Here is a 57,671-nt window from a genome sequence, read left to right as displayed (position 1 = left end):
CGCATCTTCAAGACCCGCCAAGAGCGGCGTCAACTATTTTCTCCAAGGCTTTAGCCTGATCAAGCAACCGGGCTTGCGCAGCTTTGTGTTTATTCCGCTGATGATCAACCTGCTGTTGTTTGCCGGCGTCATCTATTTTGCCATAGGCCAACTAGGAAATGTGTTTGCCTGGCTCGAAGGCCAACTGCCGGACTACCTCAGCTGGCTTAATGTGATCCTCTGGCCACTGGCGATTATCACCCTGCTGGTGCTGCTATCGTTTATCTTCAGCTCCGTGATGAACTGGCTGGCAGCGCCATTTAACGGTCTGTTGGCCGAAAAGGTAGAGCAACTGCTCACCGGCAAGCCGCTCAATACCGGCGGCACCTTGGATTTAATCAAGGATCTGCCGCGGATCCTCGGTCGTGAATGGCAAAAGCTGGCATATTACCTGCCACGAGCCATACTGATCTTACTGCTGTTTTTTATCCCTGTGATTGGCCAAACCGTTTTCCCTGTGGTCTGGTTTATCTTCAGTGCCTGGATGATGAGCATCCAATACTGTGACTATCCTTTCGATAACCACAAGGTGGCATTCAAAGAGATGAAGTTTGCCCTGAAAAATACCAAGGGTAGCAGTATGAGCTTCGGCGCCGCCGTCACTCTGTTTTCCATGATCCCTATAGTCAACTTTATCGTGATGCCGGTTGCCATTTGCGGTGCCACTTCCATGTGGGTCGACAAGTATCGCGAGGCCTATCGCAATCCGGCCATAGCGCCCGATTAAACGTCGTATCCATGAAGATTAAGGCTGCAACAATAACCTAGCTGACGTTGCATACCGCCACCAATGGTTTGGCGGCGGTATGCATATAACAGGAATACTCGGGGCCTTGGCCTAATCATCCCGGCATAAAATTACACTGGGTTTGGAATATCGATAAACTCATGTTCGAGATCAAATTCTCGAGCCAAATGTTCTCCCAGGGCCTTGATACCAAACCGCTCTGTAGCATGGTGACCAGCACCGAAGTAATGGATCCCCTGCTCCACCGCGCTATGGAAAGTGCGCTCTGACACCTCTCCGCTGATAAAGGCATCTACCCCCAAGGTCGCGGCGGTATCGATATAATCTTGAGCGCCGCCAGTGCACCAAGCCAGCTTTTGTATAGATTTATCACCGCCATCCAAGTGTAGAGGCGCCTGCCCCAAACGTTGCTCAAGCAAGGCACTCAAATCTTTGGCTGTCATTGGTGAATCAAATACACCTTGCCAAAGCAAACCTTGAGCGACAGTCTCCACCGCCTCTGGCTCTATAATTCCAAGCGACCGGCCCAATTCGGCGTTATTACCCAGCACAGGATGGGCATCGAGCGGCAAATGATAACCGAACAGGTTAATGTCGTTGAGCAATAAGGTCTTGATCCGTCGCTGTTTCATTCCGGTCAGTACTTCGGGCTCATTCTTCCAGAAAAAACCATGGTGCACCAATAGGGCATCGGCTCCGGCTTCCACTGCCCGGTCAATCAATGCCTGGCAGGCGGTCACACCTGTGACTACTTTGCGAATTTCGCCCTTGCCTTCAACCTGCAAGCCATTGGGAGCATAATCACGAAATTTATCCAGTTGTAACAGTTCGTGCAGATATTGTCTGAGTTCCTCTCTTTTCATGGGGGTTTCCTGTCGATTCAGATGCCGATATATGCCGACATTCTAGCACAGCAAGTCCTTGGGGTTGAGTTCACAATTCCGCGTCAGGAGGTCGGTTTCAGACCCCAAAGCGGGCAAAAGCTGCGCCCTTGGACACAAGTTTGCTGCTTTTTGGCCTGCAAATTGGACATTTCCGGCCTTTGACTTATAAAATTATCGCAAACCTTCAAGTAACTCTAAAAACAAACAGGTTATGAATATGGCAAAACTGACCAAAGAAGAAGTTATCAGCGCACTGCAGCAAGCTCTCAGTGAGCAACAGGGCAAAGCAGTGACCATTGAACAAAATGGCAGCTGGTACAAAATCGATGGCGGTAAATCACTGCGTTTCGCTGAACTGGAACAGATGCTGGCAGATAGCGCCAAACCAGCCAAGGCTGAAACAAAGCAGGAAAAAACCAAGGCGGCCAAGCCTGCTGCAAAGCCCGCCGCTAAGACCCAACCCAAACAGGCTACGCCTGCCAAAGCCGGCAACCAAGGGGGCAAGACTCCCAAAGAACTGTGGCGTGAAAAACTGGCGGCCGGTAATCACAAACTGCCTCGTGGTTTTTAATTGTTCCATCCAAAACAAAGGCGCCGAGAGGCGCCTTTGTTTTATCTGTTATAGGCTCAAAGCTTACACAGTCAAATCACATAGCCAGGTCGACCCGGACGCTGCCCTGCAGATAAACCACCCGCACTTCATCGCCTACCTTGAAGGTCATGCCGGGATCTTCGTCTTGTATAATCATCACCTGGGTTTCATCTTCTTGGCGTATCATCAACTCCACCAACTTGAGTTCACGATAGTAACTGCTGTCACCATATTGATGACCAATACCGGCGCCGAGCAGAGCACCCAGCACGGTTGCCACATCCTGACCACTACCACCACCGAACTGATGACCAATCACGCCACCGAGCAAGGCACCACCGAAGGTTTTCCAGCCGCGATTTCTGTCTTCCATCAGCTGTTTTTCGGTGATTTTCCGTACCGATTCCACCTGGCCGTAGAGTACTTTCTCAACCGGCTGAGCCTGATTTCTATCATAACCGGCATAGAGGGACTGGGTTCCTGCAGCGAGGGACAATGAGAGCAGCAGCATTGCATTCAGTATCAGTTTCCACATAGCTGTTTTTCCGCTAACTTATAAGAAGGCCCTGAGCAGAATCATACGCAATTGTGAACCTACTGTCTTTCTTAAATCATGAGTTGGATCCTTTCCCATCGCCTGAGCTGGCGCTGACGGATCCCAACGGCCTATTGGCCATTGGCGGCGACCTGCATCCCAGGCGGTTACTCAACGCCTATTACGAGGGCATTTTCCCCTGGTTCAATACCCATGACCCCATTCTCTGGTGGTCTCCGGATCCCCGCGCCGTCTTTGTTCCTGGCAGCATCAATATCTCTCGCAGTCTACGCAAATATTTGAAAAAGCAGGATTGGACTTTCAGCATCGACCGAGCCTTTGCCGATGTGATGGCCGGCTGCGCCATGCCGCGAAAAGATCAGCCCGGCACCTGGATAACCGGAGAGATCCGTCTGGCCTACCAGGAGCTGCACCACTTGGGCCATGCCCACTCCTTCGAGGTCTGGGACAATGATCGCCTGATAGGTGGCCTGTATGGCCTGGCCGTGGGTCAGGTGTTCTGTGGCGAGTCCATGTTCCACCGTAAAACTAACGCCTCCAAGGCGGCCTTTATCGCCCTGCACCAATATGCACTCAAGCAGGGTTTCAGACTTATCGATGCTCAGGTGATGAATCCGCACCTTGAGAGCCTCGGAGCCAAGAGTTTAAAGCGTAAAGATTTTCTCGCACTCTTGAAACAGTTCAGGGACGGTAGTCTTGCCAGGGATTGCTGGCAAACCGATGAGGTCAAACTTGAACTCTGATACCCATGCCATTGCCATAGGCCTCAGCCAACCCTTTGCCTGCAGCTACCTGAGCGGACAACAGGAGCAGTTATTGGTGATCCAGGAAGATGAGCTGGACTTGTCACTGTTTGAGCGCCTATTGGCACTGGGGTTTCGCCGCAGTGGCGGCGCCATCTACAAGCCCCGTTGCCCTCACTGCAACGCTTGTCAGCCCATCAGAGTCCCGCTGGATGAATTTCGCCTGTCCAAAAGACAAAAACGCACCCTGGCTAAAAATCGTGACCTGCACTTTCGGATTGTGACCGAGGAAACCCCGGCTCACTATCCCCTCTATGAGCGTTATATCTGTGCCCGCCACAGTGACGGCCCCATGTATCCTCCGAGCGAAGAGCAGTACCGGCATTTTCTCGCCTGTGAGTGGCTCAGCCCGGTGTTTATCGAACTTTGGCATGGTCAGCGACTGGTTGCCGTGGCGGTGACAGATCTCCTGCCCCAGAGCCTGTCAGCCATCTACAGCTACTTCGACCCGGACTACAGCGACCGCTCCCTCGGGATCTTGCTGGTACTGCTGCAATGCCGCCTGGGCAAATTGATGTCGAAATCGTTCCTCTATTTGGGATATCAAATAGATAACCACGACAAAATGGGTTACAAGCGACTCTACCGCCCCTATGAGATCCTCGGCGTTCAAGGCTGGCAGAAAAGCGACAATCACTGAGGCCTCCCCTTTACAGCCGCTGTAATTTGCGGCATGATACGGCGGTTTTTTACATTCGAGGCTAACGGGATAACTGATTAATGGCGAAAGAAGACAACATTGAGATGCAAGGGACTATCCTTGAAACCTTGCCAAATACAATGTTTCGGGTTGAACTGGAAAACGGTCACGTTGTGACTGCTCACATTTCCGGTAAAATGCGTAAAAACTACATCCGAATCCTGACCGGTGACAAGGTCACTGTGCAGCTGACTCCATACGACTTGAGCAAAGGGCGTATCGTCTTCCGCTCACGCTAAGATCCCAGTTATTTCTCAAAAGCCGGCTGTGCCGGTTTTTTTGCTGGTGAGCCCATGGGGGCGACCCACTGCGCAGCAGGCGCACCTGGCCTGCCGTTGTCTATCCAGGCATCAATGTGTCGGATAAGGGTCAGGATTCAGAATAAAAATGGCTGCCAGTGGCAGCCATTTTTTTGTTTTGACTAAGCTTCTCAGGAGATCTTCTCCGGCGCTTCCGTATTGATCTCCAGTTCGCCATCTTTGACATCCACATGGGCGATGCCACCGGACTCAAGTTTGCCAAACAGGATTTCATCGGCCAGCGGCCGTTTCAGCAGATCCTTGACCACTCTGGCCATAGGTCTGGCCCCCATGGTCTTGTCGTACCCCTTCTCGGCCAGCAAGGTTCTGGCTTCATCACTGACTTCCAGCGTCACCCCTTTCTGATCCAACTGTGCCTGCAGCTCGACCAGGAACTTGTCCACCACCTTGGCGATAATGGTCATATCCAGATGGTTGAACCAGATAATGGAGTCGAGTCGGTTGCGAAACTCGGGCGAGAACACCTTATTGATCTCCGACATCGCATCCTGGCTGTGATCCTGCTGTTTGAAGCCAATGGACTTACGCACCGTTTCTTGCACCCCGGCGTTGGTGGTCATCACCAGGGTCACGTTGCGAAAATCCGCCTTGCGGCCGTTGTTATCGGTCAAAGTGCCGTGATCCATTACCTGCAGCAGCAGGTTATAGATATCCGGATGCGCCTTTTCGATTTCATCGAGCAGCACCACACAGTGAGGCGTCTTGATTACGGCATCGGTCAGCAAACCACCCTGATCGTAGCCGACATAACCCGGAGGCGCGCCAATCAAACGCGACACAGTATGGCTTTCCATATATTCGGACATATCGAAGCGGATAAGCTTGAGGCCGAGGCATGCCGCCAACTGGTTGGTCACCTCAGTCTTACCCACCCCGGTTGGGCCGGCAAACAGGAAGCTCCCCACAGGTTTGTTTTCATTGCCAAGACCACTGCGTGCCAGCCGAATCGCCGCGCTGAGACTCTCTATCGCCTTGTCCTGACCGAACACCACCATCTTCAGGTTGCGTTCCAGGTTTTTCAGCAAGTCTTTCTCGGAAGACGTCACTGTTTTTTCCGGGATCCTAGCCATCTTGGCGATGATGGTTTCAATCTCGCTCTGACCCACGGTTTTCTTGCGTTTGCTCTGTGGCATCATCGCCATCCGCGCCCCCGCTTCGTCGATCACATCGATGGCCTTATCCGGTAGATGTCTGTCGTTGATATGCTTATCCGACAGGCTGGCGGCACAAGCCAAGGCGGCTTGGGTATAACGCACTCCATGATGCTCTTCGTAACGACTCTTGAGCCCCTGAAGTATCTTGGTGGTTTCGGCCACCGAAGGTTCGTGAATGTCCACCTTCTGAAAACGCCGCGCCAATGCTCTGTCCTTCTCAAAGATGCTTTGATATTCCTGAAAAGTAGTAGAGCCCATACAGCGCAGATTACCGCTGGAGAGCAAGGGCTTGAGCAGGTTGGATGCATCCATCACCCCACCGGATGCCGCACCGGCACCGATAATGGTATGGATTTCATCGATGAACAGAATCGCATTCTGATCCGCGGTCAGCTCTTTAAGCAGACTCTTGAAGCGTTTCTCGAAGTCGCCGCGATACTTGGTGCCGGCCAACAGCGCGCCGAGATCCAGAGAGTAGACGGTCGCTTCGCTGATCACCTCAGGCACAGACTCATTGACTATCCGATAGGCCAAACCTTCGGCGATGGCAGTCTTTCCGACGCCGGCCTCGCCCACCAGCAGCGGGTTATTCTTGCGACGACGGCAAAGAATTTGAATCGAGCGTTCAATTTCGTTGTCGCGGCCGATAAGCGGATCTATCTTGCCCTGTTTGGCCATCTCATTGAGATTGCTGGCAAACTGAGCCAGCATGCTGCGCTCTTCTGTGGCTTCGGATTGATCTTCCAGACTCTCCTGCGAACCCGGAGCATCGGCCTCATCGTTCTTGGCAAAGCCGTGAGAAATATAATTCACTACATCCAGGCGGGTAATATCGTAACGGCGCAGCAGATAAACCGCCTGGGACTCCTGTTCGCTGAAAATGGCCACCAGCACGTTGGCGCCGGTTACCTCATTGCGACCTGACGACTGCACATGAAACACCGCCCGTTGCAACACCCGCTGGAAACCCAGTGTCGGCTGGGTCTCACGCTCGTCATCAGGGTCACTGATAATAGGCGTGGTTTGATTAATAAAGTTGGCAACTTCCTCTTTGAGTCGGTCGATATTGGCACCACAGGCGAGTAAAGCATCCCTTGCGGCAGGGTTATCGGTCAGCGCCAGCAGCAGGTGCTCAACCGTCATATATTCGTGACGGGCATCTCTGGCTTGCTGAAATGCCAGGTTCAAGGTCACTTCAAGATCTTTGTTCAGCATACGCACCCCCTAAAAAACTACAGAGACAGGCTGGTTAAGCTTCCTCTAACGAACACAGTAACGGATGTTGGTTTTGTCTTGCAAACTGATTCACCTGAACCACTTTGGTTTCGGCTATCCCAAATGGGTAAACACCGCAAACCGCTTTTCCCTGATGATGTATGGTCAACATAATGTCCGTGGCTTCCTGTTCATTCTTACGAAAGAACAGCTGAAGTACCTCCACAACAAAGTCCATTGGGGTATAGTCATCGTTGTTCAGAATCACTTTATACATAGGAGGCGGTTGCAGTTCCTGCTCAACCCCTTCCTCCACGCGCTCTATCTGTCCAGTCTTACCCATGATTCAATATTAGCCTCTCAACTTGGCTTCTACCAACACTATGCCCGGCCATATTTCAAAGTACCGTTTGGCAGGTCCTGGGCGGTATTGCCCTTTGTCACACTATACTCTGGCGCGGCGGCGCTTGTCTAAGGCGTTTCTAACTCATGCTTATTTTTCAATCGGTTAAAATTGATTCAATATAATAAAGTGAGTAAATATCCAGACACTTCCATTGAAGAAAAGCTCCCAGTGGCAAACTAAGATTCCAGCGAAACCATATGCAATGTTGTTTTTTTGTTAATTTCGGCTTGACATCCAGCAACACTACTTACATTCTGTTATCTGAGCGACTGCTAAAGCGCTCAAAAGTTTTACTATCTTACTGGGAAGCAGACAATAGAAGGAAGTGGAAGTATGGCAAGCGGAACTGTTAAATGGTTCAACAACGCCAAAGGATTCGGGTTTATCTGCCCTGATGAAGGTGGTGAGGATGTTTTTGCGCACTATTCAACTATTGAAATGGAAGGCTATAGAACTCTAAAAGCAGGCCAACCTGTTGAATTTCAAGTTGAGAAGGGCCCAAAGGGTATGCATGCCTCGGCTATCTCTCCAGTTAAATGACCGGGTGAACAGAGATGAAAAAAGGCGGGGTCATCCCCGCCTTTTTAATGCTTACTTGGCAATTGAATGAGGGATAACTCCCTCATTCAACTTTCAGCATCAAGCGCTCAGAAGGCGATTCAGGCTGGCACTTGGGCGCATAGCCTGCTCGGCTTTAACAGGATCCAGCTTATAGTAACCACCCAGTTCAACCGCGCCCCCCTGAGCACCATTGAGTTCAGCCACTATCTGCTCTTCTGCAGCCACCAGGCCTTCGGCCAGAGGCGCAAAATAAGCTTTCAGCTCGGCATCCTTGTCCTGCTTGGCCAACGCGCTGGCCCAGTATTGCGCCAGGAAGTAATGACTGCCGCGGTTATCCAACTGCCCCACTTTACGAGATGGTGACTTGTTGTTATCCAGGAACTGCCCTATTGCCTGATCCAGGCAATCAGCCATCACCTGAGCCTTGGCATTGGCCGTCGTCTGGCTTAGGTGCTCGAGTGAGGCTCCCAACGCCAGAAACTCGCCCAGAGAATCCCAACGCAGGTGGTTTTCCTCTTCAAACTGCTGTACATGCTTGGGTGCACTGCCGCCGGCACCTGTCTCGAACAGACCGCCACCATTCATCAGCGGGACGATTGACAGCATCTTGGCACTGGTACCCAGCTCAAGGATAGGGAACAAGTCGGTGAGGTAGTCACGCAGCACGTTACCTGTTACCGAAATCGTGTCCTTACCGGCTTTAATACGTTCAAGGGAGAAACGGGCCGCCTTTTCAGGTGACATGATGTGCAACTCAAGCCCATCGGTATCATGCTCAGGCAGGTAGGCATTCACCTTGGCGATCACCTGGGCATCGTGGGCACGATTTTCATCCAGCCAGAATACCGCCGGGGTGTTGCTCAGTCTGGCGCGGCGTACGGCCAGCTTGACCCAGTCGCGAATTGGTGCATCTTTTACTTGGCACATGCGCCAGATATCACCGGCTTCAACGGCGTGGGACATAAGCACATTGCCAGCCTTGTCCAGTACTTTGACCGTACCGGCTGCAGGGATTTCAAAGGTCTTGTCATGGCTACCGTACTCTTCGGCCTTCTGGGCCATCAGTCCCACGTTTGGCACACTACCCATGGTCGCAGGATCGAAGGCGCCATGTTCTTTACAGAAACTGATGGTTTCCTGGTAAACACCGGCATAGCAACGATCCGGGATCAGTGCCTTGGTATCTTTCAACTGACCATCCGGGCCCCACATCTGACCACTGGAGCGGATAGCAGCAGGCATGGAAGCATCGATAATCACATCGCTTGGCACGTGAAGGTTGGTGATGCCCTTGTCTGAGTTCACCATCGCCAGCTCAGGGCGGCTCTGGTAGACGGCGGCGATATCGGCTTCAATGGCCGCTTTCTGCTCGGCCGGCAACTTAGCTATCTTGGCATAGACATCACCCAGACCATTGTTGACGTCCACACCCAGCTCACGCAAAGTTTCACCGTGTTTGGCGAATACATCTTTGTAGAACACCTTCACCGCATGGCCGAACATAATCGGATCGGACACTTTCATCATGGTGGCTTTCAGATGCAGCGACAGCAGTACATCTTCTTGGCGGGCGGCTTCAATTTCGCGCTCGAAGAAGGCGGTCAGTTCGCGCTTGCTCATAACGGCCGCATCTATGATTTCACCGGCCAGCAACTCAAGCCCCTGCTTAAGCACCAGTTGGCCACCATCGTTTTGTTCGAGCACTATGTTGACAGTATCGGCCTCTTTGAGGGTAACGGATTGCTCGCTGCCGTAGAAATCCCCTTGTTGCATATGAGCCACATGAGACTTGGAGTCCTTGCTCCAGGCACCCATTGAATGCGGGTGCTTACGGGCATAGTTCTTGACCGAAGTCGGGGCGCGGCGGTCTGAGTTCCCTTCACGCAGCACAGGGTTTACCGCACTGCCCTTGATCTTGTCATAACGGGCCTTGATTTCCCGCTCTTCATCGCTTTTGGCTTCGGCCGGATAGTCGGGCAGATCATAACCTTTGGCCTGCAACTCTTTGATACAAGCCTGCAGCTGAGGAATGGAGGCGCTGATATTGGGCAGTTTGATAATATTGGCTTCGGGCTGAGTCGCCAGTTCACCAAGCTCCGCCAGATGATCACCGATGCGCTGCGCTTCGGTCAGACGCTCGGGAAAAGCGGCAATCACACGGCCGGAAAGAGAAATATCGCGGGTTTCGACATTGATGCCGGCTGCCTGGGTAAAGGTTTTGATGATAGGCAGTAGAGATAAGGTCGCCAAAGCCGGCGCTTCATCTGTCTGCGTATAGATGATAGTGGGGTTTTTATCAGTCATTTTCAGTCCTACGCTTTTTATAAAAATAAGTTGTTATAAGTGTTGTTATTTTTTGGGTTTTCCTAACCTTTTCTGGCCCAAGGTAGCACCTTTGCTCACCGTTGATATAGATCCGGTCGAGGGGCGCGAAAATTGGTTGTAGATCACAATTTGGCGAACATCATAGAGCATTCCGGCCAAGATTCAAATTCCACTATAGGCGAGTGCCGGGTACACTCTGTTAAAAGTTCCAAACCTGCGCTGCCGTCAGGCGGGGCATAGGTGTTACACTCTGGCATATCGCTTTTAAATGGTCAGAGCACATAGCTCAAGCAGCCAGGATATCTCAATGAATTCGCCAGTCTCTCACTCAAAATCCAAACGCCAGCCAAGCACAGATAAACCCCATGGTTGTAAAAAAGCTGGCAGCGAAAAGGAAGCGCATTCAAGCAGCGGGAATAAAAACAAACCAGCGTCATCTTCCAGGGGCCCACGAATGGATAAGACAACCAAGGGAGCGGGCCTTAGTCGTAACCGTAAAAGACAGAGTCCAAATAACCAGAGCCAAGGTTCCAAACACCCGCGGCCAAAGACACAATCTCTCTCGATTGCAGAAACCCAGGTGGTACTGCTGAATAAACCCTTCGATGTGTTATGCCAGTTTACCGACGAAGGCGGACGGCGCACGCTCAAAGATCTGCTGCCCATTGCCGGTGTTTATGCCGCAGGCCGTCTGGACAGAGACAGCGAGGGCCTGCTACTGCTCACCAATAACGGTCAACTGCAGGCCAAGCTGACCCAACCCAACAAGCACACTTACAAGACCTACTGGGTACAGGTGGAAGGCGATGTTGATGACACCGCGATTCAAGCCTTGCGTCAGGGCGTTGATCTTAAAGATGGCCCCACCCTGCCTGCCAAGGTGCGCCGTTTGCAGTCACCCGAATCTTTGTGGCCACGCAATCCCCCTATACGTGAGCGGCGCAATATCCCCACCACTTGGCTGGAGATCTGTATCCGTGAGGGGCGCAATCGTCAGGTGCGACGGATGACAGCTCACGTCGGGTTTCCCACTTTAAGATTGATACGTTATGCCATAGGCGCTCTCAGCCTGGGTAGCGAGCAAGGGCAATGCCTGCAGCCCGGTGAATATCGTACTCTTTCCGACGCGGCGATTAAGGAGCTTCTCCATGACTAACCGTTATCGCCCCAATGTGACAGTGGCCTGCATTATTGAGGCCGAGAATCGTTTTCTGCTGGTCGAAGAGTTGATAGACGGCCAGCAAAAATTCAACCAACCGGCCGGTCACTTAGAAGCAAGCGAAAGCCTTATCGACGCCTGTCGCCGCGAGGTGCTCGAAGAAACCGGCCTGACAGTCACCCCTGAAGCTCTGGTGCGGATAGATCAGTTCAGCGTTTCCAAGGAGCTGGCCTTTTTACGTTTCACCTTCTGTGCCCGCCTGACCCAGTGTCAGAATGCCAAGCCTTTGGACGTTGCCATCAAGGCAACCCATTGGTTGAGTATGGATGAAATCACCGCTCTGGGATCCAAGCTTCGTAGCCCCTTGGTCAGCGCCACACTGGAGAGTTATTTGCAGGGACAACGGCTGCCGTTATCTTTGCTCAATAGCGAGCTGTTGTGATTAGCTCTAGGCACCAAGGCGTGATAGAATACGCCCCCGCAGAAACTGGGCGCCTTATGGCTGTTTACCTGCCCTCGCTTCACGCCGATAACAGGCGGCAAGAACCGGGCTCAAACAGCAGTTTTCTTTTCGAGCGTCCATGAATGAATTCAACGGTTTTAGGATCTATGACAGCTAACACTCCCAATGCATCAGGAAAAAAAGTCATTGTCGGCATGTCCGGCGGTGTCGACTCATCTGTTTCAGCCTATCTGCTGCTCCAGCAGGGCTATCAGGTAGAAGGCCTGTTCATGAAGAACTGGGAAGAAGATGACACCGACGAATATTGCTCTGCCGCCGAAGATTTAAAAGATGCCCAGGCTGTCTGTGACAAGCTGGGGATCAAGTTGCACACGGTCAACTTTGCCGCCGAATACTGGGACAATGTATTCGAGTACTTTCTGGCCGAATACAAGGCGGGACGCACGCCTAACCCGGACATCATGTGCAACAAGGAGATTAAGTTCAAAGCCTTCCTTGAATTTGCCGATGACATTCTCGATGCCGACTATATCGCCATGGGGCACTATGTGCGCCGCCGTGATACCGACGGTAAGACCCAGTTACTTCGCGGCATAGATGGCAACAAGGATCAGAGCTACTTCCTCTATACCTTGAGTCATCAACAGGTGGCGCGTAGCCTGTTCCCGGTCGGAGAACTGGAAAAACCCGAAGTTCGCCGCATCGCTGAAGAGCAAGGACTGGTCACCTTCAACAAGAAAGACAGCACAGGTATCTGTTTTATCGGTGAGCGCAAGTTCACTGAATTCCTTGGCACTTACCTGCCCGCCCAACCGGGCAAAATCGAAAATGTCGACGGTGAAGTCATAGGCGAGCACCAAGGGCTGATGTACCACACTCTGGGCCAACGTAAGGGGCTTGGGATTGGCGGCATGAAAAACAGCAATGACAATCCCTGGTATGTGGTCGACAAAGATCTGAAACGTAATGTATTGGTTGTCGCCCAAGGCGGCCAGCATCCGAGACTCATGTCGGTTGGCCTCACCGCTAGACAGCTGCACTGGGTCGACAGACAGGGCCCGGCCGATGGCGCCAAGATCACGGTCAAGACCCGTTATCGCCAGCAGGATATCCCCTGCACTGTTTATATCCAGGGTGATGATGAGCTGAGAGTGATCTTCGATGAGCCGGTAGCGGCAGTCACGCCCGGGCAGTCGGCAGTATTCTACGACGGTGAAGTCTGCCTGGGTGGCGGTATCATAGAAACCCTGATTAGGGAGTAATCATTGAGCGAGCAATTGCATGACCGCACCATGGCATTTGCCGGCATTTTGCAGGCTATCGCCCAGGTGCAATATATCGCCCGCCACGGGGAAAGCGATCCGCAGCAGTTGGCGGCGGCACTCGATGGCATCATGGTGACAGATCCCGAGAATATCGATGAGATCTATCCCGATAAGTTAGTGCTGGCCAACGGCTATAAGTGGATTATCAATCAACTGGGTGACAGTGCCCAGAAAGATGTGGAAATCACCCGTTATCTGGTCGGCATTCTGGCGCTTGAGCGTAAACTGAGTCGCAACCGGGCAGCGCTCGGAATGCTGTCTGAGCGCATCAATCAGGTGCATCGCCAACTGAGCCACTTTGCCATAACCGACGAGCAGGTTATCGCCAACCTGGCCAGTATCTATAGCGATATCATCAGTAGTTTGGGACCTAAGATCCAAATATCGGGCAACCCCAACATACTGCAGCGGCCACTGGTTCAACATAAAATACGCGCCTTGTTGCTGGCAGCAATGCGCAGTGCCGTACTCTGGCGTCAACTGGGCGGTAAACGCAGACATCTGGTGTTTGCTCGCAAGGCGATCGTCGATACAGCTAAGAAAAGCCTCACCCTATAATAAAGCCAAGTTCATCAAGGAGCTTATAATGGATCTTTCCGCACTGACTGCTATCTCACCGGTAGACGGGCGTTATGGTAGTAAAACCGCCGAGCTTCGGGGGATATTCAGCGAGTACGGTCTTACCAAGTATCGTGTTCAGGTCGAAATCAACTGGCTGAAGCTGCTTTCCAGCTGCCCTGAAATCGAAGAAGTCCCGCCCTTCAGTGAAGAGGCTCTGGCATTACTGGACAATATTCGCGACAACTTCAGCGAAGCCGATGCCCTGAGAGTCAAAACCATCGAAGCCACCACCAACCATGACGTCAAGGCGGTGGAATACTTCATCAAGGAAAAAATCGCCGACAATGCCGAGCTGGCCGCCATAGGCGAGTTCGTGCACTTTGCCTGCACCAGTGAAGACATCAACAACCTGTCCCACGGCCTGATGCTGACCGAAGCCCGTGAACAGGTACTGCTGCCATACTGCCAGAAGCTGGTAGAGGCTGTTAAAGAGCTGGCCAGACGTTACAAGACTGTGCCTCTGATGTCCCGTACTCACGGCCAACCCGCCTCGCCTTCGACTCTGGGTAAAGAGATGGCCAACGTGGCCGTACGTCTCGAGCGCCAACTCAAGCAAATTGAAGCGGTTGAGATCATGGGTAAGATCAACGGCGCCGTGGGTAACTACAACGCCCACCTGTCGGCCTACCCAGAAGTTAACTGGCACGAACTGTCACAGCGCTTTGTCACCAGCCTGGGGCTGAACTGGAACCCCTACACCACTCAGATTGAACCGCACGACTATATTGCCGAGCTGTTCGATGCCGTGGCCCGTTTCAATACCGTGCTGATTGATTTTGACCGTGATATCTGGGGTTATATCGCCCTGGGTCACTTCAAGCAGAAGACAGTGGCCGGTGAAATCGGCTCATCCACCATGCCGCACAAGGTTAACCCTATCGACTTTGAAAACTCGGAAGGTAACCTGGGCATAGCCAACGCCCTGATGCAGCATCTGGCCAGCAAACTGCCGGTTTCCCGCTGGCAGCGCGATCTGACCGACTCCACAGTACTGCGTAACCTGGGTGTGGGTATCGCCCACTCGCTGATCGCCTACCAGGCCACACTCAAGGGTGTCAGTAAGCTGGAAGTCAACGAGGCGCATCTGCGCGATGAACTGGATCACAACTGGGAAGTACTGGCCGAGCCGGTACAGACAGTCATGCGCCGCTATGGCATCGAAAAGCCTTACGAGAAGCTCAAGGAGCTGACCCGTGGCAAGCGTATCGATGGTCAGCAGCTGGCGGCCTTTATCGACGGTTTGGAACTGCCAGAGCAAGTGAAACACGAACTCAAGCAAATGACACCGGCCAACTACATAGGCCGCGCCGAAGCCTTTGTCGATGATTTGAACTAATAGCCTCTTGGCTGTCACGGGCGGTACTGGTTTCCAGTACCGCCTTTTTTCTCCCGGGGTTTATGCCATTGCAAGCGGGATAACTGACTGGCCATTGAAACGGTTTAAGGATTGGATAACAGATGACGAACACTTACCAGCTGACTCTAGACAGCGATGCCTTTGTTAAAGAGGTGTGGCAGCAACAACCCAAAGTGATCAGGCAAGCCATCAAGGGCTTTGTCGATCCTATCGCCGCCGATGAGCTGGCGGGCCTCGCCTGTGAAGAGGAGATCTCCTCACGGGTGGTACTCACCAAGGGGCAGGACTGGGAAGTGATCTCAGGCCCATTTGAAGACTATGACAAGTTCGGTGAAGAAAACTGGCAACTGCTGGTGCAGGCCGTCAACCACTGGTATCCGGACTCACAGGCCCTGGTGGAAGCCTTCCGCTTCCTGCCGGACTGGCGCTTCGATGACCTGATGGTGTCCTTTGCCACGCCCGGTGGCGGTGTCGGCCCCCATATCGATAACTATGATGTCTTTATCATTCAAGGTGAGGGACGCAGACGCTGGACCGTCGGTGCCAAGGGCCAATACGCCAAGCGCGGCAATAACCCCAATACCCCTTTGATTGAAGACTTTGAGCCTATTATAGATACAGTGCTGGAACCCGGCGACATGCTGTATATTCCGCCCGGTTTTCCTCACAGGGGCGAGACCTTGACCCTGGCACTGTCTTACTCGGTAGGCTTCCGGGCACCGAGTCAGCAAGAACTTATCAGCGAAATGGCCGACTTTATGCTTGATCAGGATCTCGGCCACAAACGCTTCACTTCGGGTGAAGAAGCCGGGCAACCTGCGCTGATCGCCAAGAGCCAGCAACAGGGGATGATGGCGCTGCTGAAAGAGCTGACTGAAAACCCTGACTATTACCAGGGCATGCTGGGCAAGTTGCTGAGTCAGAACCGCTTTGAGCTGGATATTTGCCAGGGTGAGCCTATGAGTACCGAGGAGCTCAGAGAAGCCGCGGCCGAAGGCGCTGTATTCAAGCGCATAGGTGGGCTTAAAATTCTCATGCTGGAAGAGGACCCCAACTGCCGACTGTTTATCAATGGGGAAGCCTTTGAATTGCCGCAAGGCAGTGAAGAGCAGGCGCAATTTATTGCCCATCGCACCAGCATCAGCGGCGAAGATCTCAAATCATTGCTGCACTATGAGGCGATAGCTGCGCTGCTGTGCAACCTGCTTGAAAAAGGATACTTCTACCTCAGTGATGAAGAATAAATCCTTTCATTACTCCCTTATATAAGCCAGCAAGTAAGGATGAGGCGTTTAGCGTCAAGCCCCTTCTCTGCTTGCGTGGTTTCACGCCAGCCCGATACCAAGACAACTTAGACTCGGAAAAATGACAAGGTCTAAACCGCGATAGCCAGATGTTGGCGGTATGCCAACTCCAAACACTAGCCTTCTTTCTTCATTAAACATTGCCGTCTTGGCTGCACCTTCAACAAAATGGGCAAGGCGCTAACGACCAATGACAGAACCCAAACGAGTTATCGCGGCAACAAACGGCTATGCTCAACTCCTGGGCTTAGAGATCATCAGCGGCTTATGGCCTCAGTTTGTGGGTTACCAAGCTTAAGGTTCTCGGAGAACAATCTTATCAGTTGCTCCCAAGGAGAAGGTATGAAGCACTATCGAGGCAGTTGCCTTTGCGGCAAGGTTCGTTTTGAAATCAGCGCTGAGCTGCAGCAATTCTTTTTGTGTCACTGCAGTCGCTGCCGCAAGGATTCAGGTTCGGCCCACAGTGCCAATCTGTTTTCAGACAGCGCCGAGTTAACCTGGCTCAGTGGCCAGGACGCCATTACTGCGTTTACCCTGCCAGGTACCCGCCACAGCCGCCACTTTTGCGCCGTTTGCGGCTCGGCGCTGCCCAAAGCGGTCGAAGGTGGCCACCTGCTGCAAATACCCGCAGGCAGCCTGGACGATGAGCCGGGGCTGACTCCCCAGGCGCACATTTTTTGTCAAACGCGCGCCGCTTGGGATCAGGCTTTGGAGCAAGTGCCCTGCCTGGAGCAGGGCCCGGTTTAAGAGTATAGGGCTCCGCCTGTGATGATGGCGCCTACTGTCAGTCCGCGTAGCGGTGCCTGACTCGGAAGCGGTTATCTCAGCAGCGATTACCTCGGAAGCTGAGACTTATGATCCCGGATTTACCGCCAACTCCACCATGGCGGCGGTGTACATCTTAAGGTTCAGCTGCAACTGCTCGCGGGTGATGAACTCATGTTCGCTGTGGCCTGTATACTCGACACCCGGCATGGCCGGACCAAAACTGAGGGCATTGGGAAACAGTTTACTGTTGGTGGAACCGCCAATAGCGACAGGTTTAGGGTCGGCAATACCGGTAAACTCGGCAAACACATTGAGCAGAGTTTGCAGATGCGGCGCCTTATCCATCACCTTGGGCTCGCCCCAATAACTGCTGACATCGACCAGAGTCACACCGTGGGATTGCTGCCAACCGCCCAGCGCCGCAGACAGCTGTTTATCCAAAGTTTCCGGGCTCTTGCCTATGGGGCGCCTTAGGTTAAGCGTAATGCTGGTACCCCCCTGCCCCCATTCCACCACAGTCGGCGCCAGCGACATAGGCCCCATAAAGTCATCGCTATAGCCCAGCTCGCCAAAGCGCTCGGCATAGAGGTCCAAGCCTATCATTTCATTGATAAATGCCAGGGTTAATGCCGACTGGCTCGGTGCGAATGCCTCAGACTCCAACAGCGCAGCCAGATGCGTTACTGCATTGACACCATCTTCAGGGGTTGAGGAATGGGCCGATTTACCGTTGGCGGCGATCTCCAGGCTGTCGAAATCCAGGGTAAAATCATAGCGCATCCCCTGCTGGGCTTCTGCGGCGCGTTGCAAACGGCTGACCATGGCGCTGTCGGCTCCGCGGATCAGGGCCAAGGCCTGCTGAGGGATCTGACTGGCAAATGAGCCACCGCTGAAATGCTGCAGCTGCGGTTTATCGAAATTAGGCGCCTTTACTTTGGGTTCAGGTATCGTGAGTTTTATCTGACTCCAGCCCTTCTCGGCGGTGACTACAGGATATTCGGCGTCTATGGTGATATTCATATCGGCCGCTTGATAGTCCTTGAGAAACACTTTCAGCGGCTCCCAGTCCGACTCCTCGGCCAGATATACCATGAGCTCAATGCGGCGATTCAGTTTTACCGACTTGTCCTTGAGCGCCTTCATGGCGTACATGGCGGTGACTATCGGCCCCTTATCATCTTCGGTGCCGCGACCTATCAGCTTGCCCGGTTGCGATTGAGTATCCAATTGATAGGGACTCTGGTGCCAAAGCGTTGAATTGGCCGGTTGCACATCCCCGTGGGTAATAATGCCAAGCTTGTTAGCGCCGCCGCCCCTGTCTTCGCCAAGGCCTATCAAGAGCACATAACCGTGATCGGCATAATCCAGCCCCAACTGCTCCGATTGGGCCTTGAGCGCCTGCTTGAAGCCGATGAATTCCGGATTGGTGTCAGGCGTCAACCCTGGGATAGCCTCGGTATTGAAGTACACTAACTCGGCGAGGCTCTGTTCCATCTCGCTGCCGTAGCGGTCAAGGCTGTACTGGGCCAAGGTTTTCGACAGTGGCGAGACTTGACTCAATGCAGACTCTGTACCTTGGGCAGCACTTACGCTTGAAGTCTGGCTTGAAACCTGGCTCGAGGGCTGAGCCGTAAAGCCGCTCTCTGCACTTACAAAAGGAGCAAATAAGCACAGGGACAGCGACAGGGATAAACGGGAAAGTGTTCTTATCATCATGGCAGGGTGGCTTTTGTTATCTTTTATTTTCAATGGCCTGAGAGTGTGCCACAGATACAGTTTCGATACTGCATTCGCTAAATTTTGTTACAAACTAAACAGGACAAAATTGGCCTTTTTCAATACGCCATGTTACTAAGGACGGCTTCGGCGCGGCCCGCCGCGCCATACGGGAGATAAACACCAGCATAGAGGAATAACAATGAAGGGAATGACCCTCTCTCCAGTGGCTCTGGCCCTGGGACTGGCGCTGACACTGAGCGCCTGCGACAACCAGCCTGTATCCCAGAGCGACACATCTGCCCAAACCCAAGCGCCTGCTCTCCAGAATGGCACAGGCACAAACCCAGCCGCTGCCAAGGCCGAACGAACCCGGGACAACCCTTTCTTCCAGCCCTGGAATACTTACCTTGAAATCCCCGCCTTTGATCGCATCAAGTCCGAGCATTACCTGCCGGCCTTCAAACAAGGGATTGCCGAGCGCAAGGCAGAGATTCAGGCCATCATAGATAATCCGGCCGCCGCTGACTTTGCCAACACCATAGAAGCCATGGAGCGCAGTGGCGCCTTGTTGACCAAGGTGTCAGGGGTGTTTTATAACCTCACCAGCGCCGACACCTCTGCCGAGCTGCAGAAGATCTCCAAGGAAGTATCCCCGCTGTTATCTTCCAGCCGCGATGATATTTACCTGAACAACGCCCTGTTTCAGCGGGTTAAGACTGTCTATCAGCAAAAAGATCAGCTGGTACTGAACCCGGCGCAGCAGAAACTGCTCGAAGACACCTACAAACGCTTCAGCCGCGGCGGTGCCAACCTGGATGACGCCGGTAAGGCGGAGCTTAGAAAGCTCAATGAAGCGATTGGCAAGCTGAGCCTGGAGTTCGGCGACAATGTACTGGCAGAAACCAACGACTTTGAACTTGTGATAGACAAACAGGCCGATCTGGCCGGTCTACCACAGGATGTGATTGACGTTGCCGCCCAGGCGGCCATCAAGCGCGGCCATCCCGGCAAGTGGGTATTTACCACCCAACGCCCCTCCGTCACCCCATTTTTGACCTATGCCGATAACCGAGAGCTGAGAGAAAAACTCTACAAGGGTTATATCGAGCGCGGTAACAACGACAACGCCCACGACAACAAGAAGGTGCTGGCAGAACTGGCGGCTCTTAGAGCCAAACGAGCCCAGCTTCTGGGCTATCCGAGCCACGCCCACTATGTGCTGGAAGAGCGTACCGCCAAGACTCCGGAAAATGTCTATGCCCTGCTGGATAAAATTTGGCCCGCCGCCCTGGCCCAGGCCGAAGCCGAAAAGGCCGAGATGCAAAAGCTTATCGACAGTGAAGGCAAGGACTTCAAACTGGCCGCCTGGGACTGGTGGTACTATGCCGACAAAATACGTGTCGCCAAGTACAGCTTCAACGAACAGCAGACCAAGCCATACTTCTCGCTGGAAAACACCCTCAAGGGCGTGTTCTACACCGCCAACCGCCTCTATGGCATCAGTGTCACCGAGCGTGACGATCTGCCCAAGTATCACCCGGATGTACGTACCTTCGAGGTGAAAGACAAAGACGGCAGCGTTATCGGTATCTTCTTTGGCGATTACTATGTCCGTGACAGCAAACGCGGCGGCGCCTGGTCCAATGCCTATCGCCGTCAGGCGGTGGTCGATGGCGTCAACGAGCAGCCCATCATAGTCAACGTACTCAATTACCCTCGTCCCAGTGGCAATGAGCCGACGCTGCTGACCTTCGATGAAGCCGGTACCCTGTTCCATGAATTCGGCCATGCGCTGCACGCCTTGCTGTCCAAGGTGGAGTATCGTTCCCAGTCCGGCACTTCCGTGCCCCGCGACTATGTGGAGTTCCCGTCACAGGTGATGGAAAACTGGATGACTCAACCGGATGTGCTGGCGCATTTTGCCAAGCACTATCAAACCGGCGAGGTGATCCCCCAGAGTTTGGTAGACAAGATCCGCGCCGCCAGCAAGTTCAACCAGGGTTTCGCCACAGTGGAATATATGGCAGCCACCAAGCTGGATCTGGACTGGCACAGCAGCAGCGTTACCGAACCTCAGGATGCGGCCGCCTTCGAGCAGCAATCGCTGAGCAAGATGGGGCTGATCCCTGAGATAGCGCCGCGCTATCGCTCCACCTACTTCAGCCACATCTTCTCCGGAGGATATTCGGCCGGTTATTACTCCTATATCTGGTCTGACATTCTCGGCGCCGATGCCTTTGAGGCCTTCAAGGAAAACGGTATTTTTGACCCGGCTACCGCCAAGGCTTTTCGCAGTAACATCCTTGAGCGCGGTGGCAGTGAAGATCCTATGGCGCTTTACAGGGCGTTCCGTGGTCAGGAAGCCGCCATTGAGCCACTACTGCGCAGTCGCGGCCTGCTGGCGGAATAAACGCTCGCCGGATTAGCAATGTCCAGCCACGCAAACAAAAAAGCCGTTCGCTGAGTGAACGGCTTTTTATTTCTTTCTCTGGGCTGGACTTTCTCAAGGCTGGCCGGTGTATTGCTTGACTCCGGGCGGGATAACAAACCAGTCCTGCTTTTCACTGACCCAGGCATGGGCGCTCGGCTGAATGATACGAGTATCTTCCAGGTTGCTGGGCTTGAGCTTGATACTCTGCGGCTCAGCCGGGTTGTAGTGATAGATACGATTGCCGCAACGACCACAAAACTTGGCGGCGCTGATATTGCCGCTGGCCGAACCACGCTGCCAATGGCTCAGTTCGCCACTGAATTCTATATCTTCGGCTCTGACAATCGCCGTAATGCTGAAGGCACTGGTGGACAGCTTCTGGCATTCCTTGCAGTGGCAGGCCAGCACCATCTGCGGCGGCGCCAACAAGCGATAACTGACTGCGCCGCACTGGCAACTGCCCTTGATGGGATAACGAATAGCTTCCATAGCTTTTATCACCTTCTCTTAGAAAAACACCCGCCATTTGGCGGGTGTTATCAAAGGGTTCAGTCTACCAGACCTCGGCGCTTGAGCAGCGCATCCACTGTGGGTTTCTGGCCGCGGAACTGGATGTAGTCTTGCATCAGATCCTCACTGTTCCCCTTGGAGAGAATTGCCTGACGATACTTGTCACCATTGGCTCGTTTGAGGCCGCCTTCTGCCATGGTATGGGCAAAGGCGTCGGCTGCGAACACTTCGGTCCACAGGTAAGCGTAATATCCGGCCGAGTAACCGCCGCCGAATACATGACTGAAATAAGTCGACTGGTAACGCGGCAACACAGGCGCATAATCCAGGCCGTGCTTGGCGCGGGCCTTGGCTTCGAAGGATTTAACGTCCGCCACTGGTTCACCGGCCTTTAAGGAATGCCACTCCATATCAAGCAGCGCCGCGGCCAGGTACTCTACCGTGTCATAACCCTGGTTGAAGCTGGCCGCTGCACGCACCTTTTCCAGCAAGGCTTGCGGAATCGGCTCGCCGGTTTTGTAATGTTTGGCATAGTGAGCCAAAACATCCGGATCTGTGGCCCAATCCTCGTTGGCCTGGGAGGGGAACTCAACAAAGTCCCTCGGGGTAGCGGTACCAGCCAGGCTTGGGTATTTCACCTGCGAGAACAAACCGTGAATGCCGTGACCAAACTCATGGAACATGGTGGTCACTTCATCAAAGGTCATCAGCGTAGGCTGACCTTCGGCTGGTTTGGGAATATTGAGCGCGTTATAGACCACAGGTTTGTTATCCAAAAGGAAACTCTGGGTCACCAACTCATCCATCCAGGCGCCACCGCTCTTGCCCACTCTGGCGTAAGGGTCCAGATAGAAAAGCCCGATGGAGCTGCCGTCTTCGTTGAATACTTCCCAGGCGCGGACATCCTCCTGCCATACCGGCAGATCCTTACGCTCTTTCATCGTGATGCCGTAGAACTTCTGCATGGCGTAGAACATGCCGTCATTCAGCACTGTATTGAATTCGAAGTAGGGCTTGATCTGGCTCTCATCCAAATCGTATTTGGCCTTGCGAACCTGCTCGGCATAGAAGGCCCAGTCCCATGGCTGCAGCTCAAAGTCGGCACCACTAGCCTTGATTTGCGCCTGGATATCCTTGCCTTCAGCCTTAGCCTTGGCAACGGCCTTGGGTGCCAGGTCATCCAAAATGGCAAATACCGCATCCGGATTAGCGGCCATCTGATCGGCCAGTACATAGTCAGCCCAGGTTTCATAACCCAGCAGTTTGGCCTTTTCGGCGCGCAACTGTGCCTGCTTGAGTACGATAGGACCATTGCTGGCCATGGCACGATTGGCCGAAGTCTGCCAAATTTTCTCTCTCAGGCCTCTGTCCTCCAGGCTCGACAGCAGTGGCTGGCGGGTAGTATTCACCAGGCTTATCAGGTAGCCCTCTTTACCCGCTTCCTTGGCGGCGTTGGCCAGGGCGCCTATCTCATCCTCGCTCAAGCCTTTGAGCTGCGCCTTATCGGTCACCAGGATCACATCATCCTTGAACGACTTGAGAATGTTTTGCGAAAACTCGGTCGACAATGTAGCCAGCTCACCGTTGAGCTCACGCATTTGGGTCTTGTCGGCTTCGCTCAATTTGGCGCCGGCACGAACGAATTGATTGTAATAGAAGTCCACCAGGCGTTGATCTTGCGTGCTCAGGCTATCTTTATGGTGGTAGACGGCTTCAACCCGGGCAAACAACTTGGGATTGAGGAAAATATTGTCGCTGTGCTCGGTAAGCTTGGGAACGATTTCCCCTTGAATGGCTTGAAGCTCATCATTGGAAAGCAAGCTCACCATACTGAAAAACACTCTTGTTGTGCGGTTGAGAAGAGCGCCGCTCTTTTCCATCGCCACTATAGTGTTATCAAACGAAGCGGCTTCGCTGTTGTTGATTAACTCGGCGATCTGCTGCTTGTGTTCCTTGAGCCCGGCTTCAAAGGCCGGCAGATAGTCTGCTGTCTTTATCTTGTCGAACTGCGGGGCATGATACTGCAGCGGACTTGGGCTGAGCAGCACATTGCTTGCGGTTTGCTCGGCACTTTTTGCCTCTGGCATACTTTGACTCACTTGTTTTACCTGGGTATTGCTGACGGTTTCATTGGTTTGCTGTTCGGCACAGGCACTCAGCACCAGTGCAGCGCCTATGGCGGTGGCGATTAATGTCTTACGCATCTTGACTCCATTAACGGCAGGCTATTGCTTAGGGAGGGTACGAATCAGTCCTCATGGCATTCTGCATAGGACTTGTTCGCACCTTCCATTGTTATAATTTGCTACCCGGGACACCTGTCTCGGCGGGGCAACAGCCCTGTTGATTCCCGCCATTACCATAACAACTCTTCCGCTGTTTGGACAATGACTTAACTGTAAGAAATTCTGCCCTGGGCCTGATTGAACAAAGATCCTACTTCAAGGCTGTGCAAACACACCGGAATAGACACTAATGCCACTATCCGACAAGGCATTAACTTGCTACGCGTCACAAATTGTCACCGAGTCATGACGCCAGATGTCACACAAGTGTCTTCAGCTTTGGCTATACTGCGCCGCGTTAACCAGATTAATCACATGGTTAACAGTGATTTAACCAGATGATGGGCGGGATAATCTCCCGGGGTCAATAATAAAAACCAAGAGTAGTAAACAATGCAAACCAAGACATTAATCACACTGGCGATTACCGCCGCACTGGGACTCAGTGCCTGTAACAGCGACGACAAGGATGAACCAACGGTGAGCGTAGATCTGCGGGTATTGGAAACCACAGATCTGCATACCAACATCATGGATTACAACTATTACAGCGGCAAGGAAGACCCCACTATAGGTCTGGCCCGTACCGCCAGCCTGATCCACGCCGCCCGCAAAGAAGTCACCAACACTGTATTGGTCGATAACGGCGATCTGCTGCAGGGCAGCCCCATGGGCGACTATATGGCCAAAGTGGGCATCGCCGATGGCGAAGTGCACCCCGCCTACAAGGCGATGAACCTGCTTGATTATGCCGTGGGTAACATAGGCAACCACGAATTCAACTACGGCCTGGATTTTCTGGAAAAATCCCTCGCCGGCGCCCAGTTCCCCTATGTCAACGCCAACGTCTATTGTGATGCCGATGATTGCTGGAACGGGGTCAAAAAAGGTGACAACCTGTTTACCCCTTACCTCATCAAGGAAACCGAGGTTAAGGACACTGACGGCAACAGCCACAAGCTCAAGATTGGTTATATAGGTTTTGTGCCTCCGCAAATTATGCTGTGGGACAAGCAGAACCTCACCGGCAAGGTACGTGCCGAGAGCATAGTGGAGAGCGCCAAGAAATTTGTGCCGCAAATGAAGGCTGAAGGCGCCGATATCATTATCGCCATTCCGCACTCAGGCATTGGCTCCACCGAAAACCCAGGCGATCCTGCTGCCGAAAACGCCACCTATGCCCTCACCTATGTCGACGGTATTGATGCCATCATGTTCGGCCACAGCCACTCCATCTTCCCCGATGCCCGCTATGGCGACTTGCCCAACACAGATGTGGAAAAAGGCCTGCTTAACGGTGTCCCCGCCGTGATGCCGGGTCGCTGGGGCGACAACATGGGCCTGGTCGACTTCAAACTGCAACGTAAAGACGGCAAGTGGACTGTGCTCTCGGCCCGCACTGAGGCCCGCCCTATCTATGACGGTGCCAACAAGACACCACTGGTGGAAGCCGATAAGGACATCCACGATGCGGTTGAGCTCGAACACCAGGGAACCATCGCCTTTGTCGAGCAGCCAATTGGGGTAGCCGCCGCCGACATGTTCAGTTTCCTGACGCTGGTGCAGGACGACCCGACGGTGCAGATTGTCTCCGACGCCCAGATAACCAACGTCAAGGCCAAACTGCCGGAAGCACTCAAGTCATTGCCGGTGCTCTCTGCAGCCGCGCCGTTCAAGGCCGGTGGCCGTCACAGTACCACCAGTGATGCCGATCAGTATGTGATGGTGGACAAAGGGCCGCTGACCTTCAAGAACGCCGCCGATCTCTACCTCTACCCCAACACTATGGTGGCGGTTAAGCTAAACGGCGCTGAGCTGAAAGACTGGCTCGAGTGTTCGGCCAACCAGTTCAACCAAATAGATCCAGCCAGCACTGAGCCGCAAGAGCTGGTGAACTATAACCACCCCACCTATAACTTTGATGTTATCGATGGCGTGACCTACAAGATAGACGTGACTCAACCGAGCAAATTCGATCGGGATTGTGCTCTGGTCAATGCCGATGCCTCGCGAATTGTGGATCTGGCCTTCACCGACAGCGAAGGCACTGTCTATACAGGTGAAACCCTGGCGGCCAAGGAGTTTATCGTCGCCTCCAACAACTACCGCGCCTTTGGCGGAAAGTTTGCCGGCACCGGCAGCGAGCACGTGGTACTGGAACTGCCGGACACCAACCGTGAAGCTCTGGCGGCTTATATTACAGAGCAATCCAAGTACAATCCTGAAACCGACAAGTATGACGCCATGGTTAACCCCACGGCCGACTATAACTGGGACTTCAGGAATATAGATACGAATGTTGCTCTGGACATCCGCTTTGTCACCCAGGACAGTGACAAGGCCGCCAACTTCATCCAGGCCAACCAGCAAAGGACCATGACCAAGCTGAGTACCGATGAACTGGGCTTTGCCGTCTACCGCATAGATCTCAAGCCTGCCCAATAAGGCTGTCAGCTGAGACATAAAACGAACCAAGCGCCCTCAGGGGCGCTTTTTATGTTTCTTCACAGATTAAACTTGCCATGATTTAAGCCTTTGACAATGTTATAAAGTAAGTACAGTAAAACACCAGACTCACTCAGCCGTCACGACGGCAAGATTGCAGGAAATCTTTTATGTCTTCGATACCCGCGCCCTTCTCCCAAGCCTGTGAAAACAACCGCGAACCGATACTCAGGATTCTCAAACAGGCATTCTCAGGCTGCCGCAGGGTATTGGAGATAGGCAGTGGTACCGGTCAGCACTCGGTCTACTTTGCCCCAGAGTTACCGCACCTGGTGTGGCAATGCAGCGATCAACCCCAGTATCTTGATGGGATCCGCGCCTGGCATAGCAAACTCCCGGCGAGTAATCTGGCCGAGGTGATCACTCTGGAGGTGTGTTCCCCCTGGCCGCAGGCGGCAACTGAGCCGGCACCGGATGCCATCTATAGCGCCAATACTGCGCATATCATGAGTCAACCCATGGTGGAAGCAATGTTTACCGGCATAGGCAGAGTATTGCAAAGCGGCGGCCGTTTCTGCCTCTATGGCCCCTTCAACTACCGAGGCGATTACAGCAGCGACTCCAACCGGGTGTTCGATGCCATGTTAAGGCAGCGCGATCCGCAAAGCGGCATTCGCGATCAGGAGTGGATCCTGATGCTGGCCGCAGCCCAGGGGCTTGAGCTTTGTCAAGATCATGCCATGCCCGCCAACAACCGCCTGCTGGAGTTTATTCGTAAAACGGTTCGCTAACGGAGGCAAAGTGATGGGCAAAACAAATGTTTTGCCTGAAAAGTCCAGGCGCTATCTGCCTCTGAAACGCCTTTGGTTTTTACACGGCTTTGGCGTAGAGAAACAGATCTGTGGCCTTGACTTCGCCCTGCTCCAGATAGGGTTTACGCAGACTATCAATAAGCTCAAACCCGGCCGCGGCCAACTCACTGACGAAAAACACTTCGGGATAATAGTGGATAAAGACCCTGTCTCCGGAACTGGAGCTTTGATAGCCGGACTCTTGATAGTCATCCTCCATCGAGGCCAGATACAGGAGCCCGCCGTCATTCAGTAGCGCACGGCAGTCTTGCAGTAAGGCCATCACGTCCTGACGTTCAAGATAAGGCGTGACGAAGAGCAGAAGTATTGCATCAAAACCCTCTGGCGTGTCTAAGTCTTCTAGGTCATCAAGGGTATTAGAGCCATCAGAAACCCCAATACTTACGGGCGCAGCAGTGTTTTCAGACACATCAAGGGGGGCGATAGCCTGCACGGCATCAGTTTCAAGCAGCGACGTCAGACAACCAAGCTTGCGGCTATCCAGCCGATAAAAACGTCCCTCGGGTAACAATTCACCGGCAAGTGCCACCATGGCGGGCGCCGCATCTATACCCACTATCTCGAGCTCAGGCACCCTTTTTGCCAACATGCCGCTGACATGCCCAGGGCCACAACCGATATCCAGTAACCGCAGGCGCCGCCCGGCACAGGCCTGATACTGCTTCAGCAAGGAGGCGAATCGGTTATGGGCCGAGTCATAACAATCGTTGCCGGCAAACTTATCCCGATAGGGAAGCGCCATTTTGTCAAAGGTGGCCACGGTTTCCCGGTACTTATCCATTGTGCTTCTCTCCCTGCACCATCAAGAGTCGAGGCTCAGCATACTGACTGGCACAGAAAAAAGCCAACCTCAAGGGTTGGCTTTATCAGAGAGGACTTATTCGCACCTTCCCTTATCAAGGATGGCAGACGTTATGCAGCTCCAGGTTGGTACCTATATCCTTGTTGCGGTTAGCCTTGGCATCGTCGTTACGCAGCTGGGTCAGATGATCCAGATAGGCCTGATCCACATCCTTGGTGATGTAGTGACCATCAAACACTGAGGTTTCGAAGCGCTTGATATCCGGGTTTTCCATTCGCACCGCTTCCACCAGATCGCTCAGATCCTGGAAGATGATGCCATCTGCGCCAATGATACGGGCGATTTCATCGGCATCACGGCCATGGGCAATCAGCTCATTGGAGGTTGGCATGTCTATGCCGTAAACGTTGGGAAAGCGGATTTCGGGCGCGGCCGAGGCGAAATACACCTTCTTGGCACCGGCTTCACGGGCCATCTCGATGATCTGCTCTGAAGTGGTACCACGCACTATGGAGTCGTCCACCAGCAGCACATTCTTGTCCTTGAACTCGGCGTTGATGGCATTGAGCTTGCGTCTGACCGACTTCTTGCGCTCCTGCTGCCCAGGCATGATAAAGGTACGGCCGATATAGCGGTTCTTCACGAATCCCTGACGGTAAGGCAGATCCATGCCACGGGCAATTTCCAGAGCGATATCACAGGAGGTTTCCGGAATAGGGATCACCACATCGATATCATGGTCATACCATTCCTTACGGATCTTCTCACCCAGCTTGGCGCCCATGTTGACCCGGCTGGCATAGACTGACACCTTGTCTATGGTGGAGTCCGGACGGGCAAAGTAAACGAATTCGAAGATACAGGGGGCATAACTTGGCGCTTCGGCGCACTGACGGGTAAACAACTCACCTTCCGTGGTGATATACACGGCTTCGCCGGGAGCCACATCGCGCATCACTTCGAAACCAACGGCATCCAGTGCCACGCTTTCTGAAGCCACCATATACTCGGTACCAGAGGCTGTCTCATGCTTGCCGAGCACCAGAGGGCGAATACCGAAAGGATCGCGAAATGCCACCAGGCCCTGACCAATAATCATGGCCACCACGGCGTAGGCACCGCGGGTGTCGGCGTGCACCCGGGAGACGGCATCGAACACTTCATCCGGGCTCAAGGTCAGGCTGTCGGTCTTGTCCAGCTCATCGGCCAACAGGTTTAGCAGCACTTCAGAGTCGGACGTGGTGTTCACATGGCGGCGCTTGTTACGCAGTCCTTCGGCCAGTTGCAGTGTGTTAGTCAGGTTGCCGTTGTGCGCCAGAGAGATCCCGAAAGGAGAGTTCACATAAAACGGTTGGGCTTCAGAGGCACTGGAGCTGCCGGCTGTGGGATAACGCACATGGCCTAAGCCGGCGTTGCCCTGCAGCCGCTGCATATGCTTGGGTTCAAATACGTCCTTGACCAGACCATTGGCCTTACGCAGGCGAAAGGCATTCTGATCGATAGTCACTATGCCTGCAGCATCCTGGCCACGGTGTTGAAGCACTGTCAGTGCATCATAGATGGTCTGATTGACCGCCGAGCGGCCAACGATTCCGACGATACCACACATGGGTAAGCTTCCTCATTGTAAGATGTTCTGATAATTGTATTTTTTATATTTTGGGTACAAAGCTTGAGGTATTTTCCAAGTAGTCAAAAAACCACTGGATAACCACCCCGAATTCGGGCACCAGTTGCGAACCCTGCCACCAATCGGTTTTGGGCGCGCCGGTAAAGGCATCCATAAAAAAGAGTATGGCACTGACTATCAATGCGCCGCGCAGCGCACCGAAACACAGGCCAAGAATTCTGTCCGTTCCTGAGAGTCCTGTCTTGGAGACCAACTGGCCTATCAAATAGTTCACCAAGGCCCCCACTATCAGGGTGACAATAAACAGGATGGCGATGGCGACCCCGTTTCGCAGCACCTCATCATTAATTTGGGTGATATGAACGGCAAGGTCCTGATAAAACTGGCTGGCGATGAAAAAGGCGGCGAACCAAACCACCAGCGACATGGCTTCTTTGGCAAAACCACGGATCAGACTGATAAGAGTCGATAATCCGATAACTATGATGATGGCGTAATCTATCCAAACCATGGGTAGAAGTATCCGGTGAAGATTTAAGTCGGCGGGATTCTACCAGAGAAGGCAAGCATTCTCACCCCCGGGGCGTAAATAATTGCTTGCCGACTCGGGGCAAACTGTCATCTTTCCTGTGGGTTATAGCGAACCACTTTACCCTTGAGTTTGGTCAACTCTTCAACCTTCTTCTGTTGCTGTTTGATGCGATCACTGGAGACATCCGGACCGACAAACACCCGGGTCAATTTGCCGTCCACAGGCTTGTCCGGCAAGGTATAGGCGCTGAATCCGGCCTTGCGCAATTTGGCTACCAGGGCTTTAACATTGGCCGCGTTACTGAAGGCGCCGAGCTGTAAAGTCCAGGCTGCATCACTGGGTTTAGCCTTGGGTTCTGGAGTCTTTTTGACCTCCTGTGGCTTGGATTGGGCGGTGTTGGAAACACTGTTTTCGATAGCCTTCACCTCGGGAGCGGGTTCGACTTCAACCTGAGGCTCGTCTGTCTCCTGTGCCAAGTCCAGGGTCTCGGCCAGATCTAGGGTTTCAAACTCTCCCGGCTCCGCCAATTGCGATTCGGTATCCGGCCGCAGCGGAATTTCGGTGAACTGCTCCTGCTGGCGCTCTTTCTTGCCATCGAGAATGTCCGGTAAAAAGATCACCCCCAAGGCGACCAACACTACGGTACCTACCAGACGGTTATGAAACTGAGTCGACAAAATATCTTCCTTCCAGTCTTAGATAAGCGCTTTAAAGCCCGAAACAGTGTAAAAGGAGCCAAAGACAATTACCACATCTTCGGCGCCGAGTTTGGGTTTGAGGTATTGCCAGCAATCCGCCATCTGTTCAAATTCCCGGGCGTCACAGCCATCCGGCAGGGCTTTTCGCAAACGGCCAGCATCGGCACCACGCTCATTATGCAAGGTCACCAACAACCAGCTGTCTATGCTAGGTGCCAGCGCCTGCATCACGCCTTCGATATCCTTGTCCTTGAGCATACCGCAAACACCATAGACTCGTCCCTTGGCCTGCAGTTCATCCAGCCTTTGCGCCAGATAGCGGGCCGCGTGGGGATTGTGCGCCACATCCAAAATAATCAGCGGCGCCTCGCAGATATGCTCCATTCTGCCGCTGAGCCTGGCACTGGAGAGCCCTGAGCGAATCGCCGCTTCGGAGAGCTCAGGCCAGAGTTGTTCCAGCGCAGCCAAGCTAGTAGCGGCATTGGGCAGAGGTAGTTGCGGCTTGGGTAAGCCCTCAAACTGCCAGTGCTCACCGCAAAAATCCCAGCCTGTGCTGGTTTGCTTGTAGGAAAATGCCTGCCCTACCGCCTTGAGTAAGGCGCCCTTTTCATTGGCAACCTCAACTACGCTGGCAGGGATCTCGGCATCGCCCACTATCGCCGGGCGTTTGTGACGGAAAATGCCGGCCTTCTCACGGCCAACCAGTTCCCGGGTGTCACCAAGATACGCCTGATGATCAAGATCTATGGCGGTTACCACACTAACATCGGCATCTATTATATTAGTGGCATCCAGTCGGCCTCCCAGGCCCACTTCCAGAATAACCAGCTCCAACTTGGCCTGCTTGAACAGCAGTAATCCGGCCAGGGTGGCATATTCAAAGAAGGTCAGCGAGGTGTCGCCTCTTGCCGCCTCTATGGTTTCAAAGGCCGAGATAAAGTCGCTATCCGGCGCATCGACACCGTCTATCCGCACCCGCTCATTGTAATTGAGGATATGGGGCGAGCTGTAAACCCCGACCCGATAACCCGCCGCGCGCATGATCTGCTCCAGCATACGGCAGGTGCTGCCCTTGCCATTGGTACCGGCAACTGTGATCACCTTGGTGCTGCCCAGTGACAGCACCCCGAGCCTGGTGGCAACTTGGGTGACCCGCTCGAGCCCCATATCGATTTCGGTCGGATGAATAGCCAGCAGGTAGTCCAGCCAAACTGACAAAGGAGCGTCGGCTCCCGGTAGCGGATGCTGATGAGCGGATGATTGCGACATTTGATTCTTCCCTTAAATCTTGATGTTGCCGCAAGCAAAAGCGTGGCGGCAACAGCATGCTAACGGTTTCAGTCCGGCATAAACAGTGGGCCCATGGCCAACTTGGGCAGTTGATATTGCTCAGGATAGCTGACATGCACCAGATAGAGGCCATTAGGTTTAGCCGTGGGGGCAGCCTGGGTTCTGTCTTTGAGCTCCAGCAACTGACCCAGCCAATCCAGCGGCTGATTGCCAAGTCCTACTTCCAGCAGCGAGCCGACTATGTTGCGCACCATGTGATGCAAAAAGGCATTGGCTTCGATATCCACTATCACATACATGCCCTGGCGGGTCACACTGACCCTGTGCACATTGCGAAACGGGGTGCGCGACTGGCATTGGATCGCCCTGAAACTGGTGAAGTCGCGCTCACCCAGCAGATACTGGGCCGCCTGATGCATCTTCTGCTCGTCGAGGTCGCCGTGATAATGGCTGACGCCACCACGCAAAATGCCGGGACGGAAATTATGGTTGTAGATGATATACCGGTAGCGGCGAGCAGTTGCCGAAAAGCGGGCATGAAAACTGTCATCCACCTCTTTGGCCCAGCGCACCGCGATATTGTCCGGCAGATTGGCATTGACGCCCAGGGTCCAGGCGCCTTCGTTACGAATCGCAGAAGTATCAAAATGCACCACTTGCCCGGTGGCGTGTACCCCGGCATCGGTGCGACCGGCGCATTGCAGTGCTATCGGCTCATTGGCCACTTGGGACAAGGCCCGCTCCAACTGCCCCTGAACTGAATCCACTTCGGCCTGGCGCTGCCAACCGTAATAGCCGCTACCATCATATTCGATACCCAACGCAATACGCATCTGTTTCTCCCCTGATCTCAAGGCGGCGAATTCTACCACAGAGCGGGCATTCGCCTCCAAGAAAAAGCCCGAACAAGCAACAGACTGCATAAAAAACGGCGCCCCTGGCGCCGTTTGCGTATCGATTGAGTCTAGCCCAAGGTTTTTATCAGGGCCGCGGCCTCTTCTTGTTGCTTGGCATTGCCGTCCAGCTCCACCTCTTTAAGCAATGCCTTGGCGGCATCCTTATCATCGATTTCGATATAAGCCCGTGCTAAGTCCAACTTGGCATTGACCGAGTTTTCCTCATCATCGACATCTATCATAGTGGCGGCGCCTACGAGAGAGTCGAGCTCCCCCATATCCACATCCAGCTCCTTGTAAGGGTCGGTATCGCTGTTACCTTCATCGGCTTCATTCAGCAGGCGCTCGATATCGATAAATCCGTTTTCCTTCTGGAAGGCGCTGAGGTCATGTTCAGTCACGGCGCTAGTGCCCGCCTTGCCCTTTTCTTTGGCATCAAGGGCCGCCAGCGCTTCATCCACTGTCAGTTTATGCTCTTCGAGATCCAGCGAGTCAGCATTATCCAGATCGAGACTGAATTCTTCATCCGCCTCTGCGTCCTTGGCCACAGTTTCAGAAAAAGCTGCCAACAACTCATCGTCACTCAGGTTCTTGTCATCGCTGCTGTCAATATCCAGAGCCAATTCAGACTCGGTCGCTATGGCGCTATCAACAGCATCAGGCTGCTCTTTCGCTGAAGGCTCTTCCTTATCCTCAACGGAAGGCTCTTCTGGCGCGGCAGGATCCCATTCAAGAACATGCGGATCATGGCTCTTGCTGCCAGCTTTGAGATCGTCGAAAAAGCCGGAATCCTTGTCGCTGCCTTGACCGCCTGGCTCGCTGTCAGTCTTTTGTGCCTCACTGGCCTCGGCTACATCGGAAAGCTGCGATGTGTCAGCTTCCTGAGATTGCGACAACTCCGCCAACATGGCATCCAATTCATCATCGCTGCGATCTATTACATCTTGCTTCTCAGCGGCGATTTCTTCGGCATCTTCACTAACTGCCGTTTCATCAGCCAGTCCAGTCAGCAAGGCATCAAGCGCTTCGCTGTCGTCAGCAACAGCATTGGCTGCACCAGTGGCTTGCTTGTCGGCATCAACAACCGACTCGTCCAGACCCGCCAGTAAAGCATCGATATCGGCTTCAGCATCCTCGGCCTCTATATCTATATTGCTGCCTTCCAACTCGGCTGCGATAGCTTCGCTGAGTTCGTCTTGATCATCGACTTCTGTCGGGGCATCAAAACCGGCCAGCAAGGCATCGATGTCAGCCTCTTCACCCTGTTCGGCATAGGTTGAGTCGTCTTCATCCAATTCGGCGGCAATGGCAGCACTGAGATCTTCATCAGCCTCTGGCACTGCACTCTGCGCATCTTCATCAAGTTGAGGCTTCTCTTCGACTGGGGTGTCAAACCCGGCCAATAGCGAATCCAGATCAACCTCCTGAAGATCTTCATCTTGGGTTTCATCAGCTAATTCAGCGGCAATGGCGGCACTGAGATCTTCATCGAGTTCATCAGTCGCTGTGTTGGTGTCCTCATGAGACACCTCCAGCTCTTGTGTTGGCTCAAGATTGAATTCTTGTTCAAACACAGGCTCTTGCTCAAGCTCTGTTTCAAACTCTTGCTCGAAGGCCGCAGTCACATCTTCAGGCAAGGTTTCGCTCAAATCGGGTTCTGAGGATACTTGCTCTTCTGTTTGCAACTCTTCCGGAATAGCATCCTCTTTATCGCTATCATCCAAGCCGACAAGTAGCGAGTCCAGATCGTCTTCAGCGGGCTCTTCGGGTTTCTCGTCCAAATCCTGTTCACCCATTGCCTCAGCCCAGAGATCATCCAGAGACTGACCTTCATCTTCGGCATCCTGACTATCATCTCTCTCGCCCGAGTCGATAAACATACCTTGAGCCATGTCCATCTGCTCACTATCGTCGCCTTCAACCTCAGGCTCGGGTTGCAATGCAGTACCACTCACATCCAACAAAGATTCAATCGAATCGTCCTGATCATCATCCAGATGTACGGCTAATTCATCGTTGGCGTTAGCCATCTCGGTCGCAGCCGCGCCGGCAACGGCTGCCGCGACCACTGGAGCGGCCTCCGTCTGTGGTGCTTGGGCATCGGCCTGTTTACGCCTGCGACGCAGCATGCTCCACAGCAACAATAACAGCAGTACCGCAGGGACGGCGGCAGCCAACATCAACAATAATGGATTATCCATCAGGCTACGCCAGAGATCGTCCGGCGCTTCCGCTTTGGTCTTGGCTGCTTGAAGTTGTTGTTTGAGGTCAGCGTTTTCGGCCTTGAGTTGCTGCTCTTGCTTTTTGCTGGCCTGCAGCGATTCTTCCAATACCGACAGACGCTGATTCAGTTCATCGATTTGAGCCTGCAACCCCTTATTATCAGTGTTAGCCACCAAGAGCTGATCCTGAGCGCGCCCCAGTTCATCGGTCAGGCTCAAGTTGCGGCTCTGCAACGCTTCAATGCTGTTGTCATCGGCCGCTTCTGCAGTAGTTTCCTGGACTGTTTTTTCGGTTGTGGTGGCTGGCGATTTGTCTGCAGCGACTTGAGCAGGCTCTGTCACTGGCTCGCTCTCTTTCGGCGGCGCGCTGTCTTCCTTGACACCTGTATCGACTTTAGATGGCTGCGCTACCGTTTGAGTTTGGGTGGCCGGAGATGATTTATCTGCTGCTTGGCTTACAGGCTCGGGGGCTTTAGCGGTTTCGACTCTACCATCATCGTCCTTTACCGACTTGCCGGAAGACCAGCGCTTGTCATCCTGCTCTGCGCGGGCTCGAGCCATACTCAAGGGGATGGCCTGCATCACCTCTTTAGAAGGGATCAGCAGTATCATGCCTCGTTCCAGGCTGTTGTAATTATTGGATGAAAAAGCGTGCGGGTTGGCTTCAAAAATTGCGGCCATGACCTGATAGATACTGACGCTGGGATCCGGTCTGACTTTCTGGGCAATGCTCCAGAAGGTGTCCGATGGCGTTGTCGGACCATACTGACGCACCTGTTGGCGCACCTGACCGTCAGGACCGGTAATTTTCAGGCCTTCTGCATTAACGGGGGTAATCGTTGTGCCTGGATTCAGGGCAAAAAAAGCGGCCATCAGGCCAACAAGATATGAAGTGCGAAAGTTCATCCATTCTTCCCTTTCAAGCGCTGGTTTCGCCGACTGACGACTGGCTTTAGGCATTTGTATTTATTGAGATTACTATAAACCAGAAATCCCCGCCCTGCTACTGTTCACATTTGCAAAACAAAAAAAGCCTGCTGCTTGCAGGCTTTTTCAACAGAAACAAGGAGTTCTAGAGATAGTCGCGGATTAAGATTTCGCCTATCTGTACACTGTTAAGCGCCGCGCCCTTACGGATATTGTCAGAGACCACCCAAAGATCTATACCCAGATCGTGGGAGATATCCTTGCGTACCCGGCCGACATACACAGGGTCGCTACCGGCACCTTCGGTGACGGCCGTTGGATAATCGTCATCATCTTCAAACAACACCACGCCTTCAGCATCCCGCAATACCGCCTTGACTTCGGCGGCATCAACCGGCTGCAGTGTCTCGATGTGAATCGCTTCCGAGTGGCCGTAGAATACAGGGACTCGCACCGCAGTAGGGTTAACCAGAACATCGCTGTCGCCGAGGATCTTCTGAGTTTCCCAGACCATCTTCATCTCTTCTTTGGTGTAGCCGTTTTCCATAAACTTATCTATGTGCGGCAACACGTTGAAGGCTATCTGCTTGTCATAGACCTTGGGTTCTGATGGTAGGCCCTGCAACAGCTTGGCGGATTGCCCCGCCAGCTCTTCAATCGCCTTTTTACCGGTACCGGAAACCGACTGATAAGTGGCCACATTGATACGGCTGATCCCAAAGGCATCATAGATAGGCTTGAGCGCCACCAACATCTGAATGGTTGAACAGTTGGGGTTGGCAATAATATTACGGTTACGGAAGTCGGCAATCGCTTCTGGATTCACCTCAGGGATCACCAGTGGAATATCCAGATCATAGCGATAGTGAGAAGTGTTATCTATCACCACACAACCTGCATCGGCCGCAATCGGCGCCCATTTGGCCGAGACATCACCGCCAGCAGAGAAGAAGCCTATCTGCGCCTGAGTCCAGTCGAAGCTTTCTACATCGAGGATCTCCACCTGTTTGCCGTGAAAACTCACGGTTTCACCGGCGCTGCGGCTACTGGCCAGTGGATACAGATTCGCCACCGGGAAGTTACGCTCCTCGAGGATTTCAATCATGGTTTGACCCACAGCCCCTGAGGCACCCAATACGACAACGTTAAATTCCTGCGACATTTACAGACCGACTCCTGAAAAACCTAAATGAGACAACCAATCTACCCCAGAACCCCCGGCGTTTGAAAGGGTCAAAGCACTGAATTCTCGTCTATGGCGGTGATTTTTTCTCATGTCATCAAAACCTGCGGGGTTTTTCAGCATTTTCCGGAATTTTTCATCGTCATCACGTAGATCATAAATAAATCGGCACAAAGACAATAATGCCTTTTCATCGGGTGCACTGCTGATATCGAGCCGGGAGCTCCAACGCTCAGGCAATAACGCCACAAGCGACTTGTCCGCCGGACGATTGAGTATCGCCATCAAGGCCTGATATAACATGAAAGTGCCCCGGGCCTTGCCCTCCAAGCTGTAGCCGGCAATATGCGGAGTCGCAAACTCCACCAGAGGCACCAGCTCCATCATGGGGTTAGGCTCCCCTTGCCAGACATCCAGCACTAACTTGAGATCCGGCCGCTTGGCCTTAACCCGGATCAGCGCGCGATTGTCTATCACTTCACCGCGGCAGCAGTTAAGCAACCAGCAGCCGGGTTTCAGTGTCTCCAGTCGCTGCTCATCAAACAGATACCAAGTGGGATGTTCGCCACCTCGGGTCAGAGGTACGTGCAGACTAACGATATCGGCGCCGGCAACCAGTTCATCCAGGCTGACAAAGCGGCGGCTGTCACCAGCCTTGGCCAGCAAGGGATCGCAAAGCAAGGTATTAATTCCGTAGGCCTCAAGGCAGCGCGCCAGCGCAGAGCCTGTGTTACCCGCACCGACTATGCCAACGGTTTTGCCCTTGAGCCGAGTATCAAACCTGTTGGCCAGCTCCAACATAGCAATAAAAGCATATTCGCCAACCGCAGTGGCATTGCAACCGGGAGCATTGGAAAAGGGGATATTGCGAGACGCCAGATAAGCCTTGTCCACATGATCTATCCCTATGGTAGCACTGCCGACAAACTTAAGTTTATGTGCGCCTGCCAGCAGCGCCTCATTGACCTTGGTGACCGAGCGCACCAGCAAAACATCGGCATCGGCCACTGTGGCCGCATCCAGATGACGGCCATCGACGGTCACTATCTCCCCCAGCTCGGCAAACAAGGGCTGCACATAGGGCATATTTTCATCAACCACCAACTTCATCGACTTTCCTGCTCTGTTGTGGATTAAGCCGTTATTCTATCAGCGAGCTACAAGCTTGTCTGAGTCCGGCGCACATTTGAGGAAGGTACTCACAAGCCCATGCATGTTTTGCGTGGGCTAATAAGCAAAGAAGGAAGCCATTTGGCTTCCTTCTTGTTTCACTGACTCAAGGTGTTTACTTGTACTTGCGCATCACCAGGGTAGCGTTGGTGCCACCGAAACCAAAGCTGTTGCTCATAACAGTGTTGAGCTCGGCATCGCGGTATTCACGCACAATCGGCATACCTTCTGCGGCCGCGTCCAGCTTGTCGATATTGATGGAAGGCGCGATAAAACCTTGTTCAAGCATCAACAGGCTGTATATCGTTTCATGAACACCGGCTGCACCCAGCGCATGGCCTGTCAGCGACTTGGTTGAGGCAATCGCCGGCAGCTGGCCATCGAAGACTTCACGCAAAGCTTCCAGCTCACGCACATCACCGACAGGGGTAGAAGTACCGTGAGTGTTGATGTAATCGATAGGTGTATCTACGGACTCCAGCGCCATCTTCATGCAGCGCACCGCACCTTCGCCGCTTGGAGCAACCATATCATAACCATCGGATGAAGCGCCGTAGCCGATGACTTCGGCATAAATCTTGGCGCCACGGGCTAGCGCATGCTCCAGCTCTTCGACAATCACTATGCCGCCGCCACCAGAGATCACAAAGCCATCACGGTCGGCATCATAGGTGCGGGAGGCTTTTTCAGGTGTGTCGTTATACTTGGTGGATAAGGCGCCCATGGCGTCAAATCCCATGGTCAGGGTCCAATCGATCTCTTCGGCGCCACCGGCAAAGACCATATCCTGTTTACCCATCTGGATCAGTTCCACCGCGTGGCCAATACAATGCGCACTGGTGGCACAGGCCGAGCTAATAGAGTAGCTCATCCCTTTGATTTTAAAAGGCGTGGCCAGACAGGCACTGGCTGTAGAAGACATAATCCGCGGTACAATATAAGGGCCTACGCGCTTAACACCCTTGGCACGCAGTGTGTCTGCTGCCTGAACCTGGTTGGAAGACGAAGCGCCGCCGGTACCGACAATAAGACCCACACGAGGATCTGAATACTGCTCTTCGGTCAGGTTGCTGTCTTCGATGGCTTGCTGCATGGCCAAATAGGCGTAGGCGGCGGCATCACCCATAAAACGCAGCGCCTTGCGATCGATAAGCTCAGCGGGATTGAGTTTAATGTCGCCCCAGACCTGACTGCGCAGTTGCATCTCCTCAAATTGAGCTGAATGGGTGATACCACTGCGGCCAGCCTTGAGAGATTCAGTCACTTCTTGTTTGTTATTACCGATACTTGAAACAACGCCAATTCCGGTGATCACGACTCTTTTCATGTTTAACTATCCATTCCGTACAATTCAGTACCTACTTTACGCTGACGCCATGTTAGCCGTTTTACAGCATTTAAGTGGTCAGCTTTCCGTAAACTTGGGTAAAATAATGCCGAATAAGGCCTCCAGAGTAAAAGATTGCCCGTGAAACAGGAACAACTTCGGCCATCCGGCAGTGAAAATACGCAAACTTGCAGCCAAAATCCCACATCTGCGGATACAACACAAGCCCCGGCGACAACTCTTGCGCCCTATCAACAATCCCAGTCCAATGACAAGCCCTTTGGGCGGCAAATCTGTCTGGCGGCGGTAGGCAGCGAAGCCCTATTGCCTCTATTGCAACTCTGGAGCCAACTAAGGCAGGATTATCCCAAGCTTGTGTTACAGCTCTTGCTGTTTGCCGCCGATAGAGACTCCCGGACAGAATCGCTTGAGGTTCTGCAAAGCAAACTGCCATTATGGCAGACAATGCAATACGCGGCATCCGAAGAGAGTATAACTATCGGGTTAAAGAGTTTGCTCGGCGAACTACAGGCAGCCACGCTTCTAGCTATCCCCGGCTGTCAACGTTTTGTGCTCGATGGTGGTCGCCTGAGATTGGATCTCTATCTCGAGTTTGACGCCACGCAGCTCAAAGCACTGCCAGGTTTAAGTAATGAGGGCTGGATAGACAACTGGCTATGGCTCGCAGAACCTTCGCCCTCGCAGGCGATAGTCTGGGAAATGGCGCGCTTGGCTAAAGACTACGCCGACTTACTGTGTCTGCCAAGTAAACGCGATGCACTTGCCCCTTTATTAACCGATAGCGGACTCAAGGCTACAGATTTTCATCATTTCACCTCATTGCTCGGCGGAGATAAGAGCAAGCTCGCGCCTATCGCCAAGGCTGAGCGCCTTGCCTTGCGACACCAAAGCTGCGCCGAACGGGCCCCCTGGCCACTCTATCGGGAACCCGCGCTTGCAGCCGATGAATCTATTGCCATTATCGGTGCCGGTGTGGCCGGTAGTCAGCTGGCGTTGTCACTGGCGGAGCGTAAGCAACACTGTCAGGTATTTTGCAGTGAGGACAATGCGGGAGAGAGCGCCAGCGGCAACCGTCAGGGCGCGCTCTACCCGCTGTTGACTCCGGAAACATCCGAACTCAACACCCTGTTCCAACAAGGTTTTCTCTTTAGTCGGCGGCGGATAACCGCGCTGGCTGCCGCCGGTTTCGATATCGCCTATGACTTTTGCGGTGTGTTGCATACAGGTTTTGATGAGCGAAGCCGCGCCCGTCTGAATAAGATTGCCATGGGCCAAAACTGGCACCCGGATATTCTGCGCCGGGTCGACAGCACTGAGGCGACAGAGCTTGCGGGATTGGATATAAAAGAAGATGGTCTTTTTTACCCTCTGGGTGGCTGGGTCTGCCCCAGAGCCCTGTGTCAGGCCGCCATCCAATACGCTGTCGACTCGACCTATTGTGACTTTCAACCCCGAACCCATATCAGCGAGATTTCAAGAGAAGGTAGCCACTGGTGGCTGAGTGCCGCCGATGGTCGCCGCTTTGGACCATTCAAGAAATTGGTGCTGGCAAGCGGCGCTTCGCTGACGGCGCTGCCACAAACTTCGGCCCTGCCCGCCTCCCCCTTTCGCGGCCAGGTCAGTGAAGTGGCAACCCAAGGCGGTTTGGGAGCGCTTAAGGCAGTGCTGTGCGCCAAGGGCTATCTCACCCCGGCCTGGGAGGGCATTCATTGCCTGGGAGCCAGTTATGTTAAAGAGCCCGAGCAATTGGCCTACAGCGCAGTCGAGCAGAGAGAAAACCTGCAAAAAATCGCCATGAGTTATCCGGATGCCGACTGGCACCAGGGGCTGGTGATGGGGCAAGGTGCCAGAGTGGGTGTGCGTATGGTCACCCGGGATCACTTTCCCATGCTGGGACAAGCGCCGGATATCGATGCGCTCATGCGGGGCTATCAGCAACATCAGCACACTCCCGAGAGTGCCCGCTACTGGCAACAGACGCAGGCGCCTGTTCATCCCGGTCTGTATGTTCTTGGTGGTTTGGGCTCCCGCGGCCTCAGCACAGGTCCATTGGCGGCGGAAATTCTGGCATCAGAACTTTGCCATCAACCCTTGCCGGTGGGAAGTACACTGCTGCAGCGCCTCAACCCCAACCGGATGTGGATGCGAAAGCTCATCAAAGGCAAGGCACTGTAAACTCTCTGCATTCGCTATCATTTCAAACACAAAAAGTCAGACACAAAAAAGCCCCGAACGGGGCTTTTTGTGTTCTTGCTCAAACCCGATCAGGCGGCGATCCGCTGTTTCAGTTCTGACCAAGCGTTATCCACCAGACGGTAGTCGGCATCTTCAAGCTCTTTGGCTGCCAGTTTCAGGCATTGCTGCATGCGCTCATTCAAGGCATCCAGCCCTTGCTCTGACTCGTTTTCCAGCTCGGCCAGCACCACGGCAAAATGGCCTTGAAGGTAACCGCTGGCAAACAGGGCATCATCGTCACCGCCGGCCACTATCTCGCCAATCCACTGCTCCAATGCCTGTTCGTACTTCTCTAACATGCTCTACTCCGCTAAGTCTGGGTTGGCCACCTGATACATCACGTAATCCCGATAACCTGTCACAATTCGATAATAGCCACTAAGTTCGCTATCCAATTTCTGGTCGCCACTATCCACGATAAGCGGCCTGCCTTCAAGTGCTTTTAGTTTGCTTTTGGTGGCAAGAATGATGATATTTTCCTTGCCAATGCGCCTGATAAGCTCGGGCGACAACTGCTGGTTGCCACGGCCAAGAATGTGCCCTTGGCCACCTATCAGGGTAATGACCAACTTAACCTTTTGATTTTCAGTGGCACTCAATAACTGCGCCGCATTAAGATCCGAGGCCAGCAGGGTCTTGTTCCGCACCAGATCCACCCCGAGCAGGGTGTTATCGAGCCCCAGCTCCTCCATCACGGCCGCCACTGTACTGCCGGAGCCCATGATATAGAGCTCATTTTCCATATCGCCGACCACCTCGGCGGCAATATCCGCCAGCACCAGTTCATCCACCTCGCGGCCACCCATCTTCACCGCCTGGATATATCGCGGCTCGGCAGGTACTGTCATTTCACCATAACGCCGCGCCCTGACAATGCCTTGGCGGAAGGCCTCTTCATCTATGTCCATCACATCGGCGCTCATCAGACTCACCAGGGCACCTTCCAGCAGCTGCTTCAATACCAGCCCGGATGCGTGGGGAGTAATGCCGTAAACACCCGAATGAATTTTGACCCCGGCCGGTACACCGAGTACGGGGAAGTGCTCACCGACAACGCCGTAAATATCCCTTGCCGTGCCATCGCCGCCGGCAAACAGTAGCAAGTCCAGCTCCTGCGCCATCAAGGCCTTGGCGGCAGCTTGGGTATCACTGCGACTGGTATCCGTTGCCGCTTGGTAACACACCTCGGTGCGAAAACCCAACTTTTGCGCCAGGTCGGCACCCATATTCCCCGAGGCGGTATAGATTTGCAGGCGCTCGGCAAAAGGCGTTATCACAGCCAAGGCCTGTTCCATTCGCAGACCGGCCTTGGGGGTGGCGCCAAGACTCAGCGCCTCTTTTGCCACACCGTCGCTGCCCTTGAGGGCCACACTGCCTCCAAGCCCGGCCAGCGGATTAATGATAAGGCCCAGTCGAAACATTTTACTCATAACTCTCTCCGGCAAATGATGCTCTGCTCTTGTAAGAAATCATCAGGCGTCAATGGGTTCCCCTTGTGATTGACGCCTGGAGTCGCTACCCGGAATAGCCAGCACGGCCAACATGGACAGCAAGGCGCACGCGGCGGCAAACACCCAACACCAGAAGGCGCCGCTGCCATCGCCCCAAATCAGGCCACAGATCCAGGTACCCAAAGCGCCGCCGACGCCAAAGCTCAAACTGGCGTAAAGTGCCTGGCCCTTGCTGCGGTGGCTGATATCAAAATTACGGTGCACAAACTGGATGGATGCCGCATGGGTCAAACCAAAGGTAAAGGCATGCAGCAGTTGGCTGAGCCCCAAAAGCAACATGCTTTCGGCGCCAAAAGCCACCAGCAGCCAACGCAGCGCCGTCATGCCTATGCTCACCAGCAGCAGCGTCTTGACCCCATAGCGACCGAGTAACCTGGGCGCTATCATAAACATGAAGATTTCCGCCACGGCTCCTAGCGCCACAAAAATACCGGCGCTGGCCTCTGTGTAACCCACCTGTTTGAGATAAAGCACGAAAAAGCCGTAGAAAGGCCCGGCGCTGGCTTGAAGCAACATGGCAGACAGTAAAAACCACAGCAGCGGCCGCCCGAGTTTGAGTGCCGGCTTATCCTGCCCGGCCCCCGCCGAGGCGCGATTCGAAGGCAAAGGTAAAGCGCTGCCCAGTAACCCGAGAAACAGGCTCAGCCCGACATAGAGCAGCACATCGGGGCCAAACTCCTTGATGGCCCAGCCAGTACCCACCACCAGCACGATATAGCCGACACTGCCGAAACTGCGAATGAGGCCATACTTATTGGCTTCAGTACCCAGGGTCTCTAGGGTGATCACCTCAAGCTGCGCCAGAATCGCATTCCAGAAGAAGGTATAAAGGGCCAGACTCAGCGCCAGATAGAGAAAGCCGCCATGATAAAAGAAACTCAGATAGGTCAATGCGGCGGCAAAGGCGCCGAGCTTGATAAGCTCTGAGCGCATGCCGGTGCGATCCGCCACCAGCGCCCAGACATTGGGCGCGACTATGCGGGTTGCCATGAGTATGGCCAGCAGGAAGCCTATTTCGGCGGCATCGAAACCGCGGTTGTCAAAAAATACCCCCAGATAGGGCACCATGACACCGAGTATGCCAAAGAAGAAAAAATAGCAGGCAGAAAGCCAGGCGAGCTGTCCCCCTGCGGGAAACAGTCCGCGCATTTATCGCATTCCAAGTACAGGTGTAAGGCTGCTGACATCCTGGTTTTGGGCCCGATGACGCAGCAAGTGATCCATCAAGACTATCGCCAACATGGCTTCGGCAATGGGCACGGCGCGGATCCCGACACAGGGGTCGTGCCGCCCCTTGGTCACCACTTCGGCCTCTGTGCCCTGCACTGTCATGCTCTTGCCTGGCACGCTGATACTGGACGTGGGTTTCAGCGCCATATGGGCCACTATGGGTTGCCCGGAAGAGATACCCCCGAGCACACCGCCGGCATGGTTGCTGTCAAACCCGGCAGGCGACATCAGATCTCTGTGCTCTGAGCCCTTTTGGTTAACGACGGCAAAGCCATCACCGATTTCAACGCCCTTGACCGCATTGATTCCCATCAGTGCATGGGCAATATCGGCATCGAGACGGTCAAATACCGGCTCGCCAAGGCCGACCGGCACATTGGTGGCCACCACACTGACCTTGGCACCGATGGAATCACCGGTTTTTTTCAGCTCGCGCATATAGTCATCCAACGCTTCCAACTTGGAGGCATCGGGGAAGAAAAAGGGGTTCTGTTCCACCTGCGCCATATCCAGAGTGTCGGCGCAAATAGGCCCAAGCTGGGAGAGATAACCCTGGATCTCAATGCCGTGTACCGCCTTGAGGTATTTCTTCGCCACGGCCCCTGCCGCCACCCGCATGGCAGTTTCCCGCGCCGAGGAGCGGCCACCGCCGCGATAATCGCGCAGTCCATATTTTTGCTGATAGGTATAGTCGGCATGTCCGGGACGGAACAGATCTTTGATATTGGAGTAGTCCTGGCTGCGCTGATCGGTATTTTCAATCAACAGCCCGATGGAGGTGCCTGTGGTCTTGCCCTCAAATACGCCGGAGAGAATACGCACCTGATCCGGCTCGCGTCTGGCTGTGGTATAGCGGGAAGTCCCCGGACGACGACGGTCGAGATCCTGCTGCATATCGGCTTCAGTCAGCTCAAGCCCTGGCGGGCAGCCATCGATAATGCAGCCGAGTGCAAGCCCATGGCTTTCACCAAAAGTGGTGACGACAAAGTTCTGACCTATGCTGTTTCCCGACATCCGCTTAATTTCCCCCTAGAGATAAAGTGACCGGCCACTGAGGTTCGGCCATCCGAACCTCGGCTTTACTGGCCCATTGGCTAATGGGCCGCTTTATTATTCACTGTCTTTAAAGATGGCGAACAGTGATTGATTTTCAACTAGCTGATCTTTTGTCAGCACAAACACCCCATCGCCGCCATGTTCAAAGCTAACCCAGGTGAAAGGCACATCGGGGAACTGCTCAATCAGGTGCACCATGGAGTTACCCACTTCCACCACCAGGATACCGTCATCTGTGAGGTAATCGGCGGCGTTGGCCAGAATGCGCTTGGTGATATCCAGGCCGTCTCGACCGGACGCCAAACCAATTTCCGGCTCATGGCGATACTCATCCGGCATCTCGGCAATATCTTCGGCATCGACATAAGGTGGGTTGGACACAATCAGATCGTACTGCGGCGCTCGTGGCACTGCGCTGAAGAGGTTGGACTGCATGGGAAACACCCTGTCCATCACACCGAGCGACTCAACGTTTATCTGCGCCACTTCCAGTGCATCCTCGCTGATATCCAGCGCATCGACCTCGGCCTCTTCAAATTGATAGGCACAGGCGATGGCGATACAGCCACTGCCAGTGCAGAGATCGAGGATCCGTCTTACCGGCTTGTTGTAGAGCCAAGGACCGAATCCGTTTTGGATCATCTCGGCAATCGGTGAGCGAGGCACAAGCACCCTTTCGTCCACATAGAAGTCCAGCCCGGCAAAACGGGCGGTGTTGGTCAGATAAGGCACGGGTAAACGCTCGCGTACCCGGCGGATGATAAGCTCAACTATCTTGTGTTTTTCGCTGCTGGTGAGATTGGCGTGGATCACCTGCTGACCAATGTCATCGGGCAGATGCAGGGCGTGAAATACCAAGGAAACCGCTTCATCCCACGCGTTATCTGTACCATGACCATAATAAATATTGGCGTCATTGAAACGGCTGACGGCCCAGCGTAACATGTCGCCTACCGTCCGCAATTCGGTGACGGCTTCATCCACAAAGATCTTATCCAAAATCTGACTCCGGCTTTGTTCTTATTCCGCCTCCATTGTAACTGAAGTCTGTTCAGAAGAAACAGGATTCAATAAAATAGCCTGATGAACGAAGAAAACGACAAAGAAGGCCTGGCGGAATTTCAGGCACTGGTATCCGGGATCACCCCGCTCGACCAGGATAAACGCCATTTCCGCCCGCCGAGCAAAACCAAGAAGCAACTGGCTGAAAAAGAAGTTCAGATCCAGGCGGACAGTTATTTTTCAGACGTTTACCAGCCATTATTGCCAGTAAACGGCCCTATGCGTTGGTGTCGGGACGATGTGGACGCCATGGAAGTCAAACGTCTGCGTAGAGGCGATTATGTACCTGACTTTCTTTTGGATCTGCATGGTTACCGCCAAACCGAAGCCAAGCTGGAACTGGCGGCCTTGATCCAGGCCTGTATCCGTGAACACAGCCCTTGCTGTAGTGTCATGCACGGCTACGGCACCGGCATTCTCAAACAACAGTTGCCCATGTGGCTGGCGCAGCACCCCAAAGTCAAAGCCTTTCATCAGGCCCCCAAAGAATGGGGCGGCGATGCGGCGCTGCTGGTACTAATAGATATTGGCGAACATCCCCACAGACGCTAACCGCAGTTAAGCTGCTCCCTTTACAGACTTAGCACTATAAAATGCAAAGAACCCGGTCATGACCGGGTTGCTTGTTTTGCTGGTATTTTGCCCAAGAGTCACCTTTTTAATCAGTTAAGGCGCTTGAGTTTAGGTTAATCACCGCCCTGAAGGCTGCTTTAATCTGGAACCACTAGGCGATATTGTGCGGCCCTTGTTGCCACATCACACTAGCTTGCTGTCCATGCACATCGACAAGCGCCACTGATGAAGTCGCAAATAACGGCGGCTCAATACCGGCCACCAATTCACTGACCATATAACCCAATAATGGCATGTGAGCTATCACCAACACCCTGTCTGCCTTGAATTGTTCGGCGTAAGCCTTCACCAGGCTGGCAGCCATTTCCGGGTCGGCCGATGGTACCAATTCATCCAATACCATCCATTTACGCGGTTCTGGAAAGTGTTTTCCCAGCTCCTGCCAGGTCTGCTGCGCTCTGAGGTAGGGACTCACCAACACCAGATCAAAGGAAGAAACAGAAGCATTCAGCCAGTTACTCATCTGTGTCGTATGGAGGCGTCCGGCGTCAGTCAGTATTCGCTCCCTATCTGAAGGGGCATCAAAGCTGGCCTCACCATGGCGCATTAGAAAAAGCTGCATACATCACTCACTACAGAAAAAAGTTCTTATGGTTCTAAGTCAATTGTAGCCCTTTATAGCGCGGCAACAAACCGCAGGGCTCTCAATCTTTAGTCGAAAAATCCAAGAGATATTTGCCAAAAAAGCATAAGGCTATCAATATATAACAATCTGTCTATACGGGAGTTATCCCTTGAGCACTTGCCAGTCTGTCATTTCCAGCCCCAATGATCACCGCAGCTATCGTCATCTGACTCTGACCAACGGCCTGCGGGTGTTGCTGGTGCAAGATAGGCATTCTGCCCAGGCCGCCGCATCCATGGCGGTTAATGTCGGCCACTTCGATGATCCTCAATCCCGCCCCGGGATGGCACATTTTCTCGAGCATATGTTATTCCTGGGGACTGCCAAGTTTCCCGAGGCCGGAGGTTATCACAGTTTTATCAACCAACATGGTGGCAGCAATAATGCCTGGACGGGCACAGAGCACACCAACTTCTTCTTTGCCATAGATCCCCTGGTATTTGCCGAAGCGCTGGATAGATTCAGCCAGTTCTTTATTGCGCCCTTGTTCAATCAGGAGTTGGTGGACAGAGAAAGACACGCCATAGAATCTGAGTTCAGTCTCAAGCAGAAAGATGATATCCGCCGTATCTATCAGGTATTGAAAGAGACGGTCAACCCAGGGCACCCTTTTTGCAAGTTTTCCGTCGGCAACCTGCAAACCCTGGGCGGAGATGAGCAACAGCTCAGGGAAGAACTGCTTGCCTTCTACAACAGCCATTACAGCGCCAATCTGATGACCCTGTGTCTGGTGGCTCCGATGGCCATCGATGAGCTGGAGCAGTATGCCAGACGCTATTTCTCGTCAATAAAAAATCATAATCTGCAAAAAGCCTATCCCGAACTGCCACTGTTCTCTAGTGAGCAACTGCAAAAGCAGATCCATATAGTGCCACTTAAAGAGCAAAAACGCCTGACCCTGAGCTTTGCCCTGCCCGCTATCGATCGCTTCTATCGCAGTAAACCACTAACCTTCATCAGTCACCTACTTGGGAGTGAGAGCCACGGCAGCCTGTTTTCCAAACTCAAGGAAGCCGGTCTGATCAACGGGCTTTCCGCCGGTGGTGGCATCAACGGCTATAACTTCAAGGAATACAACATCAGTATTCAACTGACCGACAAAGGTTTGAACCAAACCGACAAGGTGGTTGCGGCCTGCTTCGGTTATATCAAACTCATTGCCGATACTGGACTGGAAGACTGGCGCTATCAGGAAAGGGCCAATCTGCTCAAACTGGCATTTCGCTACCAGGAGCAGATAAAAGCCTTGGATCTGGCCAGTCATCTCAGCATCAATATGCAGCATTATCAGGTTGAAGATACCGTCTATGGCGACTATCGCATGGATGGCCTGGATGTCGCTGAAGCCAGAGCACTGATGAGCCTGATGACCCCGGATAATATGCGCCTGCAACTGGTGGCCCAGGATCTGGATACCGAGCAACAGGCGGCCTGGTACCACACCCCGTATCAAATTAAGCCCATAGAAGACGCCAGGCTGGCACTGTGGCGCTGCGCCGAGGCTGAAACTGGGATGGAACTGCCAAGGCCCAATCCTTTCATCGTAGAAGACGCAATAGCCCGAAGTGAACCCAGTCGGCATCCTGAGCCGGTGATTGTCGCCGAAGGCGCCGGTTACCGTATCTGGCACAAGAAAGATGATGAATTCAATGTCCCCAAGGGACATCTGTATCTCTCGCTCGATTCGGATCAGGCCAGCCCCACGCCGAGACATGCCGCCTTGACCCGGCTGTATGTGGAAATGCTGCTCGATCATCTGACCGAACACACCTATCAGGCGGAAGTGGCCGGCCTCAGTTACAACATCTACCCCCATCAAGGCGGGCTGACCCTGCATTTAACCGGTTTTACCGGCAACCAGGAAACCCTGTTGGCGCTGCTGATAGACAAAGCCCGGGAGCGCAGTTTTACCCAAGAGAGATTCAACCTTATCAAACGCCAGTTACTACGCAGTTGGTATAACCATGCCCAGGCGAAACCCATCTCCCAGCTGTTCACCAGCTTGACGGTAACCCTGCAAAAACGCAGTTATGAACCACTGCGGATGGCTGAGTTGTTGGAAGATATCACCCTGAACGATCTGCATGACCATGTGAGCGCCTTCTATGAAAAAATCTATCTGGAAGGTCTGGTCTATGGTGACTGGCTGGAGCAAGAAGCCCAGTCTCTGGGAAAACGACTCAGCCATATTCTGTCGCTGGTTTCCAAGCCCAGCCGTGAATCGGCAAGGGAGTTGGTCAACCTTCAGGGTAAAGGAACCGTACTCAGGGAGCTGAACATAGCTCACCCGGACAGCGCCATCATAGTCTATTACCAATCCGTGTTTGCCACTCCGGAGAAAATGGCGCTGTTCAGCCTGCTGAATCACACCATGTCATCGACCTTCTTCCACGAGCTGCGAACCCAAAGACAGCTCGGTTATATGGTGGGCACAGGCTATCTGCCGCTGAACCGCCACCCGGGGATGATCTTCTATGTCCAATCTCCTACCGCCGGGCCACTGCAGTTACTGGAAGCCATAGATGAGTTTATCGCCGACTTCAATTACGCCGTGATGCAGATAACCAATGAGCAGTGGGAAAGCACCAAGCAGGGACTGATCAACCAGGTCATGGAACATGATGCCAACCTCAAGACCCGCGGCCAACGTTATTGGGTCAGCATAGGCAATAAGGATTACCACTTTAATCAGCGCGAGCTGGTGGTGGCACAAATCAAGCGCCAAACCCGGGCCGGGCTGATTAAGTTTATGATGGATAAAATGCGCACCAAACACAGCGATCGTCTGGTGCTGTTCAGTACAGGAGAACAACACCGACATCTGGATCGCCTGCAAGCGGGCTCCCTGATCACAGACTTACGGGCTTTTAAACAGCAGGCTGAGCAGTTCAACCTTTAACCAATTGAGAGAATACAAGCATTGTCGCAGCATTAAATGCATAACGAACATTCAGCCACTATACTCACCAATAGCAGACAGAAAAAGACACTTTATGGCATCAAGCAGCACAGAACGCTTAAAGGTCGCCCGATTACCAACAACCAACCAAGTGGCAACAACAAGGCAAAGACTTGTTATATGAGGTGTTGTTTTTGACAAATAAGCTACTTTCTGAAAGAGTTATCATTACACAATACTGGCATCACGCATTATAAAACTTATTAAATTTATGCCTAAATCATTGCTCGGTCTCATATTACTCTGGCCTCTGATTATTACCTTCTCCCAGGTTAAAGCTTCAGCATTTCCTCTGATTGATACTCCAGCCCCAATCCTTCTAAAAGCAGAAACATACGGCGTCCCAGAAGGACTTTCACAAAGTACGGTGACCTCGATAACCGAAGATGCAGACGGTTATATATGGATAGGTACACTCAACGGCCTAAACCGCTTTGATGGAAAGGAGTTCAAGCAGTATTTCGCCAACGATGGAAGTGGACTCAAAAGTTCGTTTATTCAAAGTCTATACACGCACAAAGATCTTCTTTTGGTTGGCACCAACAACGGTCTCTACACCTACAATAAAGAAAAAAATATCTTTGTATCCATCAGTGGCGTGGACAGTGCGGTTTGGTCTCTCCAAATGATAGAGGATTCAATCTTGGTCGGTCTCAGTGACAAGATAGCCAAAATAGAACAGATCACAACCGTAACCCCAAAAATCAATCACCTACAGTCTGAGATTTTCCTCAATGTAAAACAAGTTATTACTGATAATAATGGCTACATAACTCGCAATCACGATGGTTCCATCTACCACACAGATGAAAATACAAATCAAAGTGAACTAATTTCAAAAGAATCAATATCCATCACCCATGATGGAAAATATATCTATATATTAAAAAATGATGGCATATATCGACTGAAGAATAATGAAACAAAAAAAATATCGATTGGGAACTATACTAGCATCTTCAGTTTAAACAATGAATTGTACGCGCTCAAAAACAATAAAATATTTCACATTCGCATTGATGGAAAAGAGAATCTATTAGGCTTAATCGATGGTATAGACCTTTCTACTTCTATGAGTTTTGTATACGCAGAAAAAGGCCGAATTTACATACCATTTTTAAACAAAGGTTTTTCTGTAATAGATATTGAACACCAACTCGCCTCAACTCTCTTAAGTAATACTAAAAATGTATGGAATACACAAAAGAACCAACAAAACGACATCCTTATTTCCGATGACACACAAATACTAACATTACTAAATGAAGATCTTGATGTTATATTATCTTTTGATACCGGACTCAAAGGCCCAAAAACAGCAGGTCTTGTTGCTGATTCTATATTTTATGGTTCACTTAATGGTTTATATGCCATAAACATCAATACAGGTACACGCTATCAAGTCTTAGATAGCCCTATAGTCGCTTTAGCCATCAATAGAGAAGAAACCAAAGTTGCGGTAAGCACAGAAAACTCTCAAATAATTGAAGTTGAAGTTAAAAATCTAACAGTGATCAATCAGTATGACTTGAACAGTCAACCAGCAATATTCAATATGGCTTATGATGGTGATGAACTGTATGTCGCTACTCAGGCAGGTGTGTTTACTATCACTGATAATGCAGGCGTCAGTAACATTTTTGATGAAGAAATAACCTATAGTATTGCACCAACTGAGTTAGGCACATACTTGGGGACTGGAACTGGATTAAAATTTTACGACAAAGTCACCAAAAATATTGTGACCAAGTTCGTTATTAACAGTCCCATTTACTCGATAGCAACTGATTCTAATGGGAATTATGTTGCGACATCTATCAGAAAATTACTCATAGGGATTGCCGGAAAAACCTACGTTTTAAATGAAGACTTCGGCAGTCAATATGAATACAATACACAAAGCGCTGCAACTTGGAGAAATGGTTTTTTATTGGGAGGAATTTCAGGGTTAACCATTATTTCACCCAATGATATTGTCAACTTCAAGAATAGTCATAAGCCAAAAGCCAACCTCAATGAGTTATTAGTATTTAATATTCCTCAAATCGTCGACAACAGTAAACTTTCTGCTGCGCTTTCTCTCTCGAGCAAGATCAAACTAAAATATTCTGATTATCCCTTTACTATCAGATTCAATAGTCCTAAATATTCTCATATTAAACTCGAATATGAGTACAGACTTCAGGGACTTTCTGACGATTGGATCAGTTCCAAGGGTATAAACTCTGCAACTTATACCAATCTTTCTCCCGGAAGCTATACCTTTCAGGTCAGAGCCATAGATCCCATCACAGGTGAAAAAGGTCAAAATACTGAACTTCAGGTAGATATAACCCCTCCCTGGTGGCTTTCCCCTATTGCCAAAACTCTCTATGTATTGTCGATATTGCTGATACTGACAGCTATCACCAAAGCCGTGCTGCGCAAGAGAGAGATCCAACGCCAAATAGCCCTGAGTGAGGAGCGGCTAAAGCTCTCCCTCTGGGGCAGCGGCGATGAGATGTGGGACTGGGATATAGAAACGGGTCAGATATACCGATCTAATATCTGGGGCTCTCTCGAGTTTCCCCGCGACGGCCAGCGTTCCGGCCACCATGGCGAAGAGAGCAATATTCACCCTCAGGATAGAGAGCGGGTAAGAGAAGCACTCAACAAACACTTTTACGGTGAAACAGATCATTTTGAAGCGACCTATAGGGTCAAGAGCAAGAATGGTGAATGGCTGTGGATCCTCGACAGGGCCAAAATCGTTGAGCGGGATGAGCATGACAATGCCCTGCGTATGACGGGAACCATCAAAAATATCAATAGCTTCAAGACAGCAGAAGAACAACTGCGCCTATTCGAGCGGGCGATAGAGAATATCTCAGAAGGCATGTTTATTCTGGATGCCGACTTCCATTATGTTGAGGTTAACGAAGCCTGCTGTGAACTAACCCAACACAGCCGCAACCAGTTGCTCGGCACAACGCTGCAGTTCAGCCGTTATCCTGACAATTACAATCAACAGATAAAACAGTTATTGCAGCAATACGGTCGCTGGAGCAACGATATAGAAGCCATTAAGGGCGACGATTCAGAGTTCCTGATGGAGCTCACCATAGATGCAATTTACGATGAACAAGGGGTCCTGACCCACTATGTTGGGGTGTTTTCCGATATCTCCCGTCGTAAACAACAAGAAGAAGAGCTGCGTAAGCTCACCAACAATGATCTCCTGACCGGTCTCCCCAACCGCTCCAACCTGCAAGTCACCCTAGGCAACCTGGTGAAAAAAGATCATCACCATACCCTGATGGTACTTGACCTGGATAACTTCAAAAAAATCAACGACTCACTGGGCCACCAGATAGGTGACGAGCTTTTAATCCTAGTTGCAGAAAGGCTGCAATTATCTATACCCGGACACACCAACCTCTATCGCCTCGGTGGGGATGAATTTGCCATTCTGGTGGATAAGAATCCCGACATTGGTTCCAGTGCTATGATAGCCAATCGCATCATCGATGCCTTCGGTCAAGCCTTTGAGCTGGCCGGTGAACAACTGGTTGTTGGCGTCAGTATAGGCATAGTGCTTTACCCTGAAGATGAACAAAATGAACAGGCGCTATTGAGAAAGGCCGATATTGCCATGTACCATGCCAAGTCTGCCGGTGGTAACCGCTATCAGTTCTACTCTGAATCCTTGAACCGCAATGCAATTAGGCAGTTGGAGGTAGAGAATCTCATCCGCGAAGGCCTGAAAGACGATCTGTTTGAAGTCTATTACCAGCCCAAAATAAATCTGCGTAGCGGTTTAGTGTCGGGTATGGAGGCCTTGGTCCGCTTGAATCATCCTCAGCATGGATTAATCCCACCCAATGATTTTATTCCGCTGGCAGAGGAAAATGGTCTAATTATTGAAATAGGCGACCTTGTTATGCGCAAGGCCTGCTTTGCCGCCCAGCAGTGGCGTGAACAGGGATTGTTTGATGGCCGTGTGGCTGTCAATTTGTCGTCGCGACAATTCGCCCTACCCGATCTGCAGCAAAGAATCGCGTCAATTTTACGTCTGACCCGCCTACCTGCTGCTAATCTGGAACTGGAAATCACTGAAGGGACTGTTATCAAGCATCCTGAAAAAGCCATTAAAGTCATGCAACAACTGGCAAAAATGGGAGTCTGTCTGGCGCTCGATGACTTTGGTACCGGCTATTCGTCTCTGTCGTATCTGAAGCGATTCCCCATTCACAGCTTGAAAATAGATAAAGCCTTTGTTGACGATATCGATAAATCGGACAGAGATTTAAAGATGGTCGACTCCATCATCACCATAGCCCACAATATGGGGCTTTCCGTTGTGGGCGAAGGCGTAGAAGAACCCTCACAACTGAGTATTTTAAAAGCATTAAATTGTGAAGAAATACAAGGATTTATTTATAGCAAGGCGGTTTCTGAGGCTGAATTTTCCGAGTATCTAAAACAAAATACCCCCGCATCTACAGGAAAGAAAAACACGATTTAAAAACCAAATTTAAACCAATTTAAAGACAAAGTAACATTTTGGCATAGCTCCTGCTTTGTCTCTCTCAGCGTCAAGAAGTTAACCGCTACTGTTACCACTACCCTGAGAGAGATAAAATAATGATTAAATCAATACTTGTTACCGCCGCCGTTGTTACCAGTTCACTGGCTTTTGCTGCTGCCCCCAATGTGAAGTTTAAGCCTGTCGAGCTGGCCGCTGCCCCTAACGTGAAGTTCAAGCCTGTCGAACTGGCCGCCGCGCCTAATGTGAAATTTACGCCTGTCGAGCTGGCTGCAGCACCTAATGTTAAGTTCAAACCTGTCGAGTTAGCCACTGCCCCTAATGTGAAGTTTAAGCCTGTCGAGCTGGCCGCTGCCCCTAACGTGAAGTTCAAGCCTGTCGAGCTGGCTGCCGCGCCTAACGTCAAATTTATATACGCCTGAGCCCGAGCCTTGGAGGACTAATTATGATCATATCAATCAAAAAGTTATTGGGTCTGACCAAACCAGAGCGTAAACGGGTGAAACTACCGGAGGGTCTGTGTCACCTGAAAGTGGTTCCTGCCAGAGGCTGGTGGAACTGATGAAACAGCGAAAAACAAGGGAGCATTTATGCTCCCTTTTGCTGTGATTTGGAATCAATAGAGGATTCTAGAAGGAATGCTTGCTATCGCCGGGTCGAGTGGTTTTACGGTACGCCAATTGCCTATGTGCATTAAATAACAACATGGCAGCGGGTCCCAGCAACAACCCGGCAGCCACCCAACGTTTAACCCCCATTCCCGCCTTGAAGGCTGAATGCCCCAGAGTGTAAGCGGAGACGCCCAGGGTCCCCGCCAAAGCCAAAGCGCCTGCCAGTATCAGTGTCAACTTGCCTCACCTCACTTGTTGCAGCGCATCCCTTCACTGTCCAAAAGAAAGCCGGAATACTACCCCAGCAGCGCTCAAAATAACAGCAAAAGGTCAGTCATTCGCCACCCGAGCCTGGCAAAAAATGGTTCGACAAAATAGCCTGACAACCAATCCCCTGGCATTACTCAAGCCTTAACAGCTCACCACAGGACTTTTGCAGCAGACTGCGACAACGCCACAGGCCAAGCAGTGCCACCAACAAGGCGCCACTGAGGGGAGCCAACAGCCACCATTGCCAGTGAGGACTGACTCTGAGTTCAAACACCTGAGTTTTCAAAAGCCAGAGCGCAAACTCCGCCACTGTGACCGCCAGAATGCCCGCCACGGCACCTAGCAGTGCAAACTCCAACGCCGTGGCAAGCTTAAGCAAGCTTCCCGGCGCACCAAAGGTGCGTAGAACCGCCAGCTCTCGTTGGCGACTGGCCATGCCGGCTTCGGTCTGCGCTATCATCACCAGGGCACTGGCCAATACCACCAGCACCAACACCAGCGTCAGCGCCAAAGATACCTGGGCGACTATCTCTTTGAGCTGAGCCACCATGGCCCCCACATCTATGATGGAAACAGTGGGGAAATTACGGATAAGCTCAAGCACCACGGCCTTTTGACCATCATCCAGATGAAAACTGGCCATGGAGGTATAAGCAAAGGGGGCCAAGGCTTCCTGACTGAAAATCATAAAGAA

At 52.5% G+C, this 57,671-nt stretch carries 47 protein-coding genes (2 of these 47 cut by a window edge); 21 read left to right on the top strand and 26 right to left on the bottom strand.

Annotated elements, in window-relative coordinates:
- Positions 1-766, top strand: the 3' portion of a protein-coding gene (cysZ, locus tag K5621_RS08720; RefSeq protein ID WP_100142760.1) for a sulfate transporter CysZ. Its footprint begins 5 nt before the window's first position; the window shows 766 of its 771 coding nt (coding positions 6-771); the start codon falls outside the window, past its left edge; its stop codon occupies positions 764-766.
- 131 nt (positions 767-897) lie between these two features.
- On the opposite strand, the gene K5621_RS08715 is transcribed toward cysZ, so the two are convergent.
- Positions 898-1,650, bottom strand: coding sequence for a Nif3-like dinuclear metal center hexameric protein (locus tag K5621_RS08715; protein WP_221050955.1), 753 nt, complete (start codon positions 1,648-1,650; stop codon positions 898-900).
- A gap of 238 nt (positions 1,651-1,888) precedes the next feature.
- On the opposite strand from K5621_RS08715, the gene K5621_RS08710 reads away from it, so the two are divergent.
- Entirely contained in the window at positions 1,889-2,242 is a 354-nt protein-coding gene (locus K5621_RS08710) for a hypothetical protein (RefSeq protein WP_100142819.1), read from the top strand.
- 76 nt (positions 2,243-2,318) lie between these two features.
- On the opposite strand, the gene K5621_RS08705 is transcribed toward K5621_RS08710, so the two are convergent.
- Positions 2,319-2,798, bottom strand: a complete 480-nt coding sequence (locus K5621_RS08705; protein ID WP_100142762.1) for an outer membrane lipoprotein — start codon at positions 2,796-2,798, stop codon at positions 2,319-2,321.
- Between the two features lie 53 nt (positions 2,799-2,851).
- On the opposite strand from K5621_RS08705, the gene aat reads away from it, so the two are divergent.
- The 3 genes from aat to infA all read left to right on the top strand — a co-directional run bounded on the left by aat (position 2,852) and on the right by infA (position 4,561).
- Positions 2,852-3,562: a leucyl/phenylalanyl-tRNA--protein transferase gene (gene aat, locus K5621_RS08700; RefSeq protein ID WP_221050954.1), complete on the top strand. Its 711-nt coding sequence runs from the start codon at positions 2,852-2,854 to the stop codon at positions 3,560-3,562.
- Positions 3,540-4,262, top strand: coding sequence for an arginyltransferase (locus K5621_RS08695; protein ID WP_221050953.1), 723 nt, complete (start codon positions 3,540-3,542; stop codon positions 4,260-4,262). The genes aat and K5621_RS08695 overlap by 23 nt, the downstream gene beginning before the upstream one ends.
- Positions 4,263-4,342: 80 nt before the next feature.
- Complete coding sequence (infA, locus tag K5621_RS08690) at positions 4,343-4,561, top strand: translation initiation factor IF-1 (RefSeq protein WP_005500725.1); 219 nt, start codon at positions 4,343-4,345, stop codon at positions 4,559-4,561.
- Between the two features lie 191 nt (positions 4,562-4,752).
- On the opposite strand, the gene clpA is transcribed toward infA, so the two are convergent.
- Entirely contained in the window at positions 4,753-7,011 is a 2,259-nt protein-coding gene (gene clpA, locus K5621_RS08685) for an ATP-dependent Clp protease ATP-binding subunit ClpA (RefSeq protein WP_221050952.1), read from the bottom strand.
- 34 nt (positions 7,012-7,045) lie between these two features.
- Entirely contained in the window at positions 7,046-7,354 is a 309-nt protein-coding gene (gene clpS, locus K5621_RS08680; RefSeq protein ID WP_025011177.1) for an ATP-dependent Clp protease adapter ClpS, read from the bottom strand.
- Positions 7,355-7,750: 396 nt separating this feature from the next.
- On the opposite strand from clpS, the gene cspD reads away from it, so the two are divergent.
- Positions 7,751-7,957 carry a cold shock domain-containing protein CspD gene (gene cspD / locus K5621_RS08675; protein WP_025011178.1) on the top strand — a complete coding sequence of 69 codons (207 nt, stop codon included), beginning with the start codon at positions 7,751-7,753 and terminating at the stop codon, positions 7,955-7,957.
- A gap of 99 nt (positions 7,958-8,056) precedes the next feature.
- Here cspD and K5621_RS08670 read toward each other — a convergent pair whose 3' ends face one another.
- Positions 8,057-10,282 carry an NADP-dependent isocitrate dehydrogenase gene (locus K5621_RS08670; RefSeq protein WP_221050951.1) on the bottom strand — a complete coding sequence of 742 codons (2,226 nt, stop codon included), beginning with the start codon at positions 10,280-10,282 and terminating at the stop codon, positions 8,057-8,059.
- 475 nt (positions 10,283-10,757) lie between these two features.
- Between K5621_RS08670 and K5621_RS08665 the strand changes: the two genes are divergently transcribed.
- The 7 genes from K5621_RS08665 (at position 10,758) to K5621_RS08635 (ending at position 17,279) form a co-directional block, all read left to right on the top strand.
- On the top strand, positions 10,758-11,459 hold the full coding sequence (locus K5621_RS08665; protein ID WP_245003152.1) for a pseudouridine synthase: 702 nt from the start codon (positions 10,758-10,760) through the stop codon (positions 11,457-11,459).
- Positions 11,452-11,904, top strand: coding sequence for an NUDIX hydrolase (locus K5621_RS08660; protein ID WP_221050949.1), 453 nt, complete (start codon positions 11,452-11,454; stop codon positions 11,902-11,904). The genes K5621_RS08665 and K5621_RS08660 overlap by 8 nt, the downstream gene beginning before the upstream one ends.
- Positions 11,905-12,071: 167 nt before the next feature.
- Positions 12,072-13,187: a tRNA 2-thiouridine(34) synthase MnmA gene (gene mnmA / locus K5621_RS08655; protein WP_100142770.1), complete on the top strand. Its 1,116-nt coding sequence runs from the start codon at positions 12,072-12,074 to the stop codon at positions 13,185-13,187.
- Positions 13,188-13,190: 3 nt separating this feature from the next.
- Positions 13,191-13,808 carry a high frequency lysogenization protein HflD gene (hflD, locus tag K5621_RS08650; RefSeq protein WP_100142771.1) on the top strand — a complete coding sequence of 206 codons (618 nt, stop codon included), beginning with the start codon at positions 13,191-13,193 and terminating at the stop codon, positions 13,806-13,808.
- Between the two features lie 28 nt (positions 13,809-13,836).
- The gene (purB, locus tag K5621_RS08645) at positions 13,837-15,207 is read left to right on the top strand and encodes an adenylosuccinate lyase (RefSeq protein ID WP_100142772.1); all 1,371 of its coding nucleotides are present in this window, start codon (positions 13,837-13,839) and stop codon (positions 15,205-15,207) included.
- A 122-nt stretch (positions 15,208-15,329) separates the two neighbouring features.
- Positions 15,330-16,472, top strand: coding sequence for a ribosomal protein uL16 3-hydroxylase (locus K5621_RS08640; RefSeq protein ID WP_221050948.1), 1,143 nt, complete (start codon positions 15,330-15,332; stop codon positions 16,470-16,472).
- Positions 16,473-16,874: 402 nt separating this feature from the next.
- On the top strand, positions 16,875-17,279 hold the full coding sequence (locus tag K5621_RS08635; protein ID WP_054743826.1) for a GFA family protein: 405 nt from the start codon (positions 16,875-16,877) through the stop codon (positions 17,277-17,279).
- Positions 17,280-17,384: 105 nt separating this feature from the next.
- Here K5621_RS08635 and K5621_RS08630 read toward each other — a convergent pair whose 3' ends face one another.
- On the bottom strand, positions 17,385-19,016 hold the full coding sequence (locus tag K5621_RS08630) for a dipeptidase (protein WP_425332459.1): 1,632 nt from the start codon (positions 19,014-19,016) through the stop codon (positions 17,385-17,387).
- Positions 19,017-19,218: 202 nt separating this feature from the next.
- Here K5621_RS08630 and K5621_RS08625 point away from each other — a divergent pair, with 202 nt between their 5' ends.
- On the top strand, positions 19,219-21,429 hold the full coding sequence (locus K5621_RS08625; protein ID WP_221050947.1) for a M3 family metallopeptidase: 2,211 nt from the start codon (positions 19,219-19,221) through the stop codon (positions 21,427-21,429).
- 93 nt (positions 21,430-21,522) lie between these two features.
- Here the strand turns inward: K5621_RS08625 and K5621_RS08620 are convergent, their stop codons facing one another.
- Both K5621_RS08620 and K5621_RS08615 read right to left on the bottom strand, forming a co-directional pair.
- On the bottom strand, positions 21,523-21,939 hold the full coding sequence (locus K5621_RS08620) for a GFA family protein (RefSeq protein WP_221050946.1): 417 nt from the start codon (positions 21,937-21,939) through the stop codon (positions 21,523-21,525).
- A gap of 59 nt (positions 21,940-21,998) precedes the next feature.
- Positions 21,999-24,164 carry a M3 family metallopeptidase gene (locus K5621_RS08615; protein ID WP_221050945.1) on the bottom strand — a complete coding sequence of 722 codons (2,166 nt, stop codon included), beginning with the start codon at positions 24,162-24,164 and terminating at the stop codon, positions 21,999-22,001.
- Between the two features lie 474 nt (positions 24,165-24,638).
- Between K5621_RS08615 and K5621_RS08610 the strand changes: the two genes are divergently transcribed.
- Together K5621_RS08610 and K5621_RS08605 are read left to right on the top strand one after the other, a co-directional pair.
- Positions 24,639-26,690, top strand: a complete 2,052-nt coding sequence (locus K5621_RS08610) for a bifunctional 2',3'-cyclic-nucleotide 2'-phosphodiesterase/3'-nucleotidase (protein ID WP_221050944.1) — start codon at positions 24,639-24,641, stop codon at positions 26,688-26,690.
- Positions 26,691-26,860: 170 nt separating this feature from the next.
- On the top strand, positions 26,861-27,481 hold the full coding sequence (locus K5621_RS08605; protein ID WP_101096739.1) for a DUF938 domain-containing protein: 621 nt from the start codon (positions 26,861-26,863) through the stop codon (positions 27,479-27,481).
- Positions 27,482-27,560: 79 nt separating this feature from the next.
- On the opposite strand, the gene K5621_RS08600 is transcribed toward K5621_RS08605, so the two are convergent.
- From K5621_RS08600 to fabB, 10 genes are all read right to left on the bottom strand, one after another.
- Positions 27,561-28,343, bottom strand: coding sequence for a class I SAM-dependent methyltransferase (locus tag K5621_RS08600; RefSeq protein WP_221050943.1), 783 nt, complete (start codon positions 28,341-28,343; stop codon positions 27,561-27,563).
- Between the two features lie 115 nt (positions 28,344-28,458).
- Positions 28,459-29,973 (bottom strand): amidophosphoribosyltransferase, encoded by a 1,515-nt coding sequence (purF, locus tag K5621_RS08595; protein ID WP_100142779.1) that lies wholly within the window; start codon positions 29,971-29,973, stop codon positions 28,459-28,461.
- Between the two features lie 43 nt (positions 29,974-30,016).
- On the bottom strand, positions 30,017-30,505 hold the full coding sequence (locus tag K5621_RS08590; protein ID WP_025889046.1) for a CvpA family protein: 489 nt from the start codon (positions 30,503-30,505) through the stop codon (positions 30,017-30,019).
- Between the two features lie 107 nt (positions 30,506-30,612).
- Positions 30,613-31,203, bottom strand: coding sequence for an SPOR domain-containing protein (locus K5621_RS08585; protein WP_100142780.1), 591 nt, complete (start codon positions 31,201-31,203; stop codon positions 30,613-30,615).
- Between the two features lie 18 nt (positions 31,204-31,221).
- Entirely contained in the window at positions 31,222-32,493 is a 1,272-nt protein-coding gene (folC, locus tag K5621_RS08580) for a bifunctional tetrahydrofolate synthase/dihydrofolate synthase (protein WP_221050942.1), read from the bottom strand.
- Between the two features lie 68 nt (positions 32,494-32,561).
- Positions 32,562-33,347 (bottom strand): tRNA pseudouridine(38-40) synthase TruA, encoded by a 786-nt coding sequence (truA, locus tag K5621_RS08575; protein ID WP_100142821.1) that lies wholly within the window; start codon positions 33,345-33,347, stop codon positions 32,562-32,564.
- Between the two features lie 131 nt (positions 33,348-33,478).
- The gene (locus tag K5621_RS08570; RefSeq protein ID WP_221050941.1) at positions 33,479-36,538 is read right to left on the bottom strand and encodes a FimV/HubP family polar landmark protein; all 3,060 of its coding nucleotides are present in this window, start codon (positions 36,536-36,538) and stop codon (positions 33,479-33,481) included.
- A 166-nt stretch (positions 36,539-36,704) separates the two neighbouring features.
- A complete protein-coding gene (locus K5621_RS08565) occupies positions 36,705-37,721 on the bottom strand; it encodes an aspartate-semialdehyde dehydrogenase (RefSeq protein ID WP_221050940.1) in 1,017 nt (338 codons plus the stop codon).
- The gene (locus K5621_RS08560; RefSeq protein WP_221050939.1) at positions 37,722-38,852 is read right to left on the bottom strand and encodes a 4-phosphoerythronate dehydrogenase; all 1,131 of its coding nucleotides are present in this window, start codon (positions 38,850-38,852) and stop codon (positions 37,722-37,724) included.
- Positions 38,853-39,027: 175 nt separating this feature from the next.
- On the bottom strand, positions 39,028-40,239 hold the full coding sequence (gene fabB, locus K5621_RS08555; RefSeq protein ID WP_100142785.1) for a beta-ketoacyl-ACP synthase I: 1,212 nt from the start codon (positions 40,237-40,239) through the stop codon (positions 39,028-39,030).
- A gap of 141 nt (positions 40,240-40,380) precedes the next feature.
- On the opposite strand from fabB, the gene mnmC1 reads away from it, so the two are divergent.
- Complete coding sequence (gene mnmC1 / locus K5621_RS08550; protein WP_221050938.1) at positions 40,381-42,435, top strand: FAD-dependent 5-carboxymethylaminomethyl-2-thiouridine(34) oxidoreductase MnmC1; 2,055 nt, start codon at positions 40,381-40,383, stop codon at positions 42,433-42,435.
- An 89-nt stretch (positions 42,436-42,524) separates the two neighbouring features.
- Here the strand turns inward: mnmC1 and K5621_RS08545 are convergent, their stop codons facing one another.
- From K5621_RS08545 to prmB, 5 genes are all read right to left on the bottom strand, one after another.
- A complete protein-coding gene (locus tag K5621_RS08545; protein ID WP_100142787.1) occupies positions 42,525-42,794 on the bottom strand; it encodes a YfcL family protein in 270 nt (89 codons plus the stop codon).
- A 3-nt stretch (positions 42,795-42,797) separates the two neighbouring features.
- Positions 42,798-43,925, bottom strand: coding sequence for an ATP-NAD kinase family protein (locus K5621_RS08540; protein ID WP_221050937.1), 1,128 nt, complete (start codon positions 43,923-43,925; stop codon positions 42,798-42,800).
- Between the two features lie 42 nt (positions 43,926-43,967).
- Positions 43,968-45,155, bottom strand: coding sequence for an MFS transporter (locus tag K5621_RS08535; RefSeq protein WP_221050936.1), 1,188 nt, complete (start codon positions 45,153-45,155; stop codon positions 43,968-43,970).
- Positions 45,156-46,250 (bottom strand): chorismate synthase, encoded by a 1,095-nt coding sequence (gene aroC / locus K5621_RS08530; RefSeq protein ID WP_221050935.1) that lies wholly within the window; start codon positions 46,248-46,250, stop codon positions 45,156-45,158.
- Positions 46,251-46,346: 96 nt separating this feature from the next.
- Complete coding sequence (gene prmB, locus K5621_RS08525) at positions 46,347-47,291, bottom strand: 50S ribosomal protein L3 N(5)-glutamine methyltransferase (RefSeq protein WP_221050934.1); 945 nt, start codon at positions 47,289-47,291, stop codon at positions 46,347-46,349.
- Positions 47,292-47,375: 84 nt separating this feature from the next.
- Between prmB and smrB the strand changes: the two genes are divergently transcribed.
- Complete coding sequence (smrB, locus tag K5621_RS08520; protein ID WP_025010455.1) at positions 47,376-47,906, top strand: endonuclease SmrB; 531 nt, start codon at positions 47,376-47,378, stop codon at positions 47,904-47,906.
- A gap of 172 nt (positions 47,907-48,078) precedes the next feature.
- On the opposite strand, the gene sixA is transcribed toward smrB, so the two are convergent.
- Positions 48,079-48,549, bottom strand: coding sequence for a phosphohistidine phosphatase SixA (gene sixA / locus K5621_RS08515; protein WP_221050933.1), 471 nt, complete (start codon positions 48,547-48,549; stop codon positions 48,079-48,081).
- 172 nt (positions 48,550-48,721) lie between these two features.
- On the opposite strand from sixA, the gene K5621_RS08510 reads away from it, so the two are divergent.
- The 3 genes from K5621_RS08510 to K5621_RS08500 all read left to right on the top strand — a co-directional run bounded on the left by K5621_RS08510 (position 48,722) and on the right by K5621_RS08500 (position 56,518).
- The gene (locus tag K5621_RS08510) at positions 48,722-51,511 is read left to right on the top strand and encodes an insulinase family protein (RefSeq protein WP_221050932.1); all 2,790 of its coding nucleotides are present in this window, start codon (positions 48,722-48,724) and stop codon (positions 51,509-51,511) included.
- A gap of 271 nt (positions 51,512-51,782) precedes the next feature.
- Positions 51,783-56,075 (top strand): EAL domain-containing protein, encoded by a 4,293-nt coding sequence (locus K5621_RS08505; RefSeq protein ID WP_221050931.1) that lies wholly within the window; start codon positions 51,783-51,785, stop codon positions 56,073-56,075.
- Positions 56,076-56,194: 119 nt separating this feature from the next.
- Positions 56,195-56,518: a hypothetical protein gene (locus K5621_RS08500; RefSeq protein WP_221050930.1), complete on the top strand. Its 324-nt coding sequence runs from the start codon at positions 56,195-56,197 to the stop codon at positions 56,516-56,518.
- Positions 56,519-56,725: 207 nt separating this feature from the next.
- On the opposite strand, the gene K5621_RS08495 is transcribed toward K5621_RS08500, so the two are convergent.
- On the bottom strand, positions 56,726-56,944 hold the full coding sequence (locus K5621_RS08495; RefSeq protein ID WP_231473623.1) for a hypothetical protein: 219 nt from the start codon (positions 56,942-56,944) through the stop codon (positions 56,726-56,728).
- Positions 56,945-57,107: 163 nt separating this feature from the next.
- Positions 57,108-57,671, bottom strand: the final stretch of a protein-coding gene (locus K5621_RS08490; protein WP_221050929.1) for an ABC transporter permease. Its footprint extends 1,890 nt past the window's final position; only the last 564 of its 2,454 coding nucleotides appear in the window; the start codon falls outside the window, past its right edge; its stop codon occupies positions 57,108-57,110.

The sequence above is a fragment of the Shewanella carassii genome (assembly GCF_019670705.1).
GTDB lineage: Bacteria > Pseudomonadota > Gammaproteobacteria > Enterobacterales > Shewanellaceae > Shewanella > Shewanella carassii.
The sequence above is the reverse complement of the archived record's forward strand: the minus strand, read 5'-3'. Positions and strand labels throughout refer to the sequence as shown.

Excerpts from the sequence above, each read along its gene's own strand:
- clpS (WP_025011177.1), bottom strand. The coding sequence starts at position 7,354 with ATGGGTAAGACTGGACAGATAGAGCGCGTGGAGGAAGGGGTTGAGCAG.
- smrB (WP_025010455.1), top strand. The coding sequence starts at position 47,376 with ATGAACGAAGAAAACGACAAAGAAGGCCTGGCGGAATTTCAGGCACTG.
- K5621_RS08670 (WP_221050951.1), bottom strand. The coding sequence starts at position 10,282 with ATGACTGATAAAAACCCCACTATCATCTATACGCAGACAGATGAAGCG.
- fabB (WP_100142785.1), bottom strand. The coding sequence starts at position 40,239 with ATGAAAAGAGTCGTGATCACCGGAATTGGCGTTGTTTCAAGTATCGGT.
- sixA (WP_221050933.1), bottom strand. The coding sequence starts at position 48,549 with ATGCAGCTTTTTCTAATGCGCCATGGTGAGGCCAGCTTTGATGCCCCT.
- K5621_RS08640 (WP_221050948.1), top strand. The coding sequence starts at position 15,330 with ATGACGAACACTTACCAGCTGACTCTAGACAGCGATGCCTTTGTTAAA.
- K5621_RS08600 (WP_221050943.1), bottom strand. The coding sequence starts at position 28,343 with ATGGATAAGTACCGGGAAACCGTGGCCACCTTTGACAAAATGGCGCTT.
- folC (WP_221050942.1), bottom strand. The coding sequence starts at position 32,493 with ATGTCGCAATCATCCGCTCATCAGCATCCGCTACCGGGAGCCGACGCT.
- infA (WP_005500725.1), top strand. The coding sequence starts at position 4,343 with ATGGCGAAAGAAGACAACATTGAGATGCAAGGGACTATCCTTGAAACC.
- K5621_RS08610 (WP_221050944.1), top strand. The coding sequence starts at position 24,639 with ATGCAAACCAAGACATTAATCACACTGGCGATTACCGCCGCACTGGGA.
- K5621_RS08660 (WP_221050949.1), top strand. The coding sequence starts at position 11,452 with ATGACTAACCGTTATCGCCCCAATGTGACAGTGGCCTGCATTATTGAG.
- K5621_RS08545 (WP_100142787.1), bottom strand. The coding sequence starts at position 42,794 with ATGTTAGAGAAGTACGAACAGGCATTGGAGCAGTGGATTGGCGAGATA.
- purF (WP_100142779.1), bottom strand. The coding sequence starts at position 29,973 with ATGTGTGGTATCGTCGGAATCGTTGGCCGCTCGGCGGTCAATCAGACC.
- K5621_RS08540 (WP_221050937.1), bottom strand. The coding sequence starts at position 43,925 with ATGAGTAAAATGTTTCGACTGGGCCTTATCATTAATCCGCTGGCCGGG.
- purB (WP_100142772.1), top strand. The coding sequence starts at position 13,837 with ATGGATCTTTCCGCACTGACTGCTATCTCACCGGTAGACGGGCGTTAT.
- K5621_RS08710 (WP_100142819.1), top strand. The coding sequence starts at position 1,889 with ATGGCAAAACTGACCAAAGAAGAAGTTATCAGCGCACTGCAGCAAGCT.
- K5621_RS08605 (WP_101096739.1), top strand. The coding sequence starts at position 26,861 with ATGTCTTCGATACCCGCGCCCTTCTCCCAAGCCTGTGAAAACAACCGC.
- K5621_RS08630 (WP_425332459.1), bottom strand. The coding sequence starts at position 19,016 with ATGATGATAAGAACACTTTCCCGTTTATCCCTGTCGCTGTCCCTGTGC.
- aroC (WP_221050935.1), bottom strand. The coding sequence starts at position 46,250 with ATGTCGGGAAACAGCATAGGTCAGAACTTTGTCGTCACCACTTTTGGT.
- clpA (WP_221050952.1), bottom strand. The coding sequence starts at position 7,011 with ATGCTGAACAAAGATCTTGAAGTGACCTTGAACCTGGCATTTCAGCAA.
- K5621_RS08570 (WP_221050941.1), bottom strand. The coding sequence starts at position 36,538 with ATGAACTTTCGCACTTCATATCTTGTTGGCCTGATGGCCGCTTTTTTT.
- K5621_RS08695 (WP_221050953.1), top strand. The coding sequence starts at position 3,540 with ATGAGGTCAAACTTGAACTCTGATACCCATGCCATTGCCATAGGCCTC.
- K5621_RS08615 (WP_221050945.1), bottom strand. The coding sequence starts at position 24,164 with ATGCGTAAGACATTAATCGCCACCGCCATAGGCGCTGCACTGGTGCTG.
- K5621_RS08560 (WP_221050939.1), bottom strand. The coding sequence starts at position 38,852 with ATGAAGTTGGTGGTTGATGAAAATATGCCCTATGTGCAGCCCTTGTTT.
- K5621_RS08635 (WP_054743826.1), top strand. The coding sequence starts at position 16,875 with ATGAAGCACTATCGAGGCAGTTGCCTTTGCGGCAAGGTTCGTTTTGAA.
- mnmA (WP_100142770.1), top strand. The coding sequence starts at position 12,072 with ATGACAGCTAACACTCCCAATGCATCAGGAAAAAAAGTCATTGTCGGC.
- K5621_RS08500 (WP_221050930.1), top strand. The coding sequence starts at position 56,195 with ATGATTAAATCAATACTTGTTACCGCCGCCGTTGTTACCAGTTCACTG.
- cspD (WP_025011178.1), top strand. The coding sequence starts at position 7,751 with ATGGCAAGCGGAACTGTTAAATGGTTCAACAACGCCAAAGGATTCGGG.
- K5621_RS08620 (WP_221050946.1), bottom strand. The coding sequence starts at position 21,939 with ATGGAAGCTATTCGTTATCCCATCAAGGGCAGTTGCCAGTGCGGCGCA.
- K5621_RS08535 (WP_221050936.1), bottom strand. The coding sequence starts at position 45,155 with ATGCGCGGACTGTTTCCCGCAGGGGGACAGCTCGCCTGGCTTTCTGCC.
- K5621_RS08590 (WP_025889046.1), bottom strand. The coding sequence starts at position 30,505 with ATGGTTTGGATAGATTACGCCATCATCATAGTTATCGGATTATCGACT.
- truA (WP_100142821.1), bottom strand. The coding sequence starts at position 33,347 with ATGCGTATTGCGTTGGGTATCGAATATGATGGTAGCGGCTATTACGGT.
- K5621_RS08715 (WP_221050955.1), bottom strand. The coding sequence starts at position 1,650 with ATGAAAAGAGAGGAACTCAGACAATATCTGCACGAACTGTTACAACTG.
- K5621_RS08665 (WP_245003152.1), top strand. The coding sequence starts at position 10,758 with ATGGATAAGACAACCAAGGGAGCGGGCCTTAGTCGTAACCGTAAAAGA.
- K5621_RS08625 (WP_221050947.1), top strand. The coding sequence starts at position 19,219 with ATGAAGGGAATGACCCTCTCTCCAGTGGCTCTGGCCCTGGGACTGGCG.
- K5621_RS08565 (WP_221050940.1), bottom strand. The coding sequence starts at position 37,721 with ATGTCGCAGGAATTTAACGTTGTCGTATTGGGTGCCTCAGGGGCTGTG.
- K5621_RS08705 (WP_100142762.1), bottom strand. The coding sequence starts at position 2,798 with ATGTGGAAACTGATACTGAATGCAATGCTGCTGCTCTCATTGTCCCTC.
- K5621_RS08505 (WP_221050931.1), top strand. The coding sequence starts at position 51,783 with ATGCCTAAATCATTGCTCGGTCTCATATTACTCTGGCCTCTGATTATT.